The 56,514-nt window shown below is 59.4% G+C and carries 56 protein-coding genes, 1 tRNA gene and 3 pseudogenes (2 of these 60 running past the window's edge); 38 read left to right on the forward strand and 22 right to left on the reverse strand.

Annotated elements, in window-relative coordinates:
* The 5 genes from NVV72_15560 to NVV72_15580 all read left to right on the forward strand — a co-directional run.
* Nucleotides 1-183, forward strand: partial view of an SRPBCC family protein gene (locus tag NVV72_15560; GenBank protein MCR6660685.1) — the final stretch only. The gene continues 264 nt to the left of window position 1, outside the view; 183 of the gene's 447 nt are visible here — the last part of the coding sequence; its start codon lies beyond the left edge, outside the window; its stop codon occupies nt 181-183.
* A 289-nt stretch (nt 184-472) separates the two neighbouring features.
* A complete protein-coding gene (locus NVV72_15565) occupies nt 473-2,560 on the forward strand; it encodes a S9 family peptidase (GenBank protein MCR6660686.1) in 2,088 nt (695 codons plus the stop codon).
* Nucleotides 2,557-3,504, forward strand: coding sequence for a class A beta-lactamase (bla, locus tag NVV72_15570; protein ID MCR6660687.1), 948 nt, complete (start codon nt 2,557-2,559; stop codon nt 3,502-3,504). The genes NVV72_15565 and bla overlap by 4 nt, the downstream gene beginning before the upstream one ends.
* Nucleotides 3,505-3,506: 2 nt before the next feature.
* A complete protein-coding gene (locus NVV72_15575) occupies nt 3,507-4,430 on the forward strand; it encodes a glutaminase (protein MCR6660688.1) in 924 nt (307 codons plus the stop codon).
* A 114-nt stretch (nt 4,431-4,544) separates the two neighbouring features.
* On the forward strand, nt 4,545-5,147 hold the full coding sequence (locus tag NVV72_15580; GenBank protein ID MCR6660689.1) for a hypothetical protein: 603 nt from the start codon (nt 4,545-4,547) through the stop codon (nt 5,145-5,147).
* Nucleotides 5,148-5,205: 58 nt separating this feature from the next.
* Here the strand turns inward: NVV72_15580 and NVV72_15585 are convergent.
* Both NVV72_15585 and NVV72_15590 read right to left on the reverse strand, forming a co-directional pair.
* Nucleotides 5,206-6,593, reverse strand: a pseudogene (locus NVV72_15585) (YdiU family protein).
* Nucleotides 6,593-6,964, reverse strand: coding sequence for a cystatin domain-containing protein (locus NVV72_15590; GenBank protein ID MCR6660690.1), 372 nt, complete (start codon nt 6,962-6,964; stop codon nt 6,593-6,595). Before NVV72_15590 ends, NVV72_15585 begins: the two are co-directional and overlap by 1 nt.
* A 162-nt stretch (nt 6,965-7,126) precedes the next feature.
* Between NVV72_15590 and nhaA the strand changes: the two genes are divergently transcribed.
* The gene (gene nhaA / locus NVV72_15595) at nt 7,127-8,218 is read left to right on the forward strand and encodes a Na+/H+ antiporter NhaA (protein ID MCR6660691.1); all 1,092 of its coding nucleotides are present in this window, start codon (nt 7,127-7,129) and stop codon (nt 8,216-8,218) included.
* On the opposite strand, the gene NVV72_15600 is transcribed toward nhaA, so the two are convergent.
* Entirely contained in the window at nt 8,215-10,020 is a 1,806-nt protein-coding gene (locus tag NVV72_15600) for a long-chain-acyl-CoA synthetase (protein MCR6660692.1), read from the reverse strand. The genes nhaA and NVV72_15600 overlap by 4 nt on opposite strands.
* 207 nt (nt 10,021-10,227) lie before the next feature.
* On the opposite strand from NVV72_15600, the gene NVV72_15605 reads away from it, so the two are divergent.
* A complete protein-coding gene (locus NVV72_15605; protein MCR6660693.1) occupies nt 10,228-10,665 on the forward strand; it encodes a glycine zipper domain-containing protein in 438 nt (145 codons plus the stop codon).
* A gap of 322 nt (nt 10,666-10,987) precedes the next feature.
* Here NVV72_15605 and NVV72_15610 read toward each other — a convergent pair whose 3' ends face one another.
* Nucleotides 10,988-11,530 carry a hypothetical protein gene (locus tag NVV72_15610; protein MCR6660694.1) on the reverse strand — a complete coding sequence of 181 codons (543 nt, stop codon included), beginning with the start codon at nt 11,528-11,530 and terminating at the stop codon, nt 10,988-10,990.
* A 141-nt stretch (nt 11,531-11,671) separates the two neighbouring features.
* Between NVV72_15610 and NVV72_15615 the strand changes: the two genes are divergently transcribed.
* The gene (locus NVV72_15615; protein MCR6660695.1) at nt 11,672-13,336 is read left to right on the forward strand and encodes an RNA-directed DNA polymerase; all 1,665 of its coding nucleotides are present in this window, start codon (nt 11,672-11,674) and stop codon (nt 13,334-13,336) included.
* Between the two features lie 83 nt (nt 13,337-13,419).
* Nucleotides 13,420-14,886: an Asp-tRNA(Asn)/Glu-tRNA(Gln) amidotransferase subunit GatB gene (gene gatB, locus NVV72_15620; protein MCR6660696.1), complete on the forward strand. Its 1,467-nt coding sequence runs from the start codon at nt 13,420-13,422 to the stop codon at nt 14,884-14,886.
* Between the two features lie 180 nt (nt 14,887-15,066).
* On the opposite strand, the gene NVV72_15625 is transcribed toward gatB, so the two are convergent.
* Nucleotides 15,067-15,285, reverse strand: coding sequence for a hypothetical protein (locus NVV72_15625; protein ID MCR6660697.1), 219 nt, complete (start codon nt 15,283-15,285; stop codon nt 15,067-15,069).
* Nucleotides 15,286-15,443: 158 nt separating this feature from the next.
* On the opposite strand from NVV72_15625, the gene NVV72_15630 reads away from it, so the two are divergent.
* Both NVV72_15630 and NVV72_15635 read left to right on the forward strand, forming a co-directional pair.
* Nucleotides 15,444-16,364, forward strand: coding sequence for an ATP-binding cassette domain-containing protein (locus NVV72_15630; protein ID MCR6660698.1), 921 nt, complete (start codon nt 15,444-15,446; stop codon nt 16,362-16,364).
* Complete coding sequence (locus NVV72_15635; protein ID MCR6660699.1) at nt 16,357-17,694, forward strand: ABC transporter permease; 1,338 nt, start codon at nt 16,357-16,359, stop codon at nt 17,692-17,694. Before NVV72_15630 ends, NVV72_15635 begins: the two co-directional genes overlap by 8 nt.
* Before the next feature lie 99 nt (nt 17,695-17,793).
* Here NVV72_15635 and NVV72_15640 read toward each other — a convergent pair whose 3' ends face one another.
* From NVV72_15640 to NVV72_15655, 4 genes are all read right to left on the reverse strand, one after another.
* Nucleotides 17,794-18,060 (reverse strand): hypothetical protein, encoded by a 267-nt coding sequence (locus NVV72_15640; GenBank protein MCR6660700.1) that lies wholly within the window; start codon nt 18,058-18,060, stop codon nt 17,794-17,796.
* Between the two features lie 284 nt (nt 18,061-18,344).
* Entirely contained in the window at nt 18,345-18,818 is a 474-nt protein-coding gene (locus NVV72_15645; protein MCR6660701.1) for a hypothetical protein, read from the reverse strand.
* Between the two features lie 34 nt (nt 18,819-18,852).
* Nucleotides 18,853-19,410 carry a hypothetical protein gene (locus tag NVV72_15650; GenBank protein ID MCR6660702.1) on the reverse strand — a complete coding sequence of 186 codons (558 nt, stop codon included), beginning with the start codon at nt 19,408-19,410 and terminating at the stop codon, nt 18,853-18,855.
* A 202-nt stretch (nt 19,411-19,612) separates the two neighbouring features.
* The gene (locus NVV72_15655) at nt 19,613-20,689 is read right to left on the reverse strand and encodes an RcnB family protein (GenBank protein MCR6660703.1); all 1,077 of its coding nucleotides are present in this window, start codon (nt 20,687-20,689) and stop codon (nt 19,613-19,615) included.
* 489 nt (nt 20,690-21,178) lie between these two features.
* Here NVV72_15655 and NVV72_15660 point away from each other — a divergent pair, with 489 nt between their 5' ends.
* Nucleotides 21,179-21,466, forward strand: a complete 288-nt coding sequence (locus tag NVV72_15660; protein ID MCR6660704.1) for a sel1 repeat family protein — start codon at nt 21,179-21,181, stop codon at nt 21,464-21,466.
* Between the two features lie 153 nt (nt 21,467-21,619).
* Here the strand turns inward: NVV72_15660 and NVV72_15665 are convergent, their stop codons facing one another.
* The gene (locus tag NVV72_15665) at nt 21,620-22,249 is read right to left on the reverse strand and encodes a polysaccharide export protein (protein MCR6660705.1); all 630 of its coding nucleotides are present in this window, start codon (nt 22,247-22,249) and stop codon (nt 21,620-21,622) included.
* 282 nt (nt 22,250-22,531) lie between these two features.
* Here NVV72_15665 and NVV72_15670 point away from each other — a divergent pair, with 282 nt between their 5' ends.
* The 3 genes from NVV72_15670 to NVV72_15680 are packed head-to-tail and all read left to right on the forward strand — an operon-like array spanning nt 22,532 to nt 26,088.
* Nucleotides 22,532-24,070 carry a Wzz/FepE/Etk N-terminal domain-containing protein gene (locus NVV72_15670; protein ID MCR6660706.1) on the forward strand — a complete coding sequence of 513 codons (1,539 nt, stop codon included), beginning with the start codon at nt 22,532-22,534 and terminating at the stop codon, nt 24,068-24,070.
* 21 nt (nt 24,071-24,091) lie between these two features.
* Nucleotides 24,092-24,790, forward strand: coding sequence for a transcriptional regulator (locus NVV72_15675; GenBank protein MCR6660707.1), 699 nt, complete (start codon nt 24,092-24,094; stop codon nt 24,788-24,790).
* Nucleotides 24,787-26,088 (forward strand): O-antigen ligase family protein, encoded by a 1,302-nt coding sequence (locus tag NVV72_15680; GenBank protein ID MCR6660708.1) that lies wholly within the window; start codon nt 24,787-24,789, stop codon nt 26,086-26,088. Before NVV72_15675 ends, NVV72_15680 begins: the two co-directional genes overlap by 4 nt.
* Nucleotides 26,089-26,099: 11 nt before the next feature.
* Here the strand turns inward: NVV72_15680 and NVV72_15685 are convergent, their stop codons facing one another.
* On the reverse strand, nt 26,100-26,543 hold the full coding sequence (locus NVV72_15685) for a hypothetical protein (protein MCR6660709.1): 444 nt from the start codon (nt 26,541-26,543) through the stop codon (nt 26,100-26,102).
* 139 nt (nt 26,544-26,682) lie between these two features.
* On the opposite strand from NVV72_15685, the gene NVV72_15690 reads away from it, so the two are divergent.
* Entirely contained in the window at nt 26,683-26,898 is a 216-nt protein-coding gene (locus NVV72_15690) for a hypothetical protein (GenBank protein ID MCR6660710.1), read from the forward strand.
* A gap of 91 nt (nt 26,899-26,989) precedes the next feature.
* On the forward strand, nt 26,990-27,346 hold the full coding sequence (locus NVV72_15695) for a VOC family protein (GenBank protein ID MCR6660711.1): 357 nt from the start codon (nt 26,990-26,992) through the stop codon (nt 27,344-27,346).
* Here NVV72_15695 and NVV72_15700 read toward each other — a convergent pair.
* The 4 genes and pseudogenes from NVV72_15700 to NVV72_15715 form a co-directional block, all read right to left on the reverse strand.
* Nucleotides 27,343-28,129: pseudogene (locus NVV72_15700) on the reverse strand (polysaccharide deacetylase family protein). The gene NVV72_15695 and the pseudogene NVV72_15700 sit on opposite strands and share 4 nt — an antisense overlap.
* Entirely contained in the window at nt 28,129-29,046 is a 918-nt protein-coding gene (locus NVV72_15705) for a glycosyltransferase family 2 protein (protein ID MCR6660712.1), read from the reverse strand. The pseudogene NVV72_15700 and the gene NVV72_15705 overlap by 1 nt, the downstream one beginning before the upstream one ends.
* On the reverse strand, nt 29,043-30,509 hold the full coding sequence (locus tag NVV72_15710; GenBank protein ID MCR6660713.1) for a lipopolysaccharide biosynthesis protein: 1,467 nt from the start codon (nt 30,507-30,509) through the stop codon (nt 29,043-29,045). The genes NVV72_15705 and NVV72_15710 overlap by 4 nt, the downstream gene beginning before the upstream one ends.
* Before the next feature lie 96 nt (nt 30,510-30,605).
* The gene (locus NVV72_15715; GenBank protein MCR6660714.1) at nt 30,606-32,123 is read right to left on the reverse strand and encodes an undecaprenyl-phosphate glucose phosphotransferase; all 1,518 of its coding nucleotides are present in this window, start codon (nt 32,121-32,123) and stop codon (nt 30,606-30,608) included.
* A 267-nt stretch (nt 32,124-32,390) separates the two neighbouring features.
* Here NVV72_15715 and NVV72_15720 point away from each other — a divergent pair.
* A tRNA-Ser gene (locus NVV72_15720) sits at nt 32,391-32,482 on the forward strand.
* A 96-nt stretch (nt 32,483-32,578) separates the two neighbouring features.
* On the opposite strand, the gene NVV72_15725 is transcribed toward NVV72_15720, so the two are convergent.
* The gene (locus NVV72_15725) at nt 32,579-32,806 is read right to left on the reverse strand and encodes a helix-turn-helix domain-containing protein (protein ID MCR6660715.1); all 228 of its coding nucleotides are present in this window, start codon (nt 32,804-32,806) and stop codon (nt 32,579-32,581) included.
* A 154-nt stretch (nt 32,807-32,960) separates the two neighbouring features.
* Here NVV72_15725 and NVV72_15730 point away from each other — a divergent pair, with 154 nt between their 5' ends.
* The 17 genes from NVV72_15730 (at nt 32,961) to NVV72_15810 (ending at nt 45,938) form a co-directional block, all read left to right on the forward strand.
* Nucleotides 32,961-33,329: a hypothetical protein gene (locus tag NVV72_15730; GenBank protein MCR6660716.1), complete on the forward strand. Its 369-nt coding sequence runs from the start codon at nt 32,961-32,963 to the stop codon at nt 33,327-33,329.
* Between the two features lie 4 nt (nt 33,330-33,333).
* Nucleotides 33,334-34,284, forward strand: coding sequence for a DUF5309 domain-containing protein (locus tag NVV72_15735; GenBank protein ID MCR6660717.1), 951 nt, complete (start codon nt 33,334-33,336; stop codon nt 34,282-34,284).
* 68 nt (nt 34,285-34,352) lie between these two features.
* Nucleotides 34,353-34,616, forward strand: coding sequence for a hypothetical protein (locus NVV72_15740; protein ID MCR6660718.1), 264 nt, complete (start codon nt 34,353-34,355; stop codon nt 34,614-34,616).
* 116 nt (nt 34,617-34,732) lie between these two features.
* Entirely contained in the window at nt 34,733-34,963 is a 231-nt protein-coding gene (locus NVV72_15745; GenBank protein MCR6660719.1) for a hypothetical protein, read from the forward strand.
* Nucleotides 34,920-35,594, forward strand: coding sequence for a hypothetical protein (locus NVV72_15750; GenBank protein MCR6660720.1), 675 nt, complete (start codon nt 34,920-34,922; stop codon nt 35,592-35,594). Before NVV72_15745 ends, NVV72_15750 begins: the two co-directional genes overlap by 44 nt.
* 47 nt (nt 35,595-35,641) lie before the next feature.
* Nucleotides 35,642-36,223, forward strand: a complete 582-nt coding sequence (locus NVV72_15755) for a hypothetical protein (GenBank protein MCR6660721.1) — start codon at nt 35,642-35,644, stop codon at nt 36,221-36,223.
* A 2-nt stretch (nt 36,224-36,225) separates the two neighbouring features.
* Nucleotides 36,226-36,900, forward strand: a complete 675-nt coding sequence (locus NVV72_15760) for a hypothetical protein (protein MCR6660722.1) — start codon at nt 36,226-36,228, stop codon at nt 36,898-36,900.
* Entirely contained in the window at nt 36,900-38,375 is a 1,476-nt protein-coding gene (locus NVV72_15765; GenBank protein ID MCR6660723.1) for a hypothetical protein, read from the forward strand. The genes NVV72_15760 and NVV72_15765 overlap by 1 nt, the downstream gene beginning before the upstream one ends.
* Nucleotides 38,372-38,581: a hypothetical protein gene (locus NVV72_15770; protein ID MCR6660724.1), complete on the forward strand. Its 210-nt coding sequence runs from the start codon at nt 38,372-38,374 to the stop codon at nt 38,579-38,581. Before NVV72_15765 ends, NVV72_15770 begins: the two co-directional genes overlap by 4 nt.
* A 35-nt stretch (nt 38,582-38,616) precedes the next feature.
* A complete protein-coding gene (locus tag NVV72_15775; protein MCR6660725.1) occupies nt 38,617-38,913 on the forward strand; it encodes a hypothetical protein in 297 nt (98 codons plus the stop codon).
* Complete coding sequence (locus NVV72_15780; protein ID MCR6660726.1) at nt 38,903-39,625, forward strand: tail fiber domain-containing protein; 723 nt, start codon at nt 38,903-38,905, stop codon at nt 39,623-39,625. Before NVV72_15775 ends, NVV72_15780 begins: the two co-directional genes overlap by 11 nt.
* Nucleotides 39,625-40,323: a hypothetical protein gene (locus tag NVV72_15785; protein ID MCR6660727.1), complete on the forward strand. Its 699-nt coding sequence runs from the start codon at nt 39,625-39,627 to the stop codon at nt 40,321-40,323. Before NVV72_15780 ends, NVV72_15785 begins: the two co-directional genes overlap by 1 nt.
* Before the next feature lie 2 nt (nt 40,324-40,325).
* Entirely contained in the window at nt 40,326-41,039 is a 714-nt protein-coding gene (locus NVV72_15790) for a hypothetical protein (protein MCR6660728.1), read from the forward strand.
* A 336-nt stretch (nt 41,040-41,375) separates the two neighbouring features.
* Nucleotides 41,376-42,422, forward strand: a complete 1,047-nt coding sequence (locus NVV72_15795) for a hypothetical protein (GenBank protein MCR6660729.1) — start codon at nt 41,376-41,378, stop codon at nt 42,420-42,422.
* 70 nt (nt 42,423-42,492) lie between these two features.
* Nucleotides 42,493-45,099 carry a hypothetical protein gene (locus NVV72_15800; protein ID MCR6660730.1) on the forward strand — a complete coding sequence of 869 codons (2,607 nt, stop codon included), beginning with the start codon at nt 42,493-42,495 and terminating at the stop codon, nt 45,097-45,099.
* Nucleotides 45,100-45,225: 126 nt separating this feature from the next.
* Nucleotides 45,226-45,699, forward strand: a complete 474-nt coding sequence (locus NVV72_15805) for a hypothetical protein (GenBank protein MCR6660731.1) — start codon at nt 45,226-45,228, stop codon at nt 45,697-45,699.
* Entirely contained in the window at nt 45,696-45,938 is a 243-nt protein-coding gene (locus tag NVV72_15810) for a bZIP transcription factor (protein MCR6660732.1), read from the forward strand. The genes NVV72_15805 and NVV72_15810 overlap by 4 nt, the downstream gene beginning before the upstream one ends.
* A gap of 876 nt (nt 45,939-46,814) precedes the next feature.
* Here the strand turns inward: NVV72_15810 and NVV72_15815 are convergent.
* Nucleotides 46,815-47,008: pseudogene (locus NVV72_15815) on the reverse strand (DUF2312 domain-containing protein).
* Between the two features lie 267 nt (nt 47,009-47,275).
* Between NVV72_15815 and NVV72_15820 the strand changes: the two are divergent.
* Together NVV72_15820 and NVV72_15825 are read left to right on the forward strand one after the other, a co-directional pair.
* A complete protein-coding gene (locus NVV72_15820; protein MCR6660733.1) occupies nt 47,276-47,746 on the forward strand; it encodes an MgtC/SapB family protein in 471 nt (156 codons plus the stop codon).
* The gene (locus NVV72_15825) at nt 47,719-48,558 is read left to right on the forward strand and encodes a DUF4010 domain-containing protein (protein ID MCR6660734.1); all 840 of its coding nucleotides are present in this window, start codon (nt 47,719-47,721) and stop codon (nt 48,556-48,558) included. The genes NVV72_15820 and NVV72_15825 overlap by 28 nt, the downstream gene beginning before the upstream one ends.
* Before the next feature lie 19 nt (nt 48,559-48,577).
* Here the strand turns inward: NVV72_15825 and NVV72_15830 are convergent, their stop codons facing one another.
* The 5 genes from NVV72_15830 to NVV72_15850 all read right to left on the reverse strand — a co-directional run bounded on the left by NVV72_15830 (nt 48,578) and on the right by NVV72_15850 (nt 53,414).
* Complete coding sequence (locus NVV72_15830; GenBank protein ID MCR6660735.1) at nt 48,578-49,066, reverse strand: host attachment protein; 489 nt, start codon at nt 49,064-49,066, stop codon at nt 48,578-48,580.
* Nucleotides 49,067-49,202: 136 nt separating this feature from the next.
* Entirely contained in the window at nt 49,203-50,345 is a 1,143-nt protein-coding gene (locus tag NVV72_15835; GenBank protein MCR6660736.1) for an efflux RND transporter periplasmic adaptor subunit, read from the reverse strand.
* A 2-nt stretch (nt 50,346-50,347) separates the two neighbouring features.
* On the reverse strand, nt 50,348-50,809 hold the full coding sequence (locus tag NVV72_15840; GenBank protein MCR6660737.1) for an FtsX-like permease family protein: 462 nt from the start codon (nt 50,807-50,809) through the stop codon (nt 50,348-50,350).
* A gap of 17 nt (nt 50,810-50,826) precedes the next feature.
* Nucleotides 50,827-52,710: an ABC transporter permease gene (locus NVV72_15845; GenBank protein MCR6660738.1), complete on the reverse strand. Its 1,884-nt coding sequence runs from the start codon at nt 52,708-52,710 to the stop codon at nt 50,827-50,829.
* The gene (locus NVV72_15850; GenBank protein MCR6660739.1) at nt 52,710-53,414 is read right to left on the reverse strand and encodes an ABC transporter ATP-binding protein; all 705 of its coding nucleotides are present in this window, start codon (nt 53,412-53,414) and stop codon (nt 52,710-52,712) included. The genes NVV72_15845 and NVV72_15850 overlap by 1 nt, the downstream gene beginning before the upstream one ends.
* A gap of 427 nt (nt 53,415-53,841) precedes the next feature.
* Here NVV72_15850 and NVV72_15855 point away from each other — a divergent pair, with 427 nt between their 5' ends.
* Nucleotides 53,842-56,514, forward strand: partial view of a TonB-dependent receptor gene (locus NVV72_15855; GenBank protein MCR6660740.1) — the 5' portion only. Its footprint extends 387 nt past the window's final position; 2,673 of the gene's 3,060 nt are visible here — the first part of the coding sequence; it begins with the start codon at nt 53,842-53,844; its stop codon lies beyond the right edge, outside the window.

The following is a 56,514-nucleotide window of genomic DNA, read 5'->3' on the forward strand; positions in this document are numbered from 1 at the left end:
GTCATTGTCGAATTCCGCATGGAGCCCAACGGCGAAGGTACGCGGTTGACGCACCATATCGATATCACGCCGCATTCGTTCATGGCCAAGCTGATGTCGCCGATGTTCAAAATGAAGCTGCCGAAACAGACCATCCAGACGATGGAAAACATCCGCGCCCTGCTGGCCAAGGAAGCGGCGTAAGCCAATATAGACCTGAAAAAAGCACCGGTGATAGCGGTAGCGTGAGATGACCAAGGACATCTGTGTCATCTGTGGATACCCTTCCTGCTAAGGTCGGTGCGTGCGTGAATGTCCGTTTTTTTGATCCACAGAAGACACAGATATTCAGAGCAACCACACGCTACCGCTATCGCCAGAGGCTCGGCAGCCAACATTAAAATTCGGCAATGTTTTAGTCCAGGCGCTCGACAAGTCCGCCAAAGGGGTCTTTAACACATGCCAACTCGTAACAAACGACACAGGTTGGTCCATGTTCCTTAAATCCAAATTCACGGCTGTCTTGCTGGCTGGTTCGGTTTCGCTGGCCGCACTGGCGGGCGCGGCACACGCTGCCCCGTTGACCTATAGCGAAATGATCAAGCTGGACAGGATCAATAGCTTCAAGCTTGATCCGACCGGCCGCTATGCCGTCCTCAGCATCCGCGTCACCGATATGGACAAGAACAAGGGCGTCAATTCGATCTGGCTGAAGGACCTGACCCAGCCGGCCAAGGCGGAAGTCAAGCTCGCGGTTTCCGAAGGCGGCGCCTCCAATGCCCAGTTCGGTCCGGATGGCAGCATCTACTTCATCTCCGGCCGCGGCGAGGGCGGTACCGACCAGGTGTGGAAGACCGACCTGACCGGCGCCACCGCCACCCAGGTGACGCATCTGCCGCTCGATGTGCAGGCTTACCAAATCACGCCGGACGGCAAGGGGGTTGTCGTTGGCCTAGCCGTCTTCCCCGAATGCAAGGGGCAGGAGATCGCCTGCACCGTCCAGAAGCAGACGGATCGCAAGGCCGATAAGTCTTCCGGCACGGTCTATGACAAGATCTTCGTCCGCCACTGGGACACCTGGGCCGACGGCACGCGCAACCACCTGTTCTATGTGCCGATGGCGGGCGGCGACGCCGTGGCCCTGACCGACGGCTATGACGGCGACGTGCCCTCCAAGCCCTATGGCGACGAAGGCGACTACACGATCAGCCCTGATTCGAGGACCGTCTGGTTCTCGGCGCGCGAGGCCGGCAAGTCCGAGCCGTGGAGCACCAATTTCGACATCTATTCGGTGCCGATCACCGGCGGCGCACTCACTGACCACACGACCGATAACAAGGCCTGGGACGGCACGCCGCGTGTCTCGCCCGATGGCAAGGCCGTGGCCTATCTGGCCATGAAGCGCCCCGGCTTCGAGGCCGACCGCTTCGGCATCATGCTGATGGGCGAAGACGGCAAGGCCCGCGAGTTGGCGCCCGACTGGGATCGCTCGGTCGGCGGTATGCAGTGGGCGAAGGACGGCAAGAGCCTGCTGGTCGATGCCGATGATGTGGGTAAGCACATTCTCTTCCGCGTGGATGTGAAAAGCGGCAAGGTGACGCCGCTGACCAAATCCGGCCATACCAGTGCCTATGCCGAGACCCCGCGCGGCATGGTCTTCCTGCAGGACAGCCTGAACCGTCCATCGACCTTCTATCAGGCGAAGCCGAAAGCCGCCTTCCTTGATGACGGCGCCATCAACCTGACCAGGTTCGATGCCGTCCTCGATGGCCTGACCACGGGTCAATATGAGCAGTTCAGCTTCAAGGGCTGGAACAATGAGGACGTCCACGGCTATGTCATCAAGCCAGTGGGCTATGAAGAGGGCAAGTCCTATCCGGTCGCCTTCCTGATCCACGGCGGACCGCAAGGCTCATTCGGCGACGGCTGGTCCTATCGCTGGAACCCGCAGACCTATGCCGGTGCCGGCTATGCGGTGGTGATGATCGATTTCCACGGCTCGACCGGCTACGGCCAGGCATTTGAGGACGCCATCTCGCAGCACTGGGGAGATCGCCCGCTGGAAGATCTGCAAAAGGGCTGGGCCTACGCACTCGACAAATACAAATTCCTCAACGGCGACAAGGCTTGTGCGCTCGGCGCCTCCTATGGCGGCTTCATGGTCAACTGGATCGCCGGCAACTGGAAACAACCCTGGAAATGCCTGGTGACGCATGATGGCGTCTTCGATTTGCGCTCCATGGGTTATTCCACCGAGGAACTGTGGTTCGAGGAGTGGGAACATGGCGGTGTTATCTATGATAATCCCGCCAAATATGATGACTTCAACCCGGCGCTCCATGCGAAAGACTGGTCGGTGCCGATGCTGATCGTCCATTCCGACAAGGATTACCGCATTCCGGTCGAGCAGGGCATCGGCGCCTTCACCGCGCTCCAGCGCCAGGGCATCGAATCCGAGTTCCTGCGCTTCCCGGATGAAAACCACTGGGTGCTCAAGCCGGCCAATTCGATCAAATGGCATGATACGGTCTTCAACTGGCTGGATACGCATATCGGTTCCAAGTCCGAAGGTGCAAAATGATTTCGCGGCGCGGTCTTATCCTCAGTGGCGGGGCCGCGCTGGCCCTTGCCGGTTCTTTGGGCGGCTGTTCTGAAAAAGTGACGCAGGCCCTGGGATTTGCCCAGCGCATGATCGAGATCCAGAAACGCCACGGCGGCCGGGTCGGGGTGTCGGCCCTGACGGGAACCGCCACTGCCAATGCCGAGGCCAATGGCTCTTTGAGTATCCAGTCGACCGAGCGCTTCGCCATGTGCTCGACCTTCAAATGGGTACTGGCGGCCGCTATCCTCCAGCAGGTCGATCAGGGCAAACTCAAGGTCACGGACCCGATCAAATACGGCAAAAAGGACCTGCTCGACTACGCCCCGACCACAACGGTTAATCTCGCCAAGGGCGAAATGACCATCGGTGACCTGTGCTTAGCGGCAGTCTCGCTTTCTGACAATACGGCGGCCAACCTGCTTCTGCCACTAATCGGCGGTCCCTCCGGCCTGACCGCTTTCGTGCGCGGCCTTGGCGATACGGTCACGCGCTTCGACCGCACCGAACCAACGCTCAACAGCAATATCGACGGCGACGAACAGGATACCACGACGCCGGAAGCGATGAGTACCTTGCTGCGCACTGTCTTCACCGGCACGGTCCTCAAGTCCGAGAGCCAGAAACGGCTCAAGGACTGGATGGTCGCCACCTCTACCGGCAATGCACGCATCCGCGCCGGCGTGCCGAAAGGTGCCGTGGTGGCCGACAAGACAGGCACCGGCGCCAACAACGCCACCAATGATGTCGGCGTCGTCTGGCTGCCCAATAAGCCGCCGGTCTTCCTGTCGATCTATACCTCCGGCGGCACGCTCGATGCCGATGGCCGTAACCAGATTATCGCGGACATCACCAGGCTCGTCTTTGACACGCTGAATTTCGTCGAAACCCTGGACAAGGCGGACGCATCCAGCGCAACGTCCTGACCATGAAATCAGGTGTTTCGATCGACGATGTGCTGGCCGAGGTCGCGCTGATGGTGCGTCCGCAGTTCGGCAAGGGGCGGCCGGCGGACTATATTCCGCAACTGGCAGGCATTGATCCGAACAAGTTCGGCATGGCGGTCTGCACCGTCTCCGGCGGTGAACATGTGATTGGCGATGCTGACGAGGCTTTTTCGGCGCAATCGATCACCAAGCTATTCGCGCTCGGCCTGGCGCTCAACCAGATCGGCGACGAGGTATGGACACGTGTCGGCAAGGAGCCTTCCGGCACGCCGTTCAATTTTCTGTCCCAGCTCGAATACGAGCAGGGCGTGCCGCGCAATCCCTTTATCAATGCCGGTGCGCTGGCGATCACCGATATCCTGCTCGATACGGTCAAGGCGCCCGACCGGCTGGTGCGTGATTTCCTGGGCATGCTGAGCGGCTCACAGCTCGATATCGACGAAGCCGTGGCGCAGAGCGAGATCGACACCGCCCACAAGAACCGCGCCATCGCCAACCTGATGCGCGGCGCCGGCACCATAACACACGGGGTCGAGACAGTAATTGCCGCCTATTGCCGCCAGTGCGCTATCACCCTCACGTGCCGGCAACTGGCCCGCGCGGCCCTGCCTCTGGCGGCCGATGGCTTCTCACCCATTGCCGAGGAGACCATCTTCCCATCGCGCCTGACTCGCCGCCTGAATGCCCTGCTGCTGACCTGCGGCACCTATGACAGTGTCGGCTCCTTTGCCTATCGCGTTGGTTTGCCGGCCAAGAGCGGCGTCGGCGGCGGTATCCTGGCGGTGGTGCCGGGACAGGCCACCATTGCCGTCTGGTCGCCGGAACTGGATAAATTCGGTTCCAGCGTGGTCGGTACGGCGGCGCTGGAATATTTCAGCCAGTTGACCAACTGTTCCGTCTTGTAACTTTGCCAAACCTTTATGGCTGGCCCCGCCATCGGGATGCCAATCTTACAGAGGCGCGCCTAAACTCTCCGGACATCTGAGGACATACGCGGACCAGGCGATCAGGAGACTCCCATGCCCAGAAATTACAACATCAACGACAACACCGGCGGCACCAATATGGTCGGCCGCGCCTATACGCCCCAAGTAGCGCCGTGGAATCGGGATGATGACGATGTCAGCGTCCAGCGCAGCCTGAGGGACGATGCCCAGGAATGGCGCGACCGCCGTGATCTGCGTAGGGATGAGCGCCCGCTGGACCGTGACTATGATTATCGCAACCGTGATCGTTATGACCGCGACCGCGATGCCTATTACCGCCGTGACCTGGTGCCGGGTTATGGCGACGACCGTGCCGGATACAGCGCCGATCAGGAACGCGAGGACCGTCATCGCGCCGGTCACCGCCGGCACTGGGAAAACCGCGAGCCTGATTATCGTTACCAGTATAACGACTACCGCCGTGTCGATGAAGAAGATATGCGACGCGAGAACCTGGCGCGGCACCGTGACGATCACTCCGGTTACCAGCGGGGAAATGAGCGTGGCGGCTGGATGAGCCGTGAGCATTCCGATTACGGCCGCGAGGATTACGACCGCGACCGCTACAATGACCGCGAGCGCTCCTATGCCCGCGACGACGAAGACCGCAACCGGGGGCGCTGGAACCGCCGCTGACACCCTTGAGAGGGCAAGCCGAAAAGACGCCGGATGGAGCTTTCGTCCGGCGTCTTTTTTATAATGCCAATGCCTGCCGGTAGGTTTCCATGTCGGCCAGTTTGGCCTCAAAGAGCGACCAGTCGTCTTCCAGGGCGATCTGCGCCCAGATGGCTTCGATCTCGTCGATCAGCAGGGTTTCCGGATCGGCCTGCCTGAAGCGCGGATGATCAAGCTTTTCCGGTGCGGCGGTATCATAGGTTTTCAGCAGGTCACGGAAGGCGGCGAAGGTCTCGCCGGCGTAGCTTTTTGGCGCGCGGACCGGAAAGGGCGCGTTTTTCGCTCATAGTGCCGCCGAACCAGTCGTAAAACAGACCCTCAAAACTGCCGTCGCTGCGCAGGGTGGCCAGGAACGCATAAAACGCACTCACCAGTGGTGCATTGTCTGGCTTCGGCTGGAAATTTAGCCGCCGGCAGATGGCCAGGCCCAGTTCCTGTTCATAGCGCATGTTGAAAGCGTTGAAGCTGGTGATCAGGGCTTCCGGTTCGGTGATCAGGGTCAGGCAGCGGCCCAACTGGCCGAGGTTCCACAGTACCGCATCTGGCTGGCGGCCATAGGCGTAAAGGCCGGTATGGTCGAAATAGGCGGCGGTAAAGTTCGGATCGTAATACGGCAGGAAGCGGTAAGGGCCATAATCGAAACTCTCGCCGGTGATGTTCATATTGTCGGTATTGAGCACGCCATGGACAAAACCCGCGGCCATCCAGCTTGCGGTCAGTCTGGCGGTCTGTGTCACCACGGCGTCGAAGAGTGACGCGGCATCCGTGCAGGGCGGATAGTAATTGGCCAGGACGAAGGCGACGAGATCGCGCATGGTCTCGACCTCATTGCGATAGGCCAGGCGCTCAAAGGTGCCAAAGCGGAAATGGCTGTGGCTCAGGCGGACCGAGGACCGAGGACCGCGTGGGGGAGGGCTCGTCGCCGCGCATCAATGCTTCGCCGGTCTCAATCAGCGAAAAGGATTTCGAGGTCGGCACACCGAGCGCCTCCAGCATAGCCGTGGCGAGGACTTCGCGCACCCCGCCCTTCAGGGTCAGCCGGCCGTCGCCGCCACGTGAATACGGCGTAGTGCCGGAGCCCTTGGTGCCGAGATCGAGCAGGCGTTCCTGATCATCGAGCAGTTGCGCGAACAGGAAGCCGCGGCCATCACCCAGGTCAGGATTGTAGTGGCGAAACTGGTGGCCATGATAGCGCAGGGCTAGGGGGATCGGCTGGTTGTCGGGCAGGGGCTGGAAGCGGCCAAAATGGGCGAGCCAGCCGGCATCGGTCAAGGTGTCCAGTCCGACCGATTGCGCCGTCCGCTGGTTGCGGTAGCGCAGGATGGTCTGCGGGAAATCGGCCGCGGTTACAGGGTCATGCAGGGCCAGCGCACTGTGCGCCAGGCGGGGGGCGGGCTTGTAATCCATCAGTTGCAGGTCTTCACATCCTGCCAGGAGGTCAGTTGGTAAGTCTGGTTCAGGTCGCGGAAGACCTTGGCGGCGACAAGGCGGCCATGGGTGAACAGGCCGATCTTCTTCGTCTTGACCCGCAGGCACAGGCTGTAATTTGTGCCGGCGACCACCTGCCGGCGGGCGGCCACGATTTCAGTCAGGGTGTAGGGTTTGGGCGCGGCGGAAACCGCGAAATCGGCAGCGGCTTTTATGTCCGGGTCATCGACCGGCGCGGTCTGGTATCCGCCGACGATCGGCGGTGTGGGTTCAGCCGGGGTCTGGGCGCAGGCCATGGACGCGGCCATCAGCAAGGCTGGAAAAATCAGAGGCAGGCGCGGTAATATCATGGTTTTGGCATCCGGTTTTGCTTGGATATAACGCCTGCGGCTGTTAGAAATCCATCATGAAAATGCCTGCGCCCCCTAACATAGTCCTGAACAAGTCCCTGCTGGAATTCCTCAAGACCGAGGCCGGTTCCGGCACGATCGGCCCTCTGCGCCGTGGTGGCCGTGGTCTGGGCCAACTCGCCCTTCGCGGAAAGCTATTTCGCCTTCATCCATACGCATTTCACCCTGTCCGTGCCTGGCTGGCGCCTCGATGAGAGCGTGCTCGAATGGACCAAGGAAGGGCTGATGGCGATCTTCTTTTTCATCGTTGGCCTCGAAATCAAATACGAGATATTCCGCGGTGAACTGTCCAGCCCGCAGAAACTGGCCCTGCCGGTGATTGCGGCCATCGGCGGCATGGTGGTGCCGGCCCTGGTCTATGCCGGCATCAACCTTCTGCCCGGCGGCGACCTGCGCGGCTGGTCGGTGCCCATGGCCACCGATATCGCCTTTGCCCTGGCCATACTGGGGCTGGTGGGGAAGGGCCTGCCGGCGTCACTGCGTGTTTTCCTCCTGACTTTGGCGATTGTCGATGACCTCGGCGCGATTATGGTCATCGGCATATTCTACAGCCACGGCTTCCAGGTGGGATATCTGGCGGCGATGGCGGCACTGCTGGCCGTCATGGCGGCGGCGAAATTCGTCAGCCGGTCGCCCATCGTGCTTTACCCGCTTTACGCGGTCCTGTTCGTGCTGATCTGGGCGATGAGCATCAAGTCGGGCCTGGGGCCATCGCTGGTCGCGGTGATGGCCGCTTTCTGCGTGACGCTCGATCCTGGCAAGAACGGCGAACCCGTCCTGAAACAGGTGTTGCATTATGTCCACCCCTATGTCGCCTTCGGCATCCTGCCATTCTTTGCCTTTACGGCCTCCGGTTTTTCGCTGGCCGGCGCCGGGCTGGACAGCCTGACCGACCCGCGTTTCCTCGGCGTCACCCTGGGGCTCTTCGCAGGCAAGCAACTGGGCATCTTTTTTGCCGCCTGGCTGGCCATGCGCCTGAAGCTGGCCGCCATGCCGGAAGGGGCGACCGCCTGGCAGCTTTATGGCGTCTGCCTCTTGTGCGGCATCGGTTTCACCATGAGCCTGTATCTCGGCGCCCTGGCTTTCCCGGCGGGTGATGAAGCGGCCCAGATCGCGGTCAAGTCGGGCGTGGTGCTGGGATCGCTGCTGTCCGGTGGCGCGGGGGCTTTGTGGCTGTCGCGGAAGGCAGCCTAAAGCCGCAACTTGCCCGAGGTGATATCTTCGATCATCTCCGCCGTCAGCGGCACATAGTCATCGCCATGGCAGACATAGATCGGATCGGTGGTCGCCGTGATGTCATAGCCGACCTTGATCAGGTCCATCTTCTTGTACTTGAACGTGCCGGTGGTCTCGACATCGTGCAGCATCCGCACGAATTTCGGCCGCGCCCATACCGGCAGCTTTGAATCGACAAAGTTCTTGAACACCTTCAGGTCAAAGCCTTCGCGCGCGATGATCGCCGCCATGCCGGCCTTGCCGTCGTGGTTCGGCACGGGTACGCCGTAGATGATGGCTTCCTCGACGCCCGGCGCCGCGGCGGAATATTCCGCCACTTCCGAGGTCGAGACGTTTTCACCCTTCCAGCGGAAGGTATCGCCGATGCGGTCGATGAAATAGAGATAGCCGGCCTTGTCCTGCCGCATCAGGTCGCCGGTGCGGAACCACTGGTCGCCCTTCTTGAACACGTCGGTCAGGATCTTCTTCTGCGAGGCGGCCTTGTCGGCATAGCCGGAATAGGCGTGGCGGGCGTCCCCGGCGATCTGGCCGATGGCCTCGCCGATTTCGCCGGGCTTGCACTCGTAGCACAGGCCATTGGGCTGGCGGTCGGGCATTTCGCTTTCCATATCAAAGCGTACCAGCCGGACGTTAAAGCTCTTCTTGAGCATTTTCGGCACCCGGGCAATGGCGCCCGAATGGCCATCCAGGTTGAACAGCGATACATTGCCCTCGGTCGAGCCGTAGAACTCCATCACTTCCTTGATACGGAAGCGCGACTTGAAATGGTCCCAGACCTCCGGCCGCATCCCGTTGCCGAAGGCCATGCGGACCTTGTGTTTCGTCTCGTCTTCCGGATTGGGGGCCGGCGGTGAATTGACCAGGTAGCGGCACAGTTCACCAATATAGACGATATGGGTGATGCCCTCGGCGCGGACATCGCTCCAGAACTGACTGGCGGAAAACTTGCGCTTCAGCACCACACCGGCGCCATTGAGCAGGGCAGCGCCTACGGCGCACAGTCCGCCGGTGGCATGGTAAAGCGGCAGGACGCAATAGACCTTTTCGTTCGGCTTCATTTGGGTCAGGCCTGCGAAAGCCTTCATGTAGAGCTGGGCGCGGGCATTGGAAATCTTCGCCGCCTTGGGCAGGCCGGTGGTGCCGGAGGTGTAGATATAAAGCGCGACATTATGGGCGGTCAGGCCGCTGCGGAAAGCGCGATCGGGGCGGACACTGGAGACGCCTTTAAGTGCGGCATCGAGGCTGCGGCAGTTCTCGGTCTCGCTCTCGCGCGGCAGATCAAGCACCCACAGGGCCTGGTGACGCTCAATCTGGCTTTCGACCTCCTGGAAGGCGGCGCGCGTCGTCTGGTCGACGATGGTCAGGCTGGCCACCGAGATATTGATGCAGTGCGCGAGACCGGCGCCCGTCAGCGAATTGTTGATCAGGGCGGTGATGACGCCGATCTTGTTGAAGCCCAGCCAGATGGCCAGGTAATCGAGCCGGTTGGGCAGGAACAGGGCCACCGTGTCGCCGGCCTTCAGACCGCGCTGACGGCCCCAGTGGGCATAACGGTTGGCCATTGTGTCAAGCTGCTGATAGGTGAGGGATTTCCCCTCGAACTTGACCGCCAGATTGTTCGGCCATTTCGTGGCCACGGCCTCGAAATCATCGCACACCAGGTCGTGCGAGTCCGGATTGACCGGCTTGACCCATTTCAGGATGCGCAGCAGGCGCTTCATGAAGATGAAATCACGCTTGATATTGGCGGCAAGACCCATGCGCTTAAGCTCCCGGTACGTACGCTCTCGGCGTCTACTGTAGAGGATAACCTATAGCCGAATCGTTACCGGTAAAGCGCAAATTCGTGTCGGGCGTTATTTTCTCTGACGCAGCCGTAACGGAAAGTCAGGGTATTATGTCATGCAAATACCATAATGTTTTCCGATAGCTCGCCATCAATAGCCAATTTCCGCATGGAGTTTCTCATGTTTTCCTCCCTCAAGGTTTTCGCCCTGGCCGCCGGCGCCTTATCGCTGATCGCCGGCGTGGCCGCCCCGCTGACCGCTTCGGCGCAGAGCTACGACGGCTACTGCTACGTCAAGAAGTCGGACCTGGCCGGCAAGGACGCCGCCATCGGCGCGGCGGCTGGCGCACTGGCCGGTGGCCTGCTCGGCAAGAAGGGTGACAAGACCAAGTCGGCCGTCATCGGTGGCGCGGTTGGCGGCGCGGCCGGTTATGTCATCGGCAAGAATTCCAAGGAAAAGGTGCGCTGCCGCGGCGCCAACTATTATGTCTACACCAAGGGCTATTATGAGCCGCGGCCGCGCGCCGATCACAAGGTGGTCTATTTCGAGGACCGTCCGGCAGGCATGAACTACTACTATATCTCGAAGGGCAAGGTGCTGCGTTACAAGCACCGCTAATCGCCATTAGTCGGATATGCCTTTGGCCCCTTTCGCGGACACGCGGAAGGGGCTTTTGTTTTGGAGTTTAAGGTCTCCCCCTCTTGGAGGGGGAGCTTGGAAATTGCGTCAGCAATTTTCAAGAGGGGGTAAAGGCCACGGGTGGCGCGAAGCGCCGGTGGGTGGGGCACTTTGATAGATCTCCCCCTCTTGGAGGGGGAGGTGGCGCGAAGCGCCGGAGGGGGTAAAGGCCGCAAGCGCTATAACTGGCACCGGTTTTTACCCCTCCGCCTCGACGCGCTACGCTTGCTCGGCACCTCCCCTGCAACAAGGGAGGATTTTTTCAAGGCGGGGCGGCATTCAGTTCCATGAGCAGGTCGCGGCCGAGGGCGAAGGTTTGCGCCAGATTTTGATAGGGTGTGTCGCGGCCAGTGTTGGCGGGTTTCGCGGGGCGCTTGGCCGGGGCGGGTGTCTCGCCGCGATCAATGGCGTCGAGCAGGGCTTCCATATCGTCCAGGGCGGCATCGAGCGTGGCGCCGTCACTGTCTTCGGCGGGCATATCGGCAGAGTCGATCTCGTCATCGTCATAGCTATAGACGAACGGGGCTTCCTTTTCGGGCGCGGGGACGGGTGCTGTAGGGCGGACGGAGAGGGCCGGGGTCTGCCGGCGTTCGGCAGGCGCGTGGGCCTTTACCTTGGTGAACAACTGGACCGTGACGCGATCGGCGGTGCCGAGGCAGCGCATGGCGCGGTCGCCTTCCAGCGAGGATTGCGGCTTGGGCAGGGTCTTGATGGTTTCCATGATGTCGTCGGACAGGGCGCGCAACACCGCCCGCCGCTGTTCGAGCGGCGAGAGGTCGGCAAGCGTGTCGTCCGAGGTGTCCATCAGGGAATGATGGGGGCGTTTTCAGGAGCGGGGATAAACCAATTATCTCAACACTACTTTGGTGTGGTCAATATAATGTTGCTCAACCTAAAATTTCACCTATTGTTATCTCAAAGATAGGTTTGGGTGGGAGAGGAACACGTGGTCGGTTTTATTGGTGATGATGATAATCTTTTTGCGGAAAGAATGCTTGAAGATGGGTACTACCCAGAGAATTTGCCTCCTGTTTTCAAGATAACCAACTTTCACGAAGCCGCTCTTGGGCCGCTTGCCTCAGGAGAGTATATAACTGATAAAACGACAGAATCTTGTAAATTGAATTCGTCAAAACGTGGCGGCAAAAGACGAATATTTTCATTGCCAAATCCAATTTTTATGGTCGATGCGGCGACGTTTTTCACAAAATATAAAACTGAAATCGATGAGCACTTATGTTCATCAGATTCTAGTTCATATCCTACTTATAGTAGTGATGTGCGTAAGAGGCCGATTACGATCGAGAGTTTTCCTCAGTTTCATCGCCGTCGGCGTAAAGAATTAGCTGAGTCACGATACGTTATAAAAACTGACATCTCACGTTTTTATCATTCTATATACACGCACGCTTTGCCTTGGGCGTTACATGGTAAAAGCGTATCAAAAAAGGATCGAAAAACAGATTCCGCTGCAGTGTTTGGAAATCGCCTCGATTGGCTACTGCGACAATCTCAGGACGGTCAAACTGTCGGCATACCCGTAGGTCCAGATTTTTCACGGATCATTTCGGAAATAGTTGGTGTAGCGATTGATAACAAATTTAGGGCGATACACAAATCAAGTGTTCCTATGCTTAGATTAGTTGATGATATTTATATAGGAAGTGACAATATTGATGACGCACATGCTTTTTTAAGCAGCATAAATGACTCTATTCGAGCATTTGAATTAGACATAAATGAATCTAAGACGCAAATATTGAATGCTAGTTCAGATATTGAGCCTTATTGGCCGGTTGAATTGAGGAGGGAAATTGAAAGATTTGGTGAAGCCGAGGGAAGCAGTAAAAAGGCTGATTTTGTATACTTCTTGGATGAGCTTTTGCGACTTACCAACCTACAGGGTGATGACGCGATAATAAAATTTGCAGTTCGTCAATTTGATAAGAAAAATCTTTGGATTAAGTATTGGGATCTGCTTGAGCCATTTTTGATACGGGTGGCAATAAATTTTCCCCATAGTTGGGATTATGTGGCGCGTGTCGTTGCTTGGCGCCATCGCATATATGGCGTCAAGGCCGCTAAATGGCGTTCCGTAGTCCATAGGTCCATTTCACAGCATATAAAATCAGGCTCAGATTCAGAAATTTTGTGGGCTTTATGGTTATTAAAGGAACTGTCGCAAGATTTAGAAAGCGAAGCTTTGGATGTTATTATAAATAAAAGCAGCCCTCTTGTTTGCTTGTTAGCTTTAGATGTCCATAAAACCGCAAAATCTGAATATAAAATTCCTAAACAGCTAATCTTGGATAGGCTCGGTGATAGTCCTATGATGGGAAGTAATTGGTTATTTGCATTTGAGGCGGATCGTCAATTCGAATTAAAAATTAAAACCAAAAATTTGCAAGGGAACGGATTTTTCAAACAACTCTATGATGATGACGTATCATTTTACTTCGGTGAAGCAGTGCCTAGCGTTTTTGAGGATGTTGAAGACGAAAAAACGGTAAAAGTGGCAATTGAAGCGCCAGTCACTGGCTATGACGATGATGATGTCGAGGATTATGACGACGATGAGGAGAACGATGAAGATGACTTTGATCAATTGTAAAAATTTCTCGCTTTTCCCGCCTTGCTGTTTCCGGTTATAGGGAGGTCATGACACATACCGCTTCTCCTCTCGATTCCGGCCGCGTGGCCGATCCCAGCAAACTGATCCAAGGCCGGACCGGCCTGTGGGAAATCGTTATGGGCCTCGAAGTCCATGCGCAGGTTGCCTCCAACACCAAGCTGTTTTCCGGCGCCAAGGTCGGCTTCGGCGCCGGCCCCAATGAGCAGGTCAGCCTCGTTGACGCCGCCATGCCCGGCATGTTGCCCGTGCTCAACAAGTACTGCGTGGAGCAGGCGGTGAAGACCGGGCTTGGCCTGAAGGCCGAGATTAACCGCTTCTCGCGCTTTGACCGCAAGAACTACTTCTATCCCGACCTGCCGCAGGGCTATCAGATTTCGCAGCTCTTCCACCCGATCGTGGGCGAGGGCGAGGTGCTGGTCGAGCGCGATGACGGCTCGTCGTTTACCGTGCGCATCGAACGGCTGCACCTGGAGCAGGACGCCGGCAAGTCGATCCACGATCTCGACCCCAACGCCACCTATGTCGATCTGAACCGCGCCGGCACCGCCCTGATGGAAATCGTCTCGAAGCCCGATCTCAGATCATCGGACGAAGCCGTTGCTTATTTTAAGAAATTGCGCACCATCCTGATCTATCTCGGCACCTGCGACGGCGACATGGAAAAGGGCAATATGCGCGCCGACTGCAACGTGTCGGTGCGCCGCGTCGGCGAGCCTTTCGGCACGCGCTGCGAGATCAAGAACGTCAACTCGTTCCGCTTCATGCAGCAGGCGATCGAATTCGAGGCGCGCCGCCAGATCGAGATTCTGGAAGACGGCGGCACCATCGATCAGGAGACGCGGCTGTTTGACTCCGTGAAGGTCGAGACGCGCTCGATGCGCTCCAAGGAAGAGGCGCACGATTATCGCTATTTCCCCGATCCGGACCTGTTGCCGGTCGAGCTGGAAGAGGCGTGGATCGAGGAGATCCGCAAGTCGCTGGTGGAACTGCCGGACGACAAGAAGGCGCGCTTTATCTCGCAATACGGGCTGAGTTCTTACGATGCGCAGGTGCTGATTTCGGAGCAGGACCGCGCGGATTACTATGAAAAAGCCGCGAAAGGCCGTGACGCCAAGCTGGTGGCCAACTGGACGACCAATGAACTGCTGGCGCGCTTGGCCAAGGACGGTCAGGAGATTGCGGATTCGCCGCTGCCGCCGGAGCAGATCGCCGGGCTGGTGGAACTGATCGAGACCAATGTGATCTCGTCCAAGATTGCCAAGACGGTGTTTGAGCATATGTGGGAAGGCAAGGGGACGATCACCCCCGCCGAGATCGTGGAAAAGCACGGCCTCAAGCAGGTGACCGATACCGGCGCGATTGAAAAGGCGATCGACGAGATCATCGCCGCCAATCCGGACAAGGCCGCGGAAGTGGCTTTGAAGCCGCAGGCGCTGGGCTGGTTCGTCGGGCAGGTCATGAAGGCCACCGGCGGCAAGGCTAATCCGGCGGCGGTGAATGAGTTGCTGAAGGCGAAGCTGGGTATATAAAAAAACTCTCCCCCTCTTGGAGGGGGAGCTGACGAAAGTCATGTTAATGACTTTTGGCAGAGGGGGCAAAACGCCGGCGGTTGTTACCCCTCCGTCAGCGACGACGCGCTGACACCTCCCCTCCAAGAGGGGAGGACCTTAGAATTTAGCCCCCGGTCGGAAGATCGGGGGCTTTTTTCGTTAGTGGCTCATGCTGGAAGACGACATGGGCGCCATCGCATCCGACGACATGGACGAGGACGACATGGCCATATTGTCGCCGCTGGCCATAGGCGCCATGGCTTCGGAGGAAGAGGACGACATTTCAGACATGGCATTGTCGCTTTTCGGCGGGGCGGAGCAGGCTGTGACGGTGACGAAAGTCAGGGCAAGAGCGGCGAAAGCGAGCGTGCGTTGCATGGGGATTTCCTCAGATGGGGTTGGCGACAGCCGGGCGCTGTCTGAAAAAGGGATACGCGGCAGGGATGGCGGCGGTTACAGGGGGGCTTTTTAATTTCCGCTAATGTGGTGCAATCGCGGCGCGAATGGGTATAGTGCGGCAAACCGGGAGGGGACAGATGGACAGTGCGTTAAGTCTGGTGGGGGTGAGCAAACGCTTCGGCGATTTCGAGGCGGTGCGCGATCTCAGTTTCGAGGTGAAGCGCGGCACGATCTGCGGCTTTCTGGGGCCGAACGGGGCGGGGAAGACCTCCAGCGTGCGCATGATGCTGGGGCTCTCAGAACCGACGGCCGGGCGGATCACCATACTGGGCAAGGCACCGGGCCATGCGCTGGAGCGGATCGGCTTCATGCCGGAAGAGCGCGGGCTCTACCGCAAGATGACGGCGATCGATGTCATCGTTTTCCTGGCGGGCTTAAAGGGTGTCAAGGCGTCGGTGGCGCGGCAGCGCGGCAAGGCCATGCTGGAGGCGCAGGGGCTGGGGGCTTTCGCGGGCAAGCAGATACGGTCGCTCAGCAAGGGCATGTCGCAGAAGGTGCAGCTTATTTCCTGCCTGGTGCATGAGCCGGAACTGGTGATCCTCGATGAGCCGTTTTCCGGGCTCGATCCGGTGAACCAGCAGGGACTGGAAGCCGTGATCCGCGAACTGGCGAAGCGGGGGGCGACGGTGCTTTTCTCCACCCACGTGATGCAGCACGCCGAGCGTTTGTGCGAGCAGGTGGTGCTGCTGGCCAAGGGGCAAAAGGTGTTTGAAGGCACGCTGAAAGAGGCGCGGGCCGCCGCGCCGCGTCATCTCGACCTGGAGGGGGCTTTGAGCGAGGCCGAGCTTTTGAGCCTGCCGGGGATTGCCTCGGTGGCCGATATGGGAGCGGCGGCGGACGGCGCGCACCTGTGGCAATGCCATTTGCAGGCCGGGCATACGGCCCATGAGGCGCTTAAAGCGGCCTTCCTGCGCGGACTGGATGTGCGGCGGTTCGAGGCGAAGGAGCCCAGCCTGCATGAAGCCTTCATCGTCTTGACAGGGGGTAACCATGAATAAGACCTTCCTGATCGCCCGGCGCGAATATCTCGCCTTTGTGCGCACGGTCGGCTTCTGGCTGTCCATGCTGACCCTGCCGCTGATCATCGGCGGCAGCATCTTCATTCCGCTGCTGATGCGCCATTCAGCGCCTGTGGAGACGGTGGCGGTACTCGATTTGACGGGCGATCATATCGAAGGCGCGGTGGTCGAGGCTATTCGTGCCCATATGCCGAAGCCGGGAGCGGATGGCCTGCTGGATAGCGGCGGGTTGCAGCCGGTGGCCCTGCCGGCGGGCCTCTCGCCGGATATGTCGGTTGCGGCGGCCGAGGCAAAGATGCCGCAGGCGCTGGCGGCGGGGCCGGCCAGCACGATCATTGTGGCGACAGACAGTGGCGATAAGTTGCACTTCCGGCTCTGGTCGGTGGATGGCCACAAGGGCCGGGTGGAGGATCAGATCCTGTGGGACCTGCATGGCCTGCAATATTACAAGCTGGCGGGGATGCACGGCATTGATCATGGTCTGGCGCACGATATGCGCGAGTCGCGCGCTGATATTATCAGCCTGACCCCGGCCAGTGCGGCGGGTGCGAAAAAGGACGACCTGGCCGCCGGTGTGCGCGAAAATGGCGGCAAGTTCATCGGCATTGCCATCAGCTACCTGACCTGGATCGCCATTTTTTCGTCGTCCATGATCCTGCTGGGCTCGGTGATCGAGGAGAAGGCCAGCAAGGTGCTGGAGGTGCTGCTGGCCTCGGCCTCGGCTGAAAGTCTGCTGATCGGCAAGGTGCTGGCCGTGGCCGCGGTACTGATGACGGTGTGGGGGCTGTGGGGACTGACGGCGTTCGGGGTGGCCTCGTTCGGCATCAGCAACCTGCCGCCTGAGACGGTGCGCGATGTCATGGGGGCGCTGACCGCCGTTTTCAGCCCTCTGCACATTGCCCTGCTGCTGGCCTATTTCCTCGGCGGCTATCTGATGTTCGGCGTGTTTTTCGCGGCGATCGGGGCCTTCTGCGAGACCCAGAAGGATGCTCAGGCGATCATCGGGCCGATGACCATGATCATGATGATCCCCATGATCACCATGCAGGTGGCTTTTACCTCGCCGGACTTGCCGATGCTGAAGTACATGTCGTGGTTCCCGCTGTTCACGCCGTTCCTGATGCCGCTGCGGCTTTCGCAAGGTTTGCCGTGGTATGAGATCGCCGGAACACTCGCCGGCATGGGCGTGGTGGGGCTGATCATGATCAGTGTCGGGCGGCGGGCTTTCAAGGTGGGGGCGCTGACCGGTGGCAAGCTGAGCTGGGGCGCGCTGTTCCGCATCGCCACGCAGAAATCTGCCAATGGATAAACAAAACCCCCGGCGCACAGGCACCGGGGGTTTTTTCGCATCTGCCGGCCTGTGGGGGGATAAGGCCGGGAGATCTGATTGGCAGCTTATCGGCGTGGCTTATTGGCCGGCGCTGGAGGTGCTGCTGGATTCGCTGCTCGAAGACGTGGCAGTGACGGTGCCGTCGGCGGCGACCGAGGTGGAGGTCGATTCCGAGGCGGAGGCGGTGGTCGAGGCATCGGCCGAGACGCTGGTCGATGTCGTGGCGGTGGCCGTGGCGGCGCTGGCGTCGGCGGCAGGGGTTTCCTGGGCGATGGAGATCAGTGGGGCAACGCCGAGGGCAGCGACAAAACCGGCGGCGGCGATGATGCGAACGGAAGCTTTCATGGGTAATTACTTTCTCTGTAGGGGAGGAATTACTTGGGTTGATGAAGTTTTGTATAATTTTATACAAAACTGTAAACGCCGAAGCTTCTCGTCAGAGAGGGGTTGCTTTCGACAGGTGTGAAAATTCTGTAAGATTGGGGCGCAAATTTGTCGCCTCTGAGGTGTATTTGTGAAAGTTAGCGAATTTTAACGGTTGTTTATTTAATCCTTATTTTTATCCGTGCTGATCGTAATGCATTGCTTATAAGCCTGTGCCCGCCAGGTTGGCCTGACGGGCACATCTGTTATTTCACAGTCGCCGGATCGGGCGTGAGCGGATCACTGGCCGATGGCGGGCCTGAGTCGGCGGGCGGAGGCATCATGGCCGGATCGGGATTCACAGGCGGCGTTGCTGCCGGATCCGAAGGTGGCGTATCCGGTAGGGGCGGGGAGCTGGTCATGGCATCCGCCGGCATCGCATCAGCCGGCACGGGGCCGTTGCCCAGGGCGGCCGCCTTGGCGGCTTCCTGCTGGTTGAGCGCATTACTGCTGGCCGGGTTCAGCGGGTCATTGGCATGATCGCCCGCCGCCACGGCTCGCTCATGCTCGCGTTGGAGTTGGGCGGCGTGTTCGGGCGTGCCGGGTGCAGGCGGAGCGGTCTTTTCCTGCGTCGGGCCCGTGGGTGTGGGGACGACCGCCGCATCTTGCGCCGAGGCGGAGAGGGACAGCAGGCCGCCCAACAGGACGGCCACCGGGATACAGGTTCTGGCATATTTCATGACGATTACCTCTTGAGGTTACTTATTTTCGACATCAGCCTTGAGGTCGGCACTGGGCATCGGCGCTGACGCTGGTATTGCCGGCGGCATTGACCGCGCCGGCTGCCGTATCCTTCACCTGACCGGTGACGGTGCGGGCATCCTGGCGGACAGTGTTGACCGTGGAGCCGACCGCGCCCGTGACGGCGCCGGGATTGACCCGGGCACTGGCATTGCCGTCGGCGGAAGCCTGGCCGGCGACGCTGTCCGGGCTGGCGGATAGGCCGCCGGTTGCGTTTGCAGCGCCATCCACGCGGGCGGCACCCTTGGCCTCGCTGACTGTGTCATTCGTCTGGCGGTGAAGCGTATCGACGTCCCGGCGGATATCTCCGGCCGCGCCATCGACCGTTTGCGTGGCGCCGCCGAGATCGGTTTGGGCGCCTAGGCCGGCATTGCCCTGGGCTTGGCCGGTCAGGCCACCGACAGCGCCGCCAACGGACCCGCTAAGGTTGCCGCTGCCGCCCAGAATCTGGGCGCTGGCGGCCAGCGGCGACAGGCCGAGGCCGGCGGCCAGGGTGACGATGGCGGTGGTTTGGAGTACGGATTTCAACATGGGTTCGCCTTTCCTGCGATTAATTGAAGTGCCGGCAGTCTCGGGCGGCGTTCGGGCGTCAATGCGGCAGGAAAGTAAGGGCGGAATGTCCTGTTTCAGGCGGATATATAAAGAGCGCTTATATTTTTGGCTTTAATCGCCTGCAGGCATGAAAAAGCCCCGGTCGGAAAACCGGGGCTTAAAAGTCGTTCAGGGTAGAGGCTTAGTAGACGTCGTAGAAGACATCCAGGATTTCGCCTGACGACAGATCGACCAGAACGACATCGCGGCCGACGAAGAAGTAGGCGCAGTCATAGGGCGGGGTCGGCAGGCCGTATGACAGGTAGTCGTAGATGCGGTAGTCGTAGAAATAGTCCGGCAGGTATTCGCCCGATGTCCAGCGGTGGCCATACCACTGGTTGGGCACGCGGTAATAGCCATAGCTCGGCGCGAAGTAGTAGCCGAAGCGGATGCCGGAATAGCCGCTGAAGCGATGATCGCGGCGATAATCGAAATGGTGGTCGCGGCCGCGATTCCAGTCACGATCACGGTCGCGGTCCCAGTCATGGTCACGGCCGCCGCCGTTCCAGTTACCGTTGTGGCTGCCAGTGTGCCCGCCATTCCAGTTGCCGCCGTTATTGCCGTTCCAGCTTCCGCCGCCATTATGGCTGCCGCCGTGGTCATTATCCCGACCGCCATGATCGTTGTCACGGCCGCCATTATGGTTGCCGTTCCAGCCGCCATTGCCACCGGAGCCGCCGCTATGGTTCCCGCCATGATTGCCGGAGCCACCGGACTGGGCGCCGCCATTACCGCCTGACTGTCCGGGCCGATTGCCGCCATTCCAGTCATGATCGCGTCCGCCGCCGGACTGATCAGGACGATTGCCACCCTGCCACTGACCGGCATTGCCGCCGGAGGGGCGATCATTGCCGCGATAGCCGCCATTGTCATTATGGCGCTGACGGTTCATGCCGCTGTTCGAAGTCTGGGCGTTGTTGAATGCCGGACGGTTGTAGGATTGGCCGCTGCTGCGGGCGGGCGGGGCCGGTCTTGCCGCAGGCGCAGGCCGGGCGGCCGGCGCGGGACGAGCCACGGGGGCGGGCGGATTGCTGGTGTTGTCGTTCCTGGACTGGCCGCCGCCGCGGTTTCCGCCATTGTCCCGATTACCGCCGCCGCGGTTAAAGCCGCTGTTGCTGTCGCGGTCGCGGGCTTCGGCGAAGCTGGGCGCCATGGCCGCGCCGGTCATCAGCACAAGCGCCAGGCCGGAAACAGCCAGGTTGGCCAACTTTCTGTTCATTTTCATCCTCACTTGTCTATGCAGATCATCCCCAAAACGACAGGATATGCGGATCTGAGACGCGCGGCGATAAAAATTATCGCGTTGATGCCTTTATGACAGAATGACCCTGAACTGAAGCTGAACAAAACATGTCAGGGTTGAGACGGATTGTGGCCAGACTCCGACGTTAAAAGACGGTTTATTTGGGTGCCTGAACTGATGGTGCGGATGAGTTAATTGATGTTTTTATTATCGAATTAACGCCGTTTTGATTTCAAGAATGCAGTAATTAATAGGTATTTATGGATTTAATCTAAATAATTACTTATACATTTATCATAGTTTAATGTTTATGTTCGAATATGTTAACATAAAAATTAATATTAATTGCGTATTTACACAAAATATTTAGCCTAAACGTCGATGTTAACTTTAATTTTATTTGGGGGTGTTGAACTAAAGTCATCAACTGCAACGGAGACGCGCAAAAAGCGCGGCATCAATACGATGATCACCAACGAAGTCGAGTTCAAGTCCATCCCCCTGCCGACCGCCGAAATGGGCGGTGAAGAGTTGTTCCAGCTTGGCATGATGTATTCCACCGGCCAGGGCGGCGCACCCGTCGATCTGATTTCGGCGCACATGATGTTCAACCTGGCCGCCATGCGTGGCTCGATGGAAGCTCAGGTCTATCGCAAGGAACTGTCGCGCGAGATGGACCGCGAAGATATCGCCGAAGCGCAAAAGGCCGCCCGCCAGTGGCTTGACGCCGGCCGCATCGGCTACGCGGCATAATCCCGATCTTTTCTTGTGTAGTGCGCTCAGGCGCCGCGCAGGCTTACGCGCAAACGTGCGCGGCGGCCGGTCGGCCTTGCCAAAATTCAATGTATGAATTTTGGAAATATGAACTTGAATATAGGCTGTGAGGGTAAGCTTGCGGACGCAGGTCTAATTGCCGAACGTCCGGTAGGTAAAATAATTCAGTATGCCGCCGGGGATCAGGTTATTGACCCACTGCTCCATAAAGACGCCAGCCTCGGCGATATTGGTGCGCGGCACATAGACGATATCGAAGCGGCGCAGCGCCACAAGCTGGCCCTTGCCCTTGAGCGGATCCTGCAGGTCGATAATGCGGCGCATGGCCTCGCCGTTGCGGCCGCGGCGGATGATCATCACCTGGTGCGTCTTGGCGCCATGCGTGAACCCGCCGGCGGCCATGGTGGCCTGGAGCGCGTCCATATCGCCCAGCATATCGACCCAGCCCGGATTTCTGACCTCTCCGCCCACCAGCACACGCATCGGCGCGGTTTCTCCCGGATAGACGGTGATCTGCGGATCGCGCAGGATTCCGGCATAGGCGCGGGCGATTTCGGCCTGTAGCTGCGGGATGCTCTTGTAAGCGGCCATGACCTGACCGATCAGGCCGAGCGTGATGCGGCCATCGGGCCCCACCTGGGTCTGGCGGCTGAGTTCCGGCGCGCCGGGGACGCTGACCTCCAGCTTGTCGCCCGGATAGAGCAGGTAAAACGGTTCGTCATCGGTCCAGCGGGCGAAGCCGATCAGCGGCGCTTCAGGCATTTTTTCAGACGCATTGGCGGTACGCACCGAGCATATGCTGCCCAAAGTACTGCCAAGCGCGAGGCCGAAACCGGCTGTCATTAAGGAGCGGCGTGTGACCATGAGAGCGGCGAATCCGTGCGGTACAGTATGGAATGTGCGGTCTATTGAATAAGGTGAAAAATGGTAAACCTTCGTTAACGCCCGGTCGGTTAATTTAGAAAATATCAAACATTTGCCCTGTGCGACGCGCAGGCAACTGATTGAAATTTTTCTGAATTTTCGCAACGGAACAGAGACTCAATGCGCACCGAAGACGTGTGGGACGATGACGGCGACCGGGTCGTGCCTCTGCGCCGCCCGGCGGGCCAGCGTCAGCCGGAAGCGGGCCGAGGCGGGGGCAGCCGCGTCATGCAGCTTGGCCTGGGTGATATCATCGCCCTGCTGTTCCGCGAACTGTGGCTGATGATCATTGTCTTTGCTGTCATTTTCGGCGTCGGGCTGATGGCGGCTTTTTCCATGCCTTCCAGCTATACCGCCGGGGCCAGCCTGCTGATGCAGCTTGGCAAGAACTATGTCTACGAGCCGGTGGCCGGTGATGCGGCGCGCGGCGCCACGGCGACGATCGATCAGGTGGTGCAGTCCGAAGTCGAAATCCTCAGTTCCACCGAGCTGAAGCGCAATGTCATCGCCAAGCTGGGCTACAAGGTCATCCTGCCGTCATCGCCTGAATTGTGGAATCCGAAAACGGATGCTGCGCGCGCGGAAGCGGATGCGGCGGCGCTCAAGGTGCTTCAGGTCGGGTTTGAAGCCTCGACCGCGCCGCAGAACAATGTCGTGCGCCTGACCTTCAAGCATGAGGACGCACAATCGGCATCGCTGATCCTCAATACGCTGATCGACGAATACCTGACCTATCGTCAGCAGGTCTATGCCGACCAGACCGGCCCCCTGCTGCAAAAGCAGAAGGACAGCTTCGACGCCCGCCTGGCCGAAGCCGACCGCACCTATCAGGCGTTCCTGGCGCAGAATGGCGTGGCCGATTATGACGCCGCCAAGGCGACCTATGCCAAGATCTACGACCAGGTGACGACCGATCTCTATGCCGCCCAGACGCAGTACGCCACCGATCAGGCCAAGCTTTCCGAGGTCAAGGCCAGCCTGGCGCGCCTGAACCCGGAAATGAGCATCGAGCGCGATCTTGATCTTTCGGTGCCTAGCAAGATTTTCGCCCTGCAACAGCAGCGTCAGGACCTGCTGTCGCGTTATCTGCCAACGGCCCAGCCGGTGAAGGATATCGACGCGCAGATCGCTTCGCTCCAGGCCATGATGAACAGCGGCAAGGGAATCGGCGAGGCGACGCACAAGCTGGGCGCCAATCCGCTGTATCAGAGCCTGATGGGCCAGAAATTCGACCTGGAGGCCGACATGGCGTCGATTTCCGGCCGGATGCGCCTGCTTCAACAGCAGGGCGGGCAGGTGATGGGCAAGCTTCAGGGGCTGGCCGGGCTGGAGGCCGAGTATAACACGCTGGCCACTGAGCGCAGTGCTTTGCGCGACAGCATCAAGACCTTCACCCAGCGCATTCAGGAAAATGAGGCGGCACAGGAAATGAAGGCGGGCGACGATACGGTGCGCGTGGTCGAGAAGGCGTCAATGCCGAACCGGCCCAAGAGCCTGAAACGGATTATCCTGATCCTGAGCTTCCTGTTCGCCGGCTTCACCGCCCTGTGCGCGGGCCTGCTGCGGGTCTATACGCGCAAGGGGTTTGCCAATGCGCAGATGGCCGCAAAGGTGCTGGACCTGCCGGTGCTGGCCCAGGCCAAAACAAAGGCGGCGTGATGAGTGGCATGAGTGGCGTCAATGGTTGATCTGACACGCGAAATGGCTGACCTGATGTCGGCGCTTGGCCGGCCGCAATCGGCCAGCGGGCGGGCGCTGATGTTTGTTTCGGCCTGTGGCGGCGAGGGTGTCTCGACCGTGGCGCGGGAATATGCCCGCTGCGAGGCCGCCTTCGCCAAAAAGCCGGTCTGGCTGGTGGATGCCGACCTCGCGCAGCAGAGCCAGATGCGGGCCCTGACGGAAGATACGGAGCGCTTCGGCCCGCCGGGGGCGCTCAGCCAGGCCACGCCTGACGGCTCGGTCTTTTTCACCGTGACGCCGCCGGGCCGCGAAACGGATGCGCATTACCTGGTGGCACGGCCGTTTCTTGGCCGCCGGCTGTGGGTGACCCGCTTCCGTCACAAGAACCTGGCCCCCGATCAGAAGGCCCGGATTTTCGACCGGACGACCTATTGGAAAGCCCTGCGGCAGCACGCCCAGACGATCGTGGTCGATGCGCCCTCCGTGGCGCGGTCAACCACAGCCCTGCAACTGGCGCCGCTGATGGACGGGGTGATCATGGTGGTCAGCGAAGGTGAGGGCGATATCCAGGCGCGTATCGATCTGAAGAACGATATCGAGCAGGTTGGCGGCCGGGTTCTGGGCATGGTCTATAATAATGCCAGCCGGATTGTGGGCGGGGCTGTGAGGCGGCCGCTCGGGCGGCTGGCGGCCCTGTGAGACTGGACATCGGGGGCACGGTCTCCGATTTCTGGCCCGGTGTGAAGGCGGACTGGCGCGATGACTGGCTGTCTCTCGTCTTCGGCGCATCGGTTCTGTTCGTCTTTTCGCAGGCGTGGCTGTGTCCTTTGTTTGGCTATGGCGCGCAATCGGCGGCGGCGGGGCTGATTGTTCGTAATTTCTATTACCCCTTCTACCTGATGAGCCTTGGGCTGGCGCTGATCTGCTGGCGGCAGATGTTCAGCGCCCTGTGGCGGACGCCGCTGATATTGAGCCTGGTGAGCCTGTGCGCCCTTTCGTATTTCTGGTCGATCGATCCGTCTGGTACGCTGCGGCGCTTTGTGGCCCTGTCGTTCACCGTCCTGGCCGGCTATGCGCTGGCGGCGCGCTTTTCCTGGGCGCGACTGACCGAGGTGGTGGCGCTGGCCTTTACGGTCATGATGCTGGGCTCGGCCTTCCTGGCCATTTTCATCCCGAAAATGGGCGTGATGCACGAACTTTTCCCCGGCGCCTGGCGCGGCATGTGGCTGGAGAAGAACAATCTCGGCTCCTGCATGGCCATCGGTTTCGTGGCGGCCGCGGCGGCGGCCCTGCATAATCCCCGCCGGCAGGTCTTCTGGTGGATCATGGCGGCGGGCATGGTGTTGCTGACCGTGCTTTCGACCTCCAAGACCTCGCTGGTCTGCCTGGTGCTGGGCATGGGCGGGGTTGGCTTCATCTGGCTGGCGCGGCGCGGGCCGGTGCTGGGTATCCTGCTGACCTGGCTGGCGGTAACGGTCCTGCTGGCCCTGTCCGGACTGGTGCTGTTCGCGCCGGAAAAGCTCTATCTGCTGCTTGGCAAGGATGCCACCCTGACCGGCCGGACCTTCATCTGGGACGGCATTTCGCGGGTGATGGAGGACCGGCCGAAACTGGGCTATGGCTATGGCGTGGTGTGGACGGACGAGGGCGATTACGCGCCGCTGGCCAAGATCACCGCCGTGGCCGGATTTCGCGCCTATCACGCCCATTCCTGCTGGTTCGAGACCTGGCTCGGCATGGGGATTGTGGGCTTAAGCCTCTGGGCGATGGTTTTCACCGAAACCTGGCTGAAGGGGCTTTACCGTATGTTGCGCGGCGATGGCGGCTATTTCGCCCTGCCGCTGATCGGTATCTACAGCCTGTCTTCCCTGACTGAAAGTATCACCCTGAGCTGGAATGACCTTCGCTGGAGCCTGTTTGTCATGGTGCTGGTGAAACTGTCCCTGCCACGGGATGAGGATGCGAAGGACTTTGTAAGGCAGGCGATTACGCGTTAACCGCTTTGCTGTCAGTTAGGCCAGCAAAGCATGATCTTTACCCATTTGTTATTGGAATCCGCATGCAGGTCACGCATATCGAGTGTGAAATATTTTTGCGCCAGAGTGACGGTTGCCTCGCCGAATTCAAAGCCTCGCGGCTCTTCTGCCATGCTCTCGCAGTTTATTAAGTTTCCCATCTGATCGAACTGGCACTCCGCAAGAGCTACGCCTTTTTGTCCGACCGCCTTTGCCGCTGCCGGGTAGTATTTTCGCTTAGCTTCGGAGGCCGGCGTGGCAAGCATTCTGGCTTTCACATAGGTTCTGCCGGGTGTAGATTTTGATTGAGAGAGGACAAGTGTCTGCAACTGCTTGGTACTCATATGTCGCGTGTCCGGCTTCGACTCCGGATTGTCTGCCCATGAATGGCCTGCCGTCATCAAGCCAAGACATATTAATGTGAGCAGCCGTTTCATGATTCCCCCTGCTTTTGATTATGGGTAACAAAATACGCCTGACGTTCCGGTTTGTACACCCGGCATCCAGGCCAGCCCACTTTCGTTTTTCCTTTACCGTGTGCGCGTAAATTTAAGAGGGATATCTTAAGGAGCCATCATGGATCAGGTCTATCTTCTGCATCATACCCGCCGGGTCAGTGAAGATCACGAAGATATAAAGCTTCTGGGTGTCTTCTCGTCGCGCGAACTGGCTGAACGGGCGAAGGAGCGAGCGTTGAACCTGCCGGGCTTCAAGGACAGCCCCGACGGTTTCAGTGTCGACAAATACATCATTGACCGGATGGGCTGGACGGCGGGTTATCGCACCGTTTAGGTGCGTGGCGCCCTTTTTACAGGCTACCGCTATCGGTTGTGAAATATCGACATATAGAATAGCCTGGCTTTAGCGATATTTGGAGGGTCTTATGTCGATTGTGGGTATCGGTGGCGTATTCTTTCGGGCGGATAATCCTGAGGCCCTGCAAGCCTGGTATGACAAGCATCTGGGCGTGGTGGTCAATTTTGCCGCGCCCTGGGTGCCGCAACCGGGGCCGACCCTGTTCATGCCCTTCAGCCGCACAGCGGATCACTTCCCGCTCGATAAGCAGTGGATGATCAATTTCCGGGTGACGGAACTGGATAGGCTGATTTCATCCCTGCGCGACGCGGGCATAAAGGTCACGACAAACGCCGACTGGGACACGCCGGAAACTGGCAAATTTGCCCGCATCTACGACCCTGAAGGCAATCCAATCGAACTGTGGGAACCGCCGCTGGATTAAGCAGCCTTCGTCTTCTGCACGGTCTGCCCCGAAGCCAGGCGGGCACCTGCGGCAAAGGTGACGATCTCGAACCCCATGTCGAGCGCACGGACGATCAGACGTTCGAGCGTTTGCGGCGTACAGCCCCAAGCCGACGGATTTTCGCGGACATCATGGGTATAGAGCACCAGCCAGGCGGTTTCATCCTCGGCGCGGATCAGCCAGTCGACGGCGGTTTGTTCGCCGTCCGGGCCTTCGATGCCGACCGCCGGTGCCTGGTTGAGGTCCGTGCCGGGCGTGACAAAGCCATGATGCAGGGCGCGCGAGGCCGAGGAATCGATCATTGAGCACCGACTTGGCCTGCGGGGACACGTCGCCATAGGGGTAGGCGAATGTGGTCGCTGGTGGCAGGCCCATCTGGCGGAAGGCGCTAGCGCTGAGGTCAAGATCGAGGGCAATCTCCGCCGCCGAAGCGCGGCCGCAATCGAGATGGCTGTGGGTGTGACAGGCAATTTCATGGCCAGCGGCGTGAAGCGCCTTGATTTCCGCTTCGGTGGTATAGGTGCCGAGATGGCTGTCGCTGCCGGAGAGGCCGGCCGAGATAAAAAAGGTGCCGCGCGCGCCGTATTTTTCCAGGATGGCCGCGCCGGCATGGGCGGCGGAGGTGGGCGCGTCATCGAAACTGACCGTCAGCAGGGGGCGCGCCAGGCCCTCAAAACGCGCCGGACGGGTATAGATCAAGCGTGCCAGCCGGCGGCGCAGCTTGCCGTAAAAGGAACTGTCGGCGGTATATATCTCGGTCATCAGACCACCTGTGCGTAGAGGGCGGCGCGGTAAAGGCGCAGGGCGAAGGCGCGCAGCCTGACCGGCAGGAGCGGGGTCAGGCCAGCCCATTTGATCAATGGGCGAAAGGCGCTCATAAATGGGACTTTTTTCAATATTTTTGCCGCTTTATAGCTCGGATATTGAGAGACCACATGAGGATGCTTTTTGATCACGTGGGCGAAATTGCCGACCGATTGTTCATATTTTCGCGCCAGGGTTTCGGGCGTATCGAGGCCCATATGGGTGGCCGTATTGTCGATATGGCCGACCCCGTAGCGGGCCGCCACGCGCATTCCCCATTCGGTATCTTCCCAGCCCCAGCCGGTGAAGTTGGAATCGAAGGTCTCGGCAGCAAAGACATCGCGCCGCACCAGCAGATTCGAGGTGAAGACGTATTTTTCCGGGTGTTCAGCGCGTTCTGCGGCGCTCAGGCAATCGCTTTGGCCAGCCATGGCCTTGTGGATGGCGAAGGCTTTCGTATCGGGTGCCTGAATCAGCGAAAAACCGCCGAAAACGACCGTGGACTGGCTATCGGCCTCAGTGAGCCAGCGATCAAGGAAGCCGGGATCATCGGGCAGCATGTCGGAATCGAGAAAGAGGAAATAGTCGCCGCGCGCCGCTGTGGTCAGCCGGTTACGGCCGCGCGCCCGGCCTTCGTTATGAGGCAGGGTAATCAGTTCGCAGGCCAGCGGGGACTGGTTGATAAAGGCGCTGACCTCGGCGGTGATGTCCGCCATGCCGGAGCCGTCATCGATCAGGATGATTTCCAGCGCTTCAGGTGTGCGGCTGCACAAGGCGCGCAACAGGGAGAGCGGCGACTCTTTGTAAAACGGGATCAGCACCGACAGGCGCGGCGTTACGGTGGTGAAAGCCGTGTTGCGGAAGGGCTGGCTCATGCGAACACCTTTGCGCGTAAGCGACCGATGACCTTGAGGGCCGGTTCGCGGATATCGTTGAGGTTCAGTGCCCAGGCGAGGGCGCCATAAACGACCACGCCGGCCAGGCCCTTGAGAACCAGGTCGATGATGGCGAGACCGGTATCCGGCACCAGTGCCACGGCCGCCATCATGATGGCGACGCTGGCAAGGGTTTTGCCGAGATCGAGCACGGGCACGGGCAGGGCCAGGGTTTTCAGACCCAGCCCCCAGGCGGCGATCAGGCCGAGGGTGAAACTGAGACACGAGGCCAGAGCGGCACCCATCAGGCCCATCAGCGGGATCAGGGTCAGGTTCAGCACGATATTGCTGACCGCGGGCACGGCCATGGCGACCACCAGCAGGCGGGTTTTGCGGGCCAGGGTAAAGGCCTGGAGGAAATAATAGGTGCCGAGGCCGGAGAACAGCGCGCCCAGGCTGATCAGCGGGGTGACGCTCAGGGCATCGGCGCGCAGGCCTTCGCCGATCAGCAGCGTGCCGAGCGCGGGGGCGACCATGATCAGGCCGCCGACGGCCGGGAACAGGACAAAGGCCATGGTGCGGATCTGGTGGCGGGCATTGGCCTTCAGTTCGGTTATGCCGCCATGTTCCAGCGCATGGACCATGGCTGGACCACCGGCGGCGCCGAACCAGATGAACAGAACATCGAGGATGCGCGAAGCCAGCGAAAAGCCGGCATGATAGGCGCCGGCCTCGGCTTCATTGAGGAAATGGGCGATCAGGAAGCGATCAACCGTATAGAGCGCCAGGGTCAGGATCAGGCTGGCCGAAACGGGAAAACCATAATGGGCATAGCCGCGGGCCCTTTCCGCGCTGAACCGGCCTTTGAGGGCGCGGCCCCAGTCTTCGCGCGCCACGAAGGGCAGGCACATAAGGGCAATCAGGCCGCCGCCGACCACGGGTGATGCGCCGCCCAGTCCGGCGGTGGCGCACAGGATGCCGAGGCCAAAACCGCCAGCGGTCTGGATCATGTCAAGCATTGACGCGGCCCCGACGCGGCCTTCGGAGCGGCGCTGTTCCTGCACCAGCTTGATCAGCGAGCGGAAGACCACGCAGCCGAGACCTAAGCCCATGGCCATTTTCAATGATTGATCGGCGTCTCCCGATACCGGCCATAGCCACAGGCCAAGAGCGCAGGCAAGGGCGAAGACGATGGTGACGACGGCAAACAGGCGATAAACGGTGCCATAAAGCTCCGGTGCTTCAGGATTGCTGCGGGATTCGGCCGGGTAGAAGCGCGCCATGGCGGCTTCGATCCAGGTGAAGCACAGGGTCTGGGCTAGGCTGGATATACCGAAGGTGAGGGCATAGCGGCCGTAATCCTCCGGCGAGAGGAGGCGCGTGAACACCATCAGGGTGGCGAACCCGATCAGGCCCTGCAGGATATTGGCGGGCAGATAGCCCCATAGACCTTTAGAGAACATAGAAAGCCTCCGAGGCATTTGTGCCTCGGCAAGGGCAAGCGCCCGCCCGAGCCTTTGCGAGGTATCTTCTAAAATAGAAAGCGAAGGCTGTGAGCATCAGCGAACCGCCTTCGCATCACCCAGAAGGCAGGGAATGGTCATGGCCATGATGTAGAGATCAAACCAGATCGAATGGCGCTCGATATATTCGACATCGAGGCCGATGCGGCGGCGGACGTCCTCGGCATTATCGAGCGGGCCGCGCGAACCCTTGATCGCCGCCCATCCGGTGACGCCCGGCTTCATGCGGTGGCGCCAGGCATATTCGGCCACTAGGCGCGCACTTTCGTCGGGGCCGGTCTTCATGCCGATGGCGTGCGGGCGGGGGCCGACCAGAGACATCTCGCCACGGATCACATTGAACAATTGCGGCAGTTCGTCGATGCTGGTCTTGCGGATGAAGCGGCCGATGCGGGTGACGCGCGGATCGCCCTTTGTCACCTGCTGGGCGGCCGTATGGTCGGTCAGGTGGGTATACATGGAGCGGAATTTCCAGACCCGGATCGCCTCGTTATTGAAGCCGTGTCGGCGCTGGCGGAAGAAGACCGGACCGGGGCTGTCGAGCTTGATCAGCAGGGCTATGACCAGCATCAGCGGCGAGAAGATGATCAGGGCCAGGGTGCCGATGACCAGGTCTTCAGCGCGCTTTACCATCGCCTTGCGGTCGTCTTCCGAGATACCGGAAACGCGCGCCAGCGGAATATCGGCGACGCGCGACCAGGCGGCTTTGGTGGCATTGCTTCCGTCCATGTCGACGAACAGGGAGACCTCGTTAGGCAGGCTACGCAGCTTTTCGATAATGGTCTTGACGCGCGCCTTGGCCGAGGTGTCGAGCGCCACGACGATCTGGTCGACATAGGGGGTGATCTTGTGGCCGAGCAGGGACTGGACATCGCCCAGCACCGGCACGCCGGCGACGGCCTGGGGCGTGCGCGCCAGCCGGTCATCGAAAATGCCAAGAATATTGACATGTCGCTGCTCAAGGGCCGCTTCAACCAGCTTTTCGGCGTGTTTGGTTGCGCCAACGATGACGATGCTGGGGATCAGCTTGCCCTGGCGGCGCCAGCGATCGACGAGGCTCCACCACAACAGATGCTGAAGCATGAAATAGACCAGGGTGACGGTCATCCAGAAACGGACGGCGGCGGTGACGGCGTAGTCGTTTATCGAAAAGTCGGCCAGGAAATCCGCCAGAAGATAACCGGCGCCAAAGACCAGGGCCAGCTTGACCAGATGGATCGAGACGCGGGCATTGCGGCCGAAACGGTACAGACCGCTGAGATAAAGCGCCCAGTAGAGGCCGAGCGTAGTGGCGATAAAGGGCAGGATGTTGCCGAGCGGGCTGGTGAAGAAGCCTTGCGGCGCTACCGAGCGGGCGCAGACGACGGCGAAGAAGACCAGGGCCAGGAAATCGATGCCGCGGAACAGGCGGACGAACATGTCGCCGCTGCGCCGTTCGCGCGCCGAAACCAGCTTTTCCGGCCGGAATGGTCCCCTGCGATCTTTCGGATCGTCGGGAAATGCATCTAGGCAGGTCGCATCTTCGAGCGTTTGGCGGGGGAGGGCGGCGTTCATGACCTGATTTCGAGCTTGTTCTAGGCTTGGGACGAGGTTACGGCATTTGGCTTAGGCGTCAGTTAACAGGCGGCGATTTTCCTGATTTTTTCTTGTTCCGGTGCGGGACGGACCGGTAACGGGCTGCAAGTCCGGTGCCGGAGTGGCGGGGTTTCGCGCCTGAAATGGCTCACGCGGGAAGGATTTGATGGCTGTCGCGCAAAGCTGTGTACCTTTTTTGTAAACGGCGTTGCCTTTTAAAAACGAATACGCTAACTCAGCCATAACGGAGACGTGGCCGAGAGGCTGAAGGCACTCGTTTGCTAAATGAGCGTACCCCCAAAAGGGTACCCAGGGTTCGAATCCCTGCGTCTCCGCCATTCACCCTTGATTTTATTATCATTTTACTCTATTGTAGCTTTCTACCCCCTCGCAAACCCCCACTTTGGAATGCGGGATCGGGCGGCATGTAGCGGTTACGCGGCGTGGTTACGCTTATCCTGATCAGCCAGGCGCTCGGCATAGTCGCGCACTTCACGGGCAAGAGCGTAGGTATAGGCGCCCTGTTTGACCTTCCGAAACTCACCGCGCTTCATGAGGCGCTGAACGGTATCATCGCTTAAGCCCGAAGTAGAGCGTCTGCGGACGCTGAGTGCAAAGCTGGCCTCTTCGATCCCTGACGAGATCGCGGAATTCAACGCCAAGCACGATTACGACCCGGAAGACCTGCAAAGGTACGCACGGGAAGACCCGGCGGGATACCTGGCCTTACAGGCTCAAATCCACGCCGAACGCACGAAGCTTGAACAGAAGATCGCGGTAAAGGCTGAGGCTGACCGCGCCGCTCAAGAGGCTTTCGTGAACGAACAGGCTGAGCGCCTGAGCCAAATCGCACCCGATCTGGCTAAAGACCCAACCATTCTGACGGCCCTTGGTGATTACCTTCCGAAGACCGGCATCCCCGCTGCGGCGCTGAAGGATGCTTCTGCGGAAGAGCTCGTAATCCTGAACAAGGCCCGTTTGTACGACGAGATGATGGCCAAGGCTGCGGCCAAACCCATTCCCGCTCCCGTACCCAAACCACAGCCCGCAAAGATCGCGCCACAAGGCAGCGGTCGTCCGGCGAGCAGTTCAACCCAACGAGCGGTCCAAGAGACCCGCAATCGGCTCGCGCAAACGCGCTCCATTGATGACGCAGCGGAGTTGATTGCCAAATTAGGATTCTAGTCTAATGGCATTCCCCACTAATACCTTCGCCACCTATGAGGCGGTTGGCAACCGCGAAGACCTGGCCAATGTGATCTATAAGATCGCCACGACCATGCGCCCGTTTCAGGAAAACATCAAAAAGGGTACCTGTAAGGCCACTTTCACCGAATGGCAGACTTCGACTCTGCGCACGCCCGTTGCCACGAACAAGAACGTTCAGGGTGACGACACGACCGCCACGGCCGCTATCACGACCCTGCGTCGTGGCAACCGCACGCAAATCTTCAAAGAAGCCGCGTCGGTCACTCGCACTCAGCAAGTCGTGGATTCTGCCGGCCGTCCGAATGAAATGTCATTCCAGGTGCTCTACAAGGGCGAAAACCTGCTGAACGATATGGAAATGTCCTTGCTGGCCAATCTCGCGGCCATCACGGGCGATGACACGACGGCGCCGCAACTTGCCGGTGCACTGGCGTGGATGTCCTCAAACGTCTCGCGCGGCGCGGGCGGTTCGTCCGGCTCCTACTCCGGGGGTCAGGGCGCGGCTACCAACGGCACGCAACGTGCTTTTACCGAAAGCCTGCTCAAGACTGTTCTAGCCTCGGCTTTCACCAATGGTGCGTCGGGTCCGAAACTGGCCCTAATGAGCGCCACGCAAAAGGGCGTCTTCTCTGGCTTCACTGGCATTGCCGATATCCGCAAGGATGCAGGCGGCGGTCAGGCTACCATCGTCGGCGCGGCTGATACCTACATCGGTGACTTCGGTCAAATCACGACGGTTCCGGTTCAGTTCGGCCTGACCCGTGACGTGCTGATCATCGACCCGTCGTATTGGGAACTGGCCTACCTGTCGCCGCTCGATACGTCACCGCTGGCCAAGACCGGTGACTCCGACCGCAAGCAACTGGTGGCAGAAGCCACGCTGATCTCGCGCAACGAGAAGGCCTCGGCCCTTATTGCTGACCTTTCCTAACCGCTCTGAGTGAGCAAACACCTTTGAGGCGGCTCCTGCGGGGGTCGCCTTTTTTCATGGAGAATTAGATGCCCGTCTTTAAAAAAGAGATCGAAACCGGCCCCCAAGAGGCTGAGCCTACTGTTCGCGTTCGCGTGACAAAGCAGGGCCACGGCAAGATCAGCACTGGCGTTCACAACGCAACTGACGGTGAGGAGTTCTTTGCCGAGGGCGAAGAGATTGACCTTCCCAAGAGCATCGCGGAGGCGCTCATGTCGGGAGAGCCGGAACACAATCACGCCGGCAGCTTCCGTCACTACGTCGATATCGCCAAGCCTGCGAAGGCCGCTTAACAATGGCTGAGGCCCATGAGTACGGATGGGTACGTTTCCCCGACCTGATAGGTGGAACGAAGCGGTGGGTGCGGTTTGAGCCTGATGGAACATGCCGTGTGAAGTACGAAACCGAAATGACGGATATCAAAGGCGCGTTGGATCATAACCACGAGGCCCGCGCGCATTCCGGCGGCAAGATGATGGGGGGCAACATGGTTCGCGCCATGTCGGTTCCCGAAGGCGTCCGCATCAAGTGGATGGTCGAAGAGGGCTGGGACTGCCAGAAGCCTGAGCATAACGACCGCCTAGTCAAGAAAATGAATGACCTGGATTACCAATACCTCCGCACAGGCGGGGGCGCGTAGCCCTGCAACAGGATGGCTCAATTCGATGACCATTGATTCATATGCCAAGGTTCAGGCGAGCATAGCCCTATGGCTGAACCGACCCGATCTTGGCGTATACATTCCCGACTTCATCGCGCTCGCTGAAAATCGTCTTAATCGTCTACTCTGCGATAATGTCAATCTGGTGAAAAAGACATCTATCACCCTGTCGAGTTCAGAGACGTGCCTGCCTGACGACTTCAACGGAATGGTGTCGCTGATCTACCCCGGCCCCTCCGGCGGCGCGCTACGTTACAAGCCCGCATCAGACTTCTTCGACCTGCGCACGACCGGTGGACCCTATCCGCAATATTTCACAATTAGCGCAGGCAACCTGTGTGTTTGGCCCGGACCAAGTGATGCCGCCACACTGACTATGCGCTACCGGACCAAGCTGGATGCGCTCAAATATGGCCCCAACTGGCTATTGGACAATCATCCGGATGCCTACGTGTTTGGCGCCCTGGTGGAGGCTTGCGGGTATGAGGAAGACCCGCGCGGCCCGCTTTGGCAGAACAAATTCAACACCATCATCGAAGAGATCAACGATCAAGCGCAGGACATCGCTTTCGGCGGGCCTCTGCAAGTCAAATCCTGCGGCGGCGAATAGGAACGTAAATGGCCATTAACAGCTACTCGACATTGCAGGATGCGATCTTGGCGTATATCGCGCGCCCCGATCTGACAGCCCGCGTCACCGACTTTATCACCCTGGCTGAGGGCACTCTGAGCGGCATTCTCCGCACCCGCCGCATGATCACAACGGATGAAGTTGTCGTTAACTCAGGGCAGGATAGAGCGGCGTTACCGGATGACCTGCTTTCCATCCTCTATATTTCCGCCCTGACAGACCGCACGAAGACCCTGACTGCGCAGCCGCCGGAATACATCGCCAAGGCCATGCGTCTCAGGCAGTCTACACCCGGTGAGCCCCTATATTACGCCGTACTAGGCTCTGACATGGCGGTCTGTCCCATCCCCTCGGCCTCAAAAACCTACCTGCTGTCCTACTACGCCAAGATACCGGCCCTGACCAATTCGGCCACCACAAACTGGCTTTTGCAGGATCACCCCGAACTGTACCTCTACACGGCACTGATGCACGCTGCGCCTTACATGGCCGATGATCAGCGCTCGCAGTTGTTTGAAAACAGCGTCGTCAAGATGGTGCAATTCCTCATCGACAACAACAAGCGGACCTCCCTTGAGGACGAAGCTTACAGCGAGTTCAAGGGCTAGTCATGGGTATTACACCGAATTATGGCTGGGATTATCCCGACAACGGCGGCGATACGGATAATTGGGGCGTATTGCTCACGACCCTTTTCGGTGAGCAGGATACTGACCTAAAGAACGTTTCTGACGTAGCGGATTCAGCTCAGGCAGATGCGACATCGGCTCTGGGGCTTGCGACCGTCGCCGCCCCGACAGGCGCGGTCATGGATTTCCTGCGCACGACTGCGCCGACCGGCTGGACCGTCCTGAATGGAACCATAGGCGATGCGTCATCTGGGGCAGATTACGCCAATGCAGCGGCTGAAACGCTTTTTACCCTGCTATGGGGACAGTTCGACGATACCCTGATGCCAATGCTGACATCGGCTGGAGGGGCGTCCTCGCGCGGCGCAGATGCGGCAACCGATTGGGCGGCTCACAAGCGCCTGACCATGACATTGCAGGCCGGCAAGTTCAGGCGCTCTTATCTGCCCGCTACAACCGGCGCCGTTGGCGCGACAGTGGCTCAGCAACTACCGGCACACACCCACGATATCCCGTTGCGGCAGACCAGTGGCGGCGGTAGTTTTGTAGCGGCATCGACGGGCGGTTCGTCTTTCACCGGCACCACAGCCTCGGCGGGCACGGGCACTGATCTTTACCCTGCTCATGGCGTCTACCTGACCTGCATTAAGCTGTAATGTATTATACGCTCGATATACCGCCGGGCGTGGTTCGGACCGGCACGGAATATAAGGCAAAGGGCAGGTTCTACAGCACTGCTCTTATGCGCTGGTACTCTGGATGGTTCGGCCCTATTGGCGGTTGGTCTGCGCATTCTACAAGCGCGGTAACGGGCTATGGCAGGGCCATCATTGCTTGGCGCGACGATGCCAAGTCGCCACACGCCGCGATAGGGACTGAGCAAAAGCTTTACGTCATGAGCCGATCTGGCGCGCTCACGGACATCACCCCTGTTGGGTTCACGACAGGCCGAGCCAACGCGGAAACAGGCGCTGGTTATGGGTCTGGTGTTTACGGGGCAGGGGTATACGGCGCAAGTTCAGGATCGTCCTACAGTGTGCTTCCGGCGTCCGTCTGGTCTCTCGATACCTATGGACAATATCTTGTCGGGGTCATGGCAGAGGACGGCATCATCTACGAATGGCAACTCGACACCGGAACGCCAGCGGCGGCAATAACCGGAGCGCCGACCGCCAATGCCCTCGTGGTCACGGCGGAACACAGCATCATGGCGCTGGGTGCGGCGGACAACCCTCGCCTTGTCATGAATAGCGACGTAAACGATGAAACCGACTGGACTGAGACTGTCACGAATTACGCGCGCCGGCAGGAATTGCAGACATCGGGGTCACTGATCTGCGGCCTGCGCATCAATGGCGGTACGCTTCTGTTTACCGATGTTGATGTGTGGTTGGCAAGCTTCATAGGTCAGCCTTTTGTATATGGCTACGAGAAGCGCGGTTCGGACTGCGGCGTCGTGTCAATTCGGGGTGCCGTAGCGGCTCAATCATCGGTCTTCTGGATGGGACAGAATGGTTTCTGGGCCTATGACGGATATGCCAGACCACTGCCGTGCGATGTTCAAAACTATGTCTTTGGCGACTTCAACAAAATCCAGGCGTCGAAGGTTCAGGCTTTCCACAATTCCAGTTTTGGCGAGGTCTGGTGGTTTTACTGTTCGGCTCAGTCCAACGAGATAAACCGTTACATCATCTATAACTATCTGGAAAACCATTGGGCCATAGGGACGAGCCTTAAGCGGCTGAGCGCTGTGGATCGCGGTGTGTTTCTTTACCCCATGATGGTGGCCCAGAACGGCATTGTGTATGATCAGGAGCGCGATTTTACGCATAGCAGTTTTACGCCAACTGCGGAGACCGGCCCGATTGAAATAGGCGACGGCGACAACCTGATCATGGTGCGCCGGGTGGTTCCCGATGAAAGCGTTCTGGGCAATGTGAGTGCGACGTTTTACACGCGCCTTTATCCGATGAGTGCTGAAACGGTGCTTGGGCCATATTCCCTGTCAGAGGACACCCCGGTTCGGATGGTCGCGCGCCAGGTGTCGGTAAAATTCACAGGTGTAAATGGCTCTGACTTCAAGATCGGCACTGTGCGCCTTGAAGGCGTTGCGACGGGAGCGACCCGATGAGCTTGCCGAAACCGAAAAAGGAATACTCGCAGACCGAGGAAAGCCAGACGCGGGCGCAAATCGACCGAATGGACCAATCCAATCGCAAGAAGGGCCAAGACGTTGAAATTGCCGGTGATGAGCGGCTGATCGTGACGGACAGCGTGACGGGAGACCGTGGCGTTATCGGTGTCGCGGCTGGTGTGGTGACGTGGACCGCCCTTTAACGCCTTGGGAACACGCTAGGCGGCTTTTGCCGTTCATGGATTGCGACGAACAGGAAGTTTACGAGCGGTTGCTTGGCAATACGGCCCATTTATGGGTCAATGAGGATTCTGCCGGCGTTACGGAAGTGACGGACGCTGGTTACCTGCATATCTGGCAATGTGGAGGCACCCTGCGGGGACTACTCCAGATGTTGTTGTCAGTGGAGGCTTTCGCGGAAGCGCTCGAATGCAAAGGCTTGATCATATCAGGCCGTCGCGGCTGGTCCCGCGTTCTCTCCAGACATGGTTACATTTTTAAAGATGGGCACACGGTGAAAACCTATGGGCGGTAAGACAAAAACCACCACGAACAGCACGACGACAAATCCGTATGCTGTTCAGCAATTCCAATCGGCCAGCGCATCCCTACCGAAGGCGTATAGCCCCGTAACTGCCGATCAGATTGATCAATACCAGAATCCGTACACCTCGTCTGTCATCGATGCCACGCTTGCCCGCTCGAACCAAAATCAGCAAATGGCGCTAAACGGCAACCAGGATCAGGCCATTCGATCCGGCGCATTTGGCGGCAGCGGGCAATCTGTAGCCGACGCTCTGACCAAGGGCCAATTCGATCTGAACAACCAGCAAACCATAGCGGGCCTTAATCAGGCAAACTACAGCCAGGCCCTTCAGACGGCGACGGGTCAGAATTCTGCTCAAAACCAATACCCACTGGCCATTCAGGCTTTGTTGGCACAAATAGCGCAGGGCACGACGCAGACCACGAACGGCACTCAGACCACAAAGGCGCCTATAGATTGGTCAGGGCTTCTTAGCGGTGTTGGTAGTGCGGCCTCTGGGGCAGCTTCGCTTATGGCGCTGTCCGATCATCGCCTGAAACATGACATCGTGCCTATCGGAGAGCGCCATGGCCGCAAGTGGTATCGGTTTAAATACCTGTGGGATGATATTGTGCATGAAGGCGTCATGGCGCAAGAAAATATGGACATTGCCATTCGCCTTCCATCCGGCTTTTACGCTGTCAATTACGGGGCTATCTAATGGGCTTGTTTGGAGGCAATAAAGAGAAGTGGCAAAAGGGCCTCAGTATCCTTGGCGCGACGTTGAAAGACGTTGGTGCTGGCCTTGGGCACGAGCAGGGCGGAAACCTGAACCAATACCAGGCTCAACAGCGCGCATTGGCCCAAAAGGCCGCTCAAGATGCCGTCTACGAGAAACTGGCTGGCGTCCTCACACCTCAAGCGCCGACTGTCGCTGGCGCTCCCGCTGACACCCAGGGCCTGAGCCCGTTCGCTGCCGCTATTCAAGGGCAGGCGCGGGGCGCGCCACAAGCCCCGACGCAACCGCAGGCGCATGGAATCTCGTGGGATCAGTTATTGCCCGTAATTACGGAGGCGCAACGGGCGGGGATTGATACCGAAGACATCGTCAAGGCCTATCAAATGGCCCATCCCACGAAGGAATACCAAGGTGTGAACCTTGGCGACGGCAATTTTGGCAGTTTCGATCCTTCGACGGGGCAAATCGCGGACCTGCGCACAGACCCATATGCCGCCAAGCGCGCCGAACTGCTTCAGGCGCAGATAGACGCACAAAGGGCATATGTCCCGCTGAGAGACGCGCAGGGCGATTATTATCAGGCCAGAGCTAAGCAGCCTTATGCGCCCCAAAGACCCGTATCCAGGCGAGTACGCGGCGGTAGTTCCGAAGCGCCCCCCTCTGGCTTTGTACTGGATTAAAAATGGCGATCAAAGAAGGCCAAACGGCCACAAACCCTCGGACCGGTGAGAAGGTCGTGTACCGCGCCGGGTCATGGCAGGCGCTTGCCGGTCCTCAACCTGTCGCCCTGTCAACACAGGAAGAGCAGCAGATGAATGCTCTCAGGGACACGGCAATAAAATCAAGCAACACTGATCAGCAGGTCCAGCGCTTTGGAAAGCTTAATGAGCAAGTTAGCACAGGTTTTGGACGGGGCGGCGGCGGCTTTAATCCGCTAAACTGGTTTAACGGCCCCAATTTACAAGCTATGGAAAGCATCACGTCCGCCCTTGCGCCCACGCAACGCGTTCCCGGCTCTGGCTCATCTTCAGATAAAGACGTTGAAATGTTCCGGAAGGGGCTGCCATCAATTGATAAATTCGGCGGAGCAAACGCCAAAATAATCGATAACCTCCATAATCAGGCGGTACAGGATCGGGCCCGCGTCTCTTTCTATGACAAATGGGTTCAACAGCATGGCACGCTAAACGGCGCGCCTGAAGCATTTCAGCAGCAACTTGATGCCATTCAGAACGCGCCAAACCCGCAGGTCGCAAGCGCCCTTGTTCGCGCTTTGACTGGCCAAGCACCCATGACATCTCCACAGGCCGCACCGGCGACCACTCCTCGTGTTCAGCCGCCCAAGAAGGCGTCTACAAAGCTTGTATATGACCCCGCAACTGGTGATTTCAAATAATGCCGACGACCGTTCAAGGGCCTGATGGACAAGAATTTGAGTTTCCAGACGGCACGCCTCCCGACGTCATGAAGTCCGCTATGCGTAAGCATTATGGCCCGCCAGCCATGCCGGCTCCTGCTCGTAACGCTCCATCTTCTCAATCCACGCCTCAGTCCGTGCAGCCTCCAAGGGCCCGTAGTGCTGGCGATGAATTCATGGCCGCTATTTCTCGCCCGTCAAAAACCATGAGGGGCCAGCAATTTAGCGCACTAGCAGCGGGGGAAGGCCGGTATTGACCTAATCGGAGACCTCACAAATGCGGCTGGCGCTGCCATCGGGAGCGGCTGGTACAACTTGACTGGTGGCAAGTCCGTTACCGGCAAAGGCAATGCGCCTATTGAGGTTCAGACCCAGAATGGCCGAAAGGTATACCGCTTCAATGGCGCTGGCCCCTGGTCACCGGTTCCGACCGACGCCAGCGGAAAGCCCGATCTTGCGGCTATCTCACAGATTAAGCGGCCCATGATTACTGAACGCGCCACGCAAGATCGTCTGGGCAATGCAACTGCGCAAGCCCTGACTTTTGCTGTTCCCGGCGGCGGTTCGTCAGGCGCACGCAAGGTGGTGGGTGAGGGCGTTGGCCTCGCTGAGGGCTTGGCTAAAACGCCGTTTCGCCCCATTGTCAGGGTAGCCAATAAGGCCACCGGCGGCAAGTTGCTTGACCCTGTCTATCAGGCCAAGCAGACCCTCGCGGCGGCAATTAAGCGTGACGGCGGATCGCCTGAGCAGGTGGCGCAAATCGTCAATGAGTGGCAGGCCACGGGGGCATCAAGCCCTTCCCTGCTGGATGCCGTCTCAAAACTGCCAACTGGTGGTCAGGCAACCCTTGCTGAGGTTCGCGGCGCGGCCATGAACAGTCCTGTCGCGCGCGGAACGGCAAAGGCATATCGCAATAATATCGAGGCCAATCTACAGGACAATGCACAAAACCTGACCGACCGGCTGCACCCAGATATGCGCACGACGCAGCAATTTGTTGACGATACCAAGGCACTTCGCTCTCGCAACGCGGAATCGCTATACCGTGATGATTACGCGACACAGCTTCCGGTCAATAAGGAGACGCTGACTGGCCTTTCAGATGCGCCGGGGAGGTCTGCCCTTGCTCGCTCTCGCGCCTCCGCTGTGGCAAACGGGCGCTGGGATCAAGTGGCGGAAATCGACCAGCTATTACAGGCGCAAAAAGGCCCTGTTGATTGGACGAGTCGTGGCCCGCAATTCAATGTCCTAGATGCCTTGACCGGCAAGGCGGCTGAAAGACTACCGGAAGTTCCTACGGTAAGCGGCGGCACGCTTGACCGCGCCCGTATCCAGACGATCACGCCCGCACCGCAAAACTGAATAAACCGCATACCAAAAACTAACACACAGGCCTCGCTCTCACAAGCGGGGCCTTTTTCATGGAAGCTCTATGTCAAAGTTTAACGCCTATCGAAATGCTGAGTTTGTGCGTTCATATGTCTGGCCAATGGGAACAGACCTGTCTGGGTATACCGGTATTTTTCGCATCTACGATGCTCTTGGCGGCACCATTCTGCTGAGCGTTACTCTGACACCAAACGAGAACAACAGCCGTCTGATCATCACAGACAACGCCTTTTCGGTTGACATTGAGGCTGTGGACGTTGCGGCGCTTGGTGTGGATAGTGACCCGACGCAACCGAAAGTCATGTACTTCGATTTCGTCATCTTCACGCCTGACAACGAAACACGCAAGATAGACGGCGGTCCATTCCTGTCGTGGCCCTGGGGCTCCGATGTTAAGGATGAGTGCTGCGAAATAACCGTCAATCTGTGCTGCGGTGAAACGACCCTGCAAGTCGTGCCGTATCTGACATCAGAGGCTGTGCTCAAGACCGGCGGAACGATGACGGGACCGCTTGAACTTTATGGCGACCCGCAAGGCCCACTAGAGGCCGTGCCGCTCCAGTATCTGGATGATCGCGTCGGCCCACTTGGATCTACTGACACCATCGTCATCCTGAACTGGGGTCAGTCAAACGCTACTATTCTGGCCACAGGCAACGACCAGACGCTGATTCCGGTCAACACCTATTACATCTATTACGGCATGACGGCACCAGCTCTATTCACTTCATGGAGCGCCGCGCCATTCAGTAACAAGGCGCAGGCGGGGCTTCAATTTGCCTATCAATACCGCGAGGCCCACAATATCCCGGCATCACAGCCAATCCTCGTCCTGATCAACTCCCTTGGTGGCGAAACGCTGGCGGCATGGGTGGCGAGTGGCAGGGCCTCGGCCCGCTACGTTGAGTTGCTGGATATTGTCTCGAAGTCCAGCCTGACGCGCCCCGTTGATGTGGTGTACGGACTTCAGGGAGAACGCGATTCCACGACCGAGGACACGGGGTACAGCACCACGACGCAATGGAATGACGGCTATGACGCGCTTCAGGCCCAGTGGACGTATGACGATATTGTCGGCCCCGACACGCAATATCTTCATGCCGAAATGGGTCAATGGTTCGACGGCCCGGCAGAAACCAGTACCGGGGGTATGAAGGTTCGGGAATGGCTGCGTCGTTCAAACGGTAACCGGGCCATCGTGTCATCGGCCGGTCTGATACGTGAGCCTGGCTCCGCAAACACCGCGCACTACAGCGGGGCAGCCAAAGACGAAATGGGCCGACGCGCGGCGGCCGCTATTTTCAGCCCCATGAACTTTGGGCGCCCGATCGGCGTTCAATCCGCAGTCAGCGAATATATGGAACCGGAGGTCATTACACCGCCTTTAAAATATGCCGGATTTACGATCGGGTCCGCCACAATCAACTCAGGCGGCACTGGGTATACGGTGTCTGATGTGTTAACTCTGGTCGGGGGCACTTACGGAAACCCGGACATAGAAACGCCTGGAACCTTGACAGTCACGAGTGTGAGCGGGGGGGTGATTACCGGGGTTACCAACAACGCCGATGGGCGGTATCAAGCATTGCCGGCCATCACCGGCGCGACGGTTACGGGTGGTTCGGGCGCCGGGGCAACATTCGATCTTACGGCGGGTACGCCGTCCACTCCAGTTGACGTGTTTCTCGGCACCGATAACTTGCGCGGCGCAGGGGGCATTAACGTTTCCGCTTCGACACGCCTGTTCCTACCTAATGCGGCGCCTATTTTGAGCGCGGTGGACCTTCCCACCGTTTGCACTTCCACGACGAACGGAACACCTCGCCTCTTGTCCCGCCAGGCCATTCAGAGCGTTTACGGCGGCTCTACTACGGGTCAGGTAAGCGCGCCCCAATATGACGACGGGACCGGCTCAGCCAATTATTACTACGTTGATTTGACGGACGGAACGTACCAAATCACATCGGAAAGCGGTCTTTACAAGGTGTGCGTAACGGGCGGCCGATTCCTGAATCTGACCGCCGCAGCCGATTATACGCTGCAGCCGATTGATTACGAAAATACCATTATTCGGGCCGCCTCGAACCATATCAAGATTGCGGACGCCCCCACGATCGGCGCCAGGGTTCATGTCTATGTCAATTCTGTTTCGACTCAAAGCGTCACTATCGAAACGGTCTCCGGCGATAATATCCGTATTGAGGGGCCGATCGGAACGGCGGCAAACGCCTATGTTACGACCCTCGCGCTTGACGCCGCAGGCCGTGAAGTCGAATTGGTCTATAACGGAACGTGGGCTGTTGCATCGGATAACGCGGATCTATACGACGGTTACACAGACGGCGGTTCGATCACGGCACAGACGTTCGATTTCACGAATGCGCGGGGCAAGCGCTATTCCTGCGCGGCGGGCGCCTACCTGTTTCCGTCACCGAACGCCCTTGATAAGGGGGCGGTCATGCTATACGCCGCCGGGGCTATCACGATTGGCATGGATAATGGCGTCGGCTCTATGGTTGACCCGCGTACAGGCGCCACCATTGTTTATCCCGCAACCGTAAGCGTCCCGGCTGGCAAGTGGGTTGAGGTCTACAAGGTTTCTGCGGCGCTTCTTGGTATCCGCAATCCGATATCCTGCATGACAAGCTGAACCATCTTCGCCTTGCGTTCGGCATTGAGCTTGTGGAGCCGGAAAACTTGCGATCCGGTGTAATCGCCTTTTCTGGCGGAACAGGCAAGGATAATCCACCGCCTCCGCCAGGTGGAGCATAACTCTGTGGATTGGGGTTTGTTCTACGGGGCGCTCGCCCTGCTGACGTTTTTCCTCTCGATATTGTCAGGATCGGGTGGTCTGCAAAAGATCGCCTTTATCCTGATCGTGTCGTGCGGTGTCTCGAATGTCATCTATGGCGCCTTCACGCCTCCGGTCTTATGCCGCTGGAATGCGCTTGTTGATCTTTCCCAACTAGTCCTTGTTGCCGGCGTCTTCAACTGCCACCCGAAAACCACCCTCATTAAATGGCCAATGGTTCTTAGCTACATCGCCATGCTCACCTGTCACTTCGCGTTTTTGAAATGGCACAGCACCTTTTTCACTGAATATTACCTGACCTTAAACGTGCTGTTCCTGTTTCAGTTGGCGATAGTGTCGGGCTGGAGCATACGGCATGTCTGGAGGCGATTTGGAGGCTTACATATGCTTGGGCATATTGGTCATTGGCGCACTCATCGGATTGGTGGTGCTAAATGAGCGAGGGGCGAGATTCCGCATACGGTGGCGTTCCAAGCGTAGACGTGATGTGGCTGATGATTAGCCAGTTGAAAGATGAGTGCGAAGATATCAAGTCAGATAATGAGCGATTGAAAAAGCGCGTCAATGATCTGGAATCCTTCAAGTGGTGGGTGATGGGCGTCGGTGCTGCTATAGCGGCGCTTTGTACGTTCTTCGCCGATCAGATAAAAATTATGCTCGGCCTAAAGGGTGCATAGACCATCTCTCCACTATACTGAGTTCAACCCGTCAGAAATCAACGAGCCATCCATTCAGAAAACGCCACAATGGATCGTCGCACCCAAGCGAACGGCCTTGGAAAACTGGGCAGAAGGTCGCTATTCATCCATGCCATGTTAAAGGCAAATCCAATGAGCATGAGTGATATTAGTATGAACGTTTCCATCTCTCCACTATACCTGAACGGTGGGGAAAGGCAAGGAATCCGTTGCTTTTGAATGGGGAATAGGGTAGGGTTTGCGGGTGATCGGTGGCGCGTCCATGGTGGCGTTTTGGGAGGTTCGAACCCTCCGTCGTGCGATCTGGTAATTTCGTCTGCAGCGAACAATCCGGCCCGATCACATTCTCCCCCCGCAGAGCCTCAGACTTCATGTGCCGTCTTTCCGGCTGTCACCCCGTCCATTTCTGGACACCCTGACAAAGGGCTGATCGAGCGGGGTTCCCCATTGGCTCGGACGCCATTCACTGGCGAAACTTGGTGGAGCCCTTTTTATAGACGGCCCCAGTGAAACCATGCTGACTCAGCAAGCGGAACAATCTCTATACCCCATATGCAGAGACAAGGCAAGGGAATCGGCTCAGGTTTCCAGCCTCGCGGCCCAATCGTCCATCAGCTTCCGCCGCCGCTCCAGTGCATCACCGCGCCGGTAAGCCTGTTCCGCTTTATCCCCAACCACATGGCCAAGCGCCGCCTCTGCGATCTCACGCGGGTGGTCTGTCTCGTCCCCCCGCCCAATCCCTGAATGTGGATCTAAACCCGTGAACCGTTGCGCCCATTCCCATCTTGCCGCGCAGACATTCCAGCATCGCCATGTTCGACAGGTGGCCGTCACCAGCCCGGCCGGGGAAGGCGTATTCAGATACAGGTCGAGGATCGTTTCTTCTTCCTCACGGACCAGCTTGTCCTTTTCGCGCAGGGCCACGACCTTGCGGAGGATTTGACATCGAACCCTTCGCCTTTGGTTTCGTCGTATACCTCTTTGATATCGCCCATGATTTGGGTCTTATCCTCTTCCAGTCTCTCAACCCGATCGATGATGGTGCGCAGGCGCGTCTGGGCGGCGCCGGTGGTGACATCATCGGGCGAAAGGCTACCCTTTGGGCATGGTACATTTCCGTGGTACACAACCTTGTGCCACAAGGCATTTGGGCTATAATAAAATCAATAACTTATGGAGACTTTAGGTGGTACACAGCACCTACCTCCATCTCCGCCATTTCCCCTTTCATAAAAACGGATTAAATAGTGTAGGGACAGTCTGTTACTGCCTCCTTGGGTGAAGGCTTTTGCACTGGCTGAATAAAGGGGAAAATCGTGTCATGGCTGCTTTCAGCGCTTGAGCCGGTCCAGGGCGTACTCCTGGCCCTGGCGCTTGGTCTCCTGATCGGTGTGGAGCGCGGCTGGTCGCGGCGGAACGATCCTGACGGCAGCCGGGTGGCCGGGATCCGGACGTTCGCCCTGCTGGGCCTCGCCGGCGGCCTGGCCGGTGAGGTTCTGCAACGGATTTCACCTGTACTGGCGGCAATCCTCCTGGGCGCGGTGGCCGCAACCCTGCTGATCGGGTATCTTCGCCGCTCACGGTCTGGCGATGACGTGAGCGCGACCTCGACTGTTGTCGGCATAATCACCCTGGGCGTGGGCCCGGCGGCCGCCACCGGTGGAGGCGTGCTTGCCGGCGCCGTTGCGGCGGTGACCACGCTTATCCTGTCGTCGCGCCGCCAGCTCCATGCCTGGTCAATACCCTTACCGAGGCCGAGATGCAGGCGATCGCCCGCTTTGCATTGATTGCCCTGGCCATCCTGCCCATCCTGCCCGATCAGGCCATGGGGCCGTTCGATGCCTGGAATCCCCGTCAGATATGGATGATCGTCGTTGTCGTTTCGGGTTTTTCCTTCGCGGGCTATGTGGTGGCCCGGCGGCTGGGCGCCTCCAGAGGGCTTGTCGTCCTTGCTGCGGCCGGCGCGATGGTGTCCTCGACTGCCGTTACGGCTGCCCTGGCCAACCGGTTGCGCAAACAGGAAGGGCCGCCGGATGTTTTGATCGCCGGTATCGTCACGGCGTCCGCGGTCATGTTCCTGCGCGTCCTCATCCTGACCGCCGCCCTCGCGCCGTTTGCCTTTACCGGGCTGGCCCTGCTGGTGGGACCGGCAACCGCTCTATGCATCGCCTGGGCGCTCTGGCTTCTGTGGCGGTCGCGCGGTGATAAGGCAGAGGCGTCCGAGGCCTTACCCTTGCGCAATCCGTTTGATCTGGGGCCGGCGCTTCTGCTGGCAGGGCTGGTGCTCGTGCTCTCCGGCCTGGCGCGCTGGCTGCTGGATGCCTTTGGCGAAACGGCCCCGGCCACCGCCCTGGCCCTGTCGGGCATGTTCGATGTCGATTCGGCGATCATCACCATGAGTGTCCTGCCACCCGAAAGCCTCGACGGCCGGATGGCAGGCATGATCCTGGCCGGACCGGTCATGCTCAATACCATTGTCAAGGCGGTCATCGCCATTGCCATGGGCGGCCGATCCGGCTGGCGCGCCGGTGTGCCGCTGCTGCTGAGCGTGGCAACCGGCGGCGTGACCTTACCCTTTCTGATCTGGAATCTGATCTGAGATTTCCTCTTTCGGGGGCTCAGACCTCGATATTACGTGACGGGAATATATCGCACAGGCGTTCGGTGAGTTCATGCAGAGGGAGGCCCACATAGTCCTTGGTCAGTTCAATCACCACGGAATCCTGGACTGACCTGTCGAGATGCGGCCGTAAAAGGCCAAGCCACGCCGAGGGAGCAACCACCACCAGGCCGTCGAACCGGTCCTGCGCCCTGGCGCGGTTCAGCCGGTCGGCGACTCGCACGGCCAGGTCTGCCTTGAGTTTGCGATGAATATCGACATGGGGTTCGCTCATGTGCCGCAGGTTGCCGCTGCTTTCAAAGACGGTGGCCCTGGCGTCGGTTCCGGTGTCGTAGACTTCGATGCGCTCCGCTTCGAGGCGAAAGTCGTCCAGCGGCTGAAGCGCCCAGGTCAGGGTCTCTTCGGGCTGATGCGTGGCGCCTCTGATGATGTCGCTGGCCGGTATGCGCAAATAGCCCTGAGCCTCGCTGCCATCGGCAACGATCACCCAGACGGTGGACGGGTGATAGGGAAGGGGGCGGCGTGGGACACGATTGTTCTCCTTGTCGAACAGGTTATCTCGAACACTATCCTGCGGGGCGCCTGGCCGCTTTGATCGCCGTCAAACGCGCGCACTTGGCTTGTCATGGCCTTACGGAATCACCGGAATGCAGGGTGTCGCCGGGGAAAATGACGATCCGGTCGCCGGCCTTCAGTCCCGATTGCACCGAACGGTAATGGTCGCCGCCATTGCTGATCCCGACGGGTGTCAGTATGGCCTTGCCATCGATAACCCTGAAGACCGCCCACTGGTCTCCGTTGCGCACGAGGCTGTCGACCGGCACGCGCAGGACATTTGCCTGCTTCGATATGATCACGCGCAGGTCGACGCGGAACCCGTGGCCCGGGGCGGGCGCCTGTTCGGGATGGCTCAGGTGCGCAATCACATTGACCCTTTGTTCCTCGACCCCCAAAGCGGAAACCTTGGTATGGGCATAGGGCTCGATGCGGCTGAGGCGCGCGGGGATGGGCGTTGCGCCGCCCCACCCCTCGACAAGGGCCTCGTCGCCCGGTTTCATCAGAACCGCATCCTGGGAGAGGAATTCGGCTACGATTTCTATCCCGGCGGGATCGCCAATGGTCAGCAACGGCGCACCGGCAGGCACCACGGTTTCACTTTGCTGGAAAAGTTGCAGCACGCGTCCGGCAACGGGGCTTTTGACCGCGGTGGTGACGCCCGTGCCGCCTTCCGGGGTTCCGGCGGCGACCTGAGCCTGTTTCAGCGCCGCCTTCCGGGACAGGCGCATCGCCAGGGCGGCATCGACCGTGGCATTGGCGGTGTCGAGGGCGGCCTGACTGGCATATCCCCGGTCGAACAGGATTTTGACGCGATCGCGGTTATGACGCGCCAGGGCGAGGTCGGCATCCGCCGAGCGCAGGGCCGCCGCCGCCGCCAGTATGCCGGCCTCGGACTGGGCGGATAGGCGCGCATCCAAAAGGGCTGGCGATGCCGGGCCGAGGATGGCGACGGTCTGGCCGCGCGTTACCGGATCGCCGGCTTCAACGGCGATGCGCTGCAACTGGCCGGCAACCGGCGCCGCGACCGCGAACACATCGTGGATACGTGTGCGGCCTTCATCGACAATATCCTGCTGGACAAGACCTCGATCGACAATCACCGTTTCCACCGGCTTTGGCCGCGGCCATATCATCCATATCAGGGCGGCCGCGAGAATCAGGCCGGCGCCCGCCCAGAGCAGATGTCCTGGTTTCACATTCAGTTTCATTGTCAGTCCCTCGCTTTCAGGACGCCCACCATATCCAGGCGATCGACGGCGCTGCGCACGACCAGCGCCGCAACCAGCACGCAGGCCAGCGTGAAGCTGATAGCGAAGGCGTAGCCCGCCGGATCGAAGACATAGGGAAAGGCGAAGTTTTCCGTGCTGAACAGGTGCGTCATCCAGATTGCCATGCCGGTGCCGAACAGGACGGCGAAAGGCAGGCTCAACAGCGCCAACACCATGATTTCGCCGATCAGCACATAGGAGACCTCCAGCCGGCTGAAGCCGAGAACGCGCAGGGTCGCCAGGTCGCGTTCCTGTTCCGCCAGGGTGACGCGCGCCGCTGAAAACGCCACACCGCCGGCCATGATCGCGGCGAAGCTCGAATAGATCGCTGTCATCAGGCCCATGTGTTCGTTGAAGTTCGTGCGCATCGAGCGTTCGGCCAGCGAAACGAAGCTGGCGCCCATCAGGGCCGGTGTCTGCTTCAGGCGTGAGGTGAAGGCGGCATAGGCAGCCGGATCGATGCGCAGATAGGCGCCACTGATCCGGCTGGCTCGCGCATCAGGCGGGACAGGTTGCCAAGCGCCATATAGGCGGAAGACCCGATCATCGGGTCGATAATGCCCGCCACGCGGACAGTGGCGCGGATGCGCCGGCCGCGAAGCTGCTCGACGGTGATGTCATCGCCGGCGCGCGCGTCCAGTTTGCGGGCGAGGGGGCGCGACAGCCAGATGCCTTCGGCGGGGGGCGGAATGACAGACAGATCGCGGCCGATCAGCCGGTTGAGTGTTGCGCCCTCGGCCAGACCAAACAGGGCTTCCTCGACGCGCCTCTGATCCTTGCTGAAGGCAACGCCATCGATGCGGAAGGGCTCGGTCGTAATGACGCCGGGGAGGCGTTCTATGTCATGCAGAACCCTGGCTTCCTGCGGCTCGCTCAGGGTGAGGGTAACATCCTGACGGTTGGCGAGGCCGAAATGGACGTCGAGCATATAGGTCATTTCAGCGGGAAAGGATTGCGTGACGATCAGGATCGAGATGGCCAGGCCAATGCCCAGGGCGGTGGTGGCGGCGCGGCGCGGGAAGCGGACGATCCGGCGCAGAATGATCCGGCTTTTTGGCGTCGAGCCCCTCGGCAAAGCCATGGAACAGTCCGCCGCCCTGGGCATAGTTGGCGGGTTGTGGCGGCGCCAGGGCTTCGGCTGGGGGCAGGCGCGCCGCCCTGGCGACGGCGTTCCAGGCCCCAGGCCGGCGGCAGCGAAACTGGCGGCGGCGGCCAGGATCAGGGTCGGCAGGGAAGCGGAAAACTCAAGATTCGGAAAATGATAGTACTGGCGATACATGCCCGCAATGAAACGCCCATAGGCCATGCCGGCCGCGACGCCGGCCGCCAGACCCAGCGTGCCGAAGATGAGCGCGCTTTCGGCATAGTGCCAGGCGATGGCCAGGTCGCTGTAGCCGAAAGCCTTGAGCAGGCCGATATTGGCCCTTTCCGTGGCAATCACCCGCCCCATCGAGATATTGACCAGGAAGGCCGCCACGATCAGGAAAAAGGTCGGGATAAAGCTCGCCAGTATGCCGAGCTGGCTCAATTCCTCGCTTAAAAAACGGTCGGACATCATGCGGTCGCGACCGGCTGCGCCGGCGGAGCCGTAGGGGCGCAAGGTCTCGTCGAGCGCCTGTGTCGCCGCACGGATATCGGCGCCGGGAGCCAGTCGAATGACGGCGTCATTGAAGGCGCCGCGCATGTCGTAAGCCTCGCCCAGTGCGTCACGGCCCATCCACAGGACGGCGAAGCGTTCCGGCTGCGGGAACATCTCACCCGGCGCCGTGACGAAGACGAACTCCGGCGAATTGGCAATGCCGGTGACAACCAGCCGCTGGCGGTGGCCATGCAATATGGCGTCGAGCGTGCCACCGGGTTTCAGTTTCAGGGCCGTGGCGAAGGCTTCGTTGACCAGCGCCTCTCTCGGATGTGCGGGGTCGGGCCAGCGGCCGGCGGTCAGGGCCAGGTCGTTGACGCGCGGGCGCCCCTGCCGCGGCAGGGAGATCAGGCGGGCCGACACGGGTTCGGCAACCTGTGGCAGGTCGAGCAGGGCATAGCCGGAAATACGTGTCTCGACGGCCGCCACGCCGGGCGCATTCTCCATCACCGGCGTCAGCCGGTCGGGCGCGCGGACCAGGGAGACGGCCAGGTCCGCCATATGCTTGTCGGCGTAATACTCGAGCCTGGTCTGTTCAAGAGACGCCCTCATGCCGACGGCCATGATCAGGACGGCAAGCCCGCAGCCGAGGACGAGTATGATGCCGGCGGCGTGCATTCGCATCCGCCAGATGTCGCGCAGCAGTTTGGCATCGAGCGGACGCATCACCAGACCAACTCGGACGGTTTGGCCGGCGTGGCGTTCGTTTCGATCTCGCGCACGCGGCCGTCGGCGAACCGCACCACCCGCGCCCCCATCCGGGCGATATCGGCATTGTGCGTAATGATCAGGGTCGTTGATTTGTAAAGCCGGTTGATTTCGCTGAGGGCCTCCAGCACCTGGGCGCCGGTTTGCAGGTCGAGGGCGCCGGTCGGCTCGTCGCACAGCAGAATCGCCGGACGCTTGGCGATGGCCCGCGCCACGGCGACGCGCTGCTGTTCGCCGCCGGACAACTGTGCAGGAAAATGGTCCATCCGGCCGGTGAGGCCGACCAGGGCGAGGGCGTCGCCAGCGGACAGGGGATTATCGGCGATTTCACGCACCAGGTCGACATTTTCATGGGCCGTCAGGCTGGGAATGAGGTTGTAGAACTGAAAAATGAATCCGACATGCCTGCGGCGATAGGCCGTCAGGTCGCGGTCGCTCATCGCGGTCAGAAGCGCGTCCCGAAACCGTACCTCGCCGCTGGTGGCGTGATCCAGTCCGCCCAGAATATTGAGCAGGGTCGACTTGCCTGAGCCGGATGGCCCGACCAGCATCAGAAGTTCGCCGTCCTGAATATCGAAACTGACATCGCTGAGGGCGTGAACCGCTGTTGGGCCCTTGCCGTATTGCTTGTTGACGCCACGCAGCGAGAAAGAGGCAGTCATGGGCCGCTCCGGTGACCGAAGAGTCACGCCTACAGGATTTATAGTCAGGGCGATTTGCGCCGGATCAAACGACCGGCAAAATATAGGGCGTGAAAGCTGATAAATTCAGGTGTTACAAACTTAACACGTCCTGGCAAAACTTCGCGCAGCTCTATGACATCGATGACAAAAATATTTGACACAATGCGACTTTGTTGCCAGAACCGCTAAATGCTAAACCAGCATCGGGCTATCTGGCACATACAGAAGTCTGAGGGGAGATGTCAGAATATATCTTAAAATCAAGTGATTGATGCGTGGTTTCACGCTCGGTCTTTTTGTCGGGATATCGGGACCGTGACAATTTTTTGTCTATCAGACAAAAGGCGCGCTTCCGCAATTACCGTTAAAGTCAACAAAATAGTCATCAAAAAATAAGGGACGAGACATGTCATTACACTACAGCCGAAAAGCGCTGTTAAAGGGCGCACTGGGCGCAATTCTTATGTCGGGCGTATCGTTGACAGCGCTGTCAACCGGAGCGCACGCCCAGGACGCGGCGCCGACCGCAGCACCTGACGACAATACAGTTGTTGTCGTCACCGGTATCCGGGGCAGTCTGCGCAGCTCGATGCAGACCAAGAAGAATGCGCAAGGCGTTGTTGATTCCATTTCCGCCGAAGACATGGGCAAGTTCCCGGATACGAACCTGGCCGAATCGCTGCAGCGCATCACCGGCGTCTCGATCGACCGCTCCAACGGCGAGGGCTCTTTCGTCACGGTTCGCGGCTTCGGGCCCGAATTCAACCTGGTGACCCTGAACGGCCGCCAGATGCCGACCTCGACCCTGGGAGATGGCGCCAGCGCACCGGCTTCGCGCTCCTTCGACTTCGCCAACCTGGCATCGGAAGGTGTGGCCGGCGTTGATGTCTACAAATCCGGCCGCGCCTCGGTTGATTCCGGCGGCATAGGCTCGACAATCAATATCCGTACGCCGCGTCCGCTCGACAAGCCTGGCTTCCGTGGCAGCTTGGGTGTCAAGGCGGTCTATGACACCTCGCAGAATGACGGCAGCGATTTCACGCCGGAAGTCTCGGGCATCCTCAGCGATACCTTTGCCGATAACAAGTTCGGTATCCTGTTCACGGGCTCCTATCAGAAGCGCAAAGCCAGCAATAACGACTTCAGCGCCGGCTGGCGTGACGGCTATCTCGGCACCGAGAACAACTGGGGATCGCTTGCCCAGACGGGTACGCCTGGTGGCGACAAGATCACCAATCGCCCCGAAGGCAACGATGTCTATGAAGTTCAGCAGAACGGCGCCTACGATATTCATAATATCGAGCGTGAACGCCTGAACGGCCAGCTTGTCCTGCAATGGCGTCCGGTCGAATCCCTGACCGCCACCCTCGACTATACCTATTCCAGGAACAAGGTCACCGACCGTACCTCCTCGACTGGTGTGTGGTTTAACTTCAATGACGTCTCCAGTGCCTGGACCGACGGCCCGGTGGCCGGCCCGGTCTGGTATTCCGAGCATTTCCGCGCCGATGAGCACAAGGATCTGGCCTATTCCGCCAGCCTGACCGCCAACCAGTCGGAAAACAAGTCGACCGGCCTGAACCTGAAGTGGAAGCCGCTTGATGCCCTGACCCTGGAACTCGACGCGCATCACTCGACGGCGGAATCGCGCCCGGACAGCCCCTATGGCTCCAACATGTCGATCGGCGCATCGATCTTCGGCGTGATGGACCAGAAGATCGACTATTCGAGCTACCTGCCGGTCATGTCGTACAGCATGTATCCAGGCATCGACTATCTCGACAAGTCGCTGGTTACCCCGACCGGCAACGCCTTCCGTAACGCCTATTTCAAGGACCAGATCGACCAGGTTCAGGTGAGGGGCCGTTACAGCTTCGATGACAGCTTCATCGACAGCATCGATTTCGGCGCCTCCTCGATTGAAAACAAGGTGCGCTCGGCTTACGGCTATATCCAGCACGACACCTGGGGCGGCGTCGGTCCGGCTTCCGATATACCGGACGACATCTTCGATCTGGTCAGCATTCCCGACAAGTTCGACGGTCTGAGCGGCGCCGGCAATCCGGCCATCCCGCAGCAGTTCCTGGCCGCCAAAATCGAAGACTATGTGGCGAAACTCGACCAGTTGTATCAGGTCTGCGGCGGCACCATGGACTGCCTGGCCGATTACACGACCGACCGTCGCATCCAGGAAAAGACGATCGCCACCTATGTTCAGGCCAATATGAAGTTTGACCTGTTCGACAATCCGGCCCACCTGGTGGCCGGCGTGCGCTACGAAAAGACCGACATCGACTCGGCGGCCCTGGTGCCGATCCCCGTTTCGTCGGCCTGGGTGGCGGCCAACGAGTTCGACCTGACCTTCGGCGCCCAGCAGGACTTCACCGCCTTCACGGGCAAGTATCAGGAACTGCTGCCGAACATCGACTTCGACTTCCGTCCGATGCAGAACGTCATCATGCGCGCCTCGGCCAGTACGACGATCACCCGCCCGGACTATGCCAGTATGCAGGGCGGACAGACCCTGGATAAGCTGTATCGCGCCGCGCTTAACGGTGGCACGGGCAGCATGGGCAATCCTGGCCTTGAGCCCTACAAGTCGAACAATATCGACCTGTCGGCGGAGTGGTACTATGGTCCGGACAGCTATGTGTCGCTGGGCTACTTCCACAAGGACGTCTCGAACTTCATCTCGACCCACCGCGTCGATACCACGGCGTTCGGCATGAAGACGCCCTTCCAGGGGCCGCGTTATAACGCCGCTGTCGCGGCAGTCGGCGCTACCGGCAATATTCGTCAGTACATCTTCGAACAGTATACCAATGCCGCCACCGCCGCCCTGGGCGCCGGTGCCAGCTACCAGGATATTGTCAACTATGTGAACGCGAACTTCGCCGATGAGGTCCACCTTGAGAACACCCTGGACAGCTCTGGCAACATCTCCGGCCAGATCATCGCCACGGCGGACGATCCGGATCTGACCTTTCAGGTCACGACCCCGGTCAACAGCGATCAGACCTCGGCGCTCTATGGCTGGGAATTCAACATCCAGCACACCTTCGCCGATACCGGTTTCGGC

Source organism: Asticcacaulis sp. (genome assembly GCA_024707255.1).
In the GTDB taxonomy this organism is placed as follows: domain Bacteria; phylum Pseudomonadota; class Alphaproteobacteria; order Caulobacterales; family Caulobacteraceae; genus Asticcacaulis.

What these genes read in the sequence shown, in the direction of transcription:
- NVV72_15565 (MCR6660686.1), top strand. Translation starts at nt 473, where the DNA reads ATGTTCCTTAAATCCAAATTCACGGCTGTCTTGCTGGCTGGTTCGGTT.
- bla (MCR6660687.1), top strand. Translation starts at nt 2,557, where the DNA reads ATGATTTCGCGGCGCGGTCTTATCCTCAGTGGCGGGGCCGCGCTGGCC.
- NVV72_15575 (MCR6660688.1), top strand. Translation starts at nt 3,507, where the DNA reads ATGAAATCAGGTGTTTCGATCGACGATGTGCTGGCCGAGGTCGCGCTG.
- NVV72_15580 (MCR6660689.1), top strand. Translation starts at nt 4,545, where the DNA reads ATGCCCAGAAATTACAACATCAACGACAACACCGGCGGCACCAATATG.
- NVV72_15590 (MCR6660690.1), bottom strand. Translation starts at nt 6,964, where the DNA reads ATGATATTACCGCGCCTGCCTCTGATTTTTCCAGCCTTGCTGATGGCC.
- NVV72_15600 (MCR6660692.1), bottom strand. Translation starts at nt 10,020, where the DNA reads ATGGGTCTTGCCGCCAATATCAAGCGTGATTTCATCTTCATGAAGCGC.
- NVV72_15605 (MCR6660693.1), top strand. Translation starts at nt 10,228, where the DNA reads ATGTTTTCCTCCCTCAAGGTTTTCGCCCTGGCCGCCGGCGCCTTATCG.
- NVV72_15610 (MCR6660694.1), bottom strand. Translation starts at nt 11,530, where the DNA reads ATGGACACCTCGGACGACACGCTTGCCGACCTCTCGCCGCTCGAACAG.
- NVV72_15625 (MCR6660697.1), bottom strand. Translation starts at nt 15,285, where the DNA reads ATGCAACGCACGCTCGCTTTCGCCGCTCTTGCCCTGACTTTCGTCACC.
- NVV72_15630 (MCR6660698.1), top strand. Translation starts at nt 15,444, where the DNA reads ATGGACAGTGCGTTAAGTCTGGTGGGGGTGAGCAAACGCTTCGGCGAT.
- NVV72_15635 (MCR6660699.1), top strand. Translation starts at nt 16,357, where the DNA reads ATGAATAAGACCTTCCTGATCGCCCGGCGCGAATATCTCGCCTTTGTG.
- NVV72_15640 (MCR6660700.1), bottom strand. Translation starts at nt 18,060, where the DNA reads ATGAAAGCTTCCGTTCGCATCATCGCCGCCGCCGGTTTTGTCGCTGCC.
- NVV72_15645 (MCR6660701.1), bottom strand. Translation starts at nt 18,818, where the DNA reads ATGAAATATGCCAGAACCTGTATCCCGGTGGCCGTCCTGTTGGGCGGC.
- NVV72_15650 (MCR6660702.1), bottom strand. Translation starts at nt 19,410, where the DNA reads ATGTTGAAATCCGTACTCCAAACCACCGCCATCGTCACCCTGGCCGCC.
- NVV72_15655 (MCR6660703.1), bottom strand. Translation starts at nt 20,689, where the DNA reads ATGAACAGAAAGTTGGCCAACCTGGCTGTTTCCGGCCTGGCGCTTGTG.
- NVV72_15660 (MCR6660704.1), top strand. Translation starts at nt 21,179, where the DNA reads ATGATCACCAACGAAGTCGAGTTCAAGTCCATCCCCCTGCCGACCGCC.
- NVV72_15665 (MCR6660705.1), bottom strand. Translation starts at nt 22,249, where the DNA reads ATGCCTGAAGCGCCGCTGATCGGCTTCGCCCGCTGGACCGATGACGAA.
- NVV72_15670 (MCR6660706.1), top strand. Translation starts at nt 22,532, where the DNA reads ATGCGCACCGAAGACGTGTGGGACGATGACGGCGACCGGGTCGTGCCT.
- NVV72_15675 (MCR6660707.1), top strand. Translation starts at nt 24,092, where the DNA reads ATGGTTGATCTGACACGCGAAATGGCTGACCTGATGTCGGCGCTTGGC.
- NVV72_15685 (MCR6660709.1), bottom strand. Translation starts at nt 26,543, where the DNA reads ATGAAACGGCTGCTCACATTAATATGTCTTGGCTTGATGACGGCAGGC.
- NVV72_15690 (MCR6660710.1), top strand. Translation starts at nt 26,683, where the DNA reads ATGGATCAGGTCTATCTTCTGCATCATACCCGCCGGGTCAGTGAAGAT.
- NVV72_15695 (MCR6660711.1), top strand. Translation starts at nt 26,990, where the DNA reads ATGTCGATTGTGGGTATCGGTGGCGTATTCTTTCGGGCGGATAATCCT.
- NVV72_15705 (MCR6660712.1), bottom strand. Translation starts at nt 29,046, where the DNA reads ATGAGCCAGCCCTTCCGCAACACGGCTTTCACCACCGTAACGCCGCGC.
- NVV72_15710 (MCR6660713.1), bottom strand. Translation starts at nt 30,509, where the DNA reads ATGTTCTCTAAAGGTCTATGGGGCTATCTGCCCGCCAATATCCTGCAG.
- NVV72_15715 (MCR6660714.1), bottom strand. Translation starts at nt 32,123, where the DNA reads ATGAACGCCGCCCTCCCCCGCCAAACGCTCGAAGATGCGACCTGCCTA.
- NVV72_15735 (MCR6660717.1), top strand. Translation starts at nt 33,334, where the DNA reads ATGGCATTCCCCACTAATACCTTCGCCACCTATGAGGCGGTTGGCAAC.
- NVV72_15740 (MCR6660718.1), top strand. Translation starts at nt 34,353, where the DNA reads ATGCCCGTCTTTAAAAAAGAGATCGAAACCGGCCCCCAAGAGGCTGAG.
- NVV72_15745 (MCR6660719.1), top strand. Translation starts at nt 34,733, where the DNA reads ATGACGGATATCAAAGGCGCGTTGGATCATAACCACGAGGCCCGCGCG.
- NVV72_15750 (MCR6660720.1), top strand. Translation starts at nt 34,920, where the DNA reads ATGACCTGGATTACCAATACCTCCGCACAGGCGGGGGCGCGTAGCCCT.
- NVV72_15760 (MCR6660722.1), top strand. Translation starts at nt 36,226, where the DNA reads ATGGGTATTACACCGAATTATGGCTGGGATTATCCCGACAACGGCGGC.
- NVV72_15765 (MCR6660723.1), top strand. Translation starts at nt 36,900, where the DNA reads ATGTATTATACGCTCGATATACCGCCGGGCGTGGTTCGGACCGGCACG.
- NVV72_15770 (MCR6660724.1), top strand. Translation starts at nt 38,372, where the DNA reads ATGAGCTTGCCGAAACCGAAAAAGGAATACTCGCAGACCGAGGAAAGC.
- NVV72_15775 (MCR6660725.1), top strand. Translation starts at nt 38,617, where the DNA reads ATGGATTGCGACGAACAGGAAGTTTACGAGCGGTTGCTTGGCAATACG.
- NVV72_15780 (MCR6660726.1), top strand. Translation starts at nt 38,903, where the DNA reads ATGGGCGGTAAGACAAAAACCACCACGAACAGCACGACGACAAATCCG.
- NVV72_15785 (MCR6660727.1), top strand. Translation starts at nt 39,625, where the DNA reads ATGGGCTTGTTTGGAGGCAATAAAGAGAAGTGGCAAAAGGGCCTCAGT.
- NVV72_15790 (MCR6660728.1), top strand. Translation starts at nt 40,326, where the DNA reads ATGGCGATCAAAGAAGGCCAAACGGCCACAAACCCTCGGACCGGTGAG.
- NVV72_15800 (MCR6660730.1), top strand. Translation starts at nt 42,493, where the DNA reads ATGTCAAAGTTTAACGCCTATCGAAATGCTGAGTTTGTGCGTTCATAT.
- NVV72_15810 (MCR6660732.1), top strand. Translation starts at nt 45,696, where the DNA reads ATGAGCGAGGGGCGAGATTCCGCATACGGTGGCGTTCCAAGCGTAGAC.
- NVV72_15825 (MCR6660734.1), top strand. Translation starts at nt 47,719, where the DNA reads ATGCAGGCGATCGCCCGCTTTGCATTGATTGCCCTGGCCATCCTGCCC.
- NVV72_15835 (MCR6660736.1), bottom strand. Translation starts at nt 50,345, where the DNA reads ATGAAACTGAATGTGAAACCAGGACATCTGCTCTGGGCGGGCGCCGGC.
- NVV72_15840 (MCR6660737.1), bottom strand. Translation starts at nt 50,809, where the DNA reads ATGGGCGCCAGCTTCGTTTCGCTGGCCGAACGCTCGATGCGCACGAAC.
- NVV72_15845 (MCR6660738.1), bottom strand. Translation starts at nt 52,710, where the DNA reads ATGCGTCCGCTCGATGCCAAACTGCTGCGCGACATCTGGCGGATGCGA.
- NVV72_15850 (MCR6660739.1), bottom strand. Translation starts at nt 53,414, where the DNA reads ATGACTGCCTCTTTCTCGCTGCGTGGCGTCAACAAGCAATACGGCAAG.